This window comes from Salinihabitans flavidus (assembly GCF_900110425.1).
Taxonomy (GTDB): domain Bacteria; phylum Pseudomonadota; class Alphaproteobacteria; order Rhodobacterales; family Rhodobacteraceae; genus Salinihabitans; species Salinihabitans flavidus.
In genome coordinates, this window is the sequence record NZ_FODS01000004.1 from 1 (window position 1) to 57,196 (window position 57,196).

Sequence of the window (57,196 nt, forward strand, 5' to 3'; positions counted from 1 at the left end):
CCCAGTATCTCGCGCGCCTGCGCGGGACTGGCCACCGGGCGTTCGTATGTCTCGCAAAGCGCCGCCGCCCGTTGCACCAGCGCCGCGTTGGAGGGCGCGAGCGTGTCGCGATCAAGGCGCACGTTGTCCTCCAGCCCGGTGCGCGTATGACCACCCGCGGCAATCGCCCATTCGTTCACCACGATCTGGTTGGCACCGATTCCGGCCGCGCACCATTCCGCCTCTGGCGCACGCTCGCGCATCATCCGCACATAGAAGTCGAACACGTCGCGATCCGCGGGCATGGCGTTCTTCACCCCCATCACGAACTGCACGTAGAGCCTGCCGAAAAGCGCGCCTTCGCCATGCATGCGGATGGCCTGAAGAATGTGGCTCAGATCGAAGGCTTCGACCTCGGGCGTCACCTCGTGTTTGCGCATTTCAGCGGCGAGCCAATCCACCAGGTCGGGGGGATTTTCATACACGCGCGTTGGAAAATTGTTCGATCCGACCGAAAGCGACGCCATGTCAGGGCGCAGCGCAAGCATCCCGCCCCGCGTCTTGCCCGCCCCGGTGCGCCCGCCCGTGGACAGCTGAATGATCATGCCGGGGCAATGCGTCTTCAGCCCCTCCATCAGCCGCGCGAACTTCTCCGGGTCCGCTGTCGGCGTCTGATCGTCATTGCGAACATGCGCATGGCAGATACTCGCCCCCGTCTCAAAGGCCTCCTGCGTGCTTTCGATCTGCTCTTCGACAGTGATCGGCACAGCGGGGTTGTCCTCCTTGCGGGGCAGGGAGCCGGTGATGGCAACACAGATGATGCAGGGTTTGCTCATTGACTCTCTTTCCTGTCAGGTGCGGTGCGGCACGTCCGCCAGCGCCTCGTCCACGGCCCGGCCCAGCCGGTCGACGATCTCTGCCACATCGGCCTCTGTGATGTTATAGGGCGGTGCGAGCAGAACATGATCGCCGCGCCAGCCGTCCACCGTCCCGCGACCCGGATAGACGAGCAGCCCGTGCCTCTGGCATGCGTCGCCGATCCGGCCGGCAAGATTGAGCGCGGGATCAAAGGAGGCCTTCCGCGACGGATCTTCCAGAAGCTCTATCGCCTGAAGCAGACCCCGCCCCCGCACGTCGCCCACCTCAGCCGTGTTTCCGAAGCGGGCCTGAAGCGCCTGCCGCAGTTTCTCACCGGCCCGCCCCACGTTTTCCGCCATCCCGTCCGCGGCGATCACGTCCTGCACGGCAAGAGCCGCGGCGCAGGCAATGGGATGGGCCATATAGGTGTGCCCATGGACAAAACCGCGCCGCCCGTCGGCAAAGGCCTCGTGGACCTCGCGCGTGCAAACGGCCGCCCCGATCGGCTGATATCCACCCCCGAGCCCCTTGGCCAACGTCACGATGTCAGGGCGAACTCCCTCGTCCTCGCAGGCGAGGAATGATCCCGTCCGCCATGTGCCGCACATGACTTCGTCGAGGATCAGAAGCACACCGTGGCGGTCGCATATTTCGCGTATTCGGGCAAAGTAGCCGGGACTCGGCGGAACGGCGCCCGCCGTCGCACCGACGACGGTTTCGGCCAGAAAGGCGGACACCGTTTCCGCCCCGAGGCGAAGAATCTCCGCCTCCAGTGTGTCGGCGGCGCGGATGGCATAGTCTTCCTCGCTTTCGCCTGTCTTCTTCTCGTGGAAGGCGAAGCAGGGCGCGGCACGCGGCGTCTCGGTCATCATGGGCAGATACGGCTGCCGCCGCGCCTCGCTGCCGCCGCGGGCCAGTGCACCGAGCGTGTTGCCGTGATAGCTTTGCCGCCGCGCAATGACATGATGCCGGTCCCCTTCCCCGCGCGCCACATGATAGCCGCGGGCCATCTTGACCGCCGTTTCGACGGCCTCCGAACCGCTCCCGACCAGATAGACCTTCTCCATCCCGAGAGGAGTCGCGGCGCAGATGCGGTCGGCCAGGGCCTCGGCGGGCGCATTCGTGAAGGCCCCGCTGTGGACATAGTCGAGCCGGGCCGCCTGAGCGCGGATCGCCTCGACCACCCGCGGCTCGCCATGGCCGATGCAGGACACAGCCGCGCCACCACTTGCATCCAGAAAGCTGTGCCCCGCCTCATCGACGACCCACAAACCCTTCGCGCTTACAGCCAATGGCGGAGCGCCGCCCCCTCCACGATGAAAGATGTGACTCATCAGGTTCCCTTCTTCGATCTTTGTGAAGTGGTGTAGATCCCGCTGCGATAGAGATCCTGTTCGATGGCACCGATCCGGTCTTTGGCCTCTTCACCAAGGCTGGCAAGCATCGCCGCCAGCAGGCTTTCCACAAGCGCGGCGGCAGCGGTGATCGAGGGAAAGAACGACGGGCCGTTGGGGCCGAACAGCAGAACGTGATCGGCCAGCGGCGTCAAAGGCGACGCGCGGCTGTCGGACAGGCAGACAAGGCCGGCCCCGGACCGGCGGACTCCCTCGGCCACCTGAAGGATTTCGCGGCTATAGGGCTGGAAGTTGATCGCCAGCACCACGTCGTTTTCGCGCAGCGACAGCAGTTCAGCCGGCAGTGTCTCGGTGTCGAGAACGACAACGTCATCGCGCAGCATCCGGCAGAGATAGGCAAAGGTGTGCCCCGGCGCGCGGCAACTCATGAAGGCCGAGACAAAGATCCGCTCTGCCCGCGCCAGTGTCTCGGCCGCGTCGCGGATCGCGGCGGAACCGTTCACCGCCTCGGTGTGCGACAGGTTCGCCTGATGAGAAACGAATGTCTCCTGCACAAGATCGCGGCCGGTGCTGCCAACCACGTCCAATGCCCGTTCGAGATAGGCCGCCGGGGCGGAGCGCAGGCTTTCGGAATGGATCATCCGGATCTCCGACCATTTCCCGAAGCCCAGCAGATTGGCCAGCCGCACCAGCGTAGCCGGCGAAACGGACGCACGCTCGGCCACCTCGCGCATGGAATAGATCACCACGTCGTCCGGGTGGTCGAGCACATAGCGCCCGCCTCGCTGTACCTTTGCCGGGATATCCGGCAGCGCCGCCACCAGTTTCGCCTGAAATTCTTCGAGCTTCATGCCTATCGTTCCCCTCCGCCACTTATGAGTTCCGGCAACCAGAGCACGGTTTCGGGGAAGGCGACCAGAATGATCATCGTGAAGAGATCCGCCACGAGAAACCAGAGCACCCCCCGAAACACCTGATCTGCCGACATCAGATCGCCGATCACGTTCTTTATGACAAAGACATTGAGACCCACGGGCGGCGTGATCAACCCGATCTCAAGCAGTTTGGTCGTAACGACGCCGGCATAGATCAGGCTGATCCCCGAGATTTCGAAGACCGGAAGCAGAACCGGCAAGGTCAGCAGCATGACGCCGATAGGATCGAGAAACATCCCCAGCACCACGTAGAGCAGCGCCACCGCGATGATAATCTCCACCTGCCCCAGGCCGGAGCCGCCAATCATCTCCTCGACATAGGCGGGCAACCCGGCAAAAGCGAAGAAGCGCGTCAGCAGCGCCGCGGCCACGGCAATCAGAAAGATCGAGGATGTGGCCCGAACGGTTTCCATCACCGCGCCGTACAGCGCGCTCAGGCTCAAACTACGCCGAACGACACCGATGCCGATCGCCGCAAGTGCTCCGATGGCGCCGGCTTCCGTCGCCGAAAAGAAACCGCCGAATATACCGCCGAACACCACGACGACCAGCACAAGCAACGGCCAGACCTCCGCCAGCGCGGCAAAACGTTCGTCCCATCCGATATTGTCCTCGCGCGGTGCGAGAGCAGGGTTCTTTAACACACGGAGCAGGATCATTACGATATAGAAGAGCGCGGTTATCACACCTGGGATGACCGCCGCGATGAAGAGCTCGCTCACCGGCACCTCGGCGAAAACCGCGTAGAGCAGCAGAACCGTCGAGGGCGGGATGAGAGACCCCATGGTCCCTGCGGCGGCAATCGTTCCAACCGCGAGGGACTTGTCATACCCCCGGTCGATCATGGGCGGGACCGCGATCTTGCCCATTGCGGCCGCACAGGCGACCGAAGACCCCGACACCGAGGAAAAGAGCGCGGCGCCGCCCACGGATGAGATCGCGAGGCCACCTGGCAGAAAGCTGAGCCATGCCCGCGCCACCCGGAACAGGCCTTCGGTCAAACCCGCAGAAAAGGCCACATACCCCATCAGCAGGAACATGGGGATGGCACTGAGACTCCAACTCGCCGCAAACCCATGCGGTATGGACCGCAGCACCCCCCAGGTGGCGCGCTCACCCACCAGAAGATAGATACCGCCGATCGCCACCAGCCCCAATGCCGCAGCAACCGGCACCCGAAAGGCAAGCAAGACGCAAAGGAGACCAATACCGGCAACCGCAAGTGTGATGCCATCCATATCAGATCTCCCCGCCAGCGTCGTGCCCCGGACCGGCAGTAAGGTGACGCAACGCCCGCAACGCGCGCATGAACGTCAGAAGGCCGGTCAGCGTGGCCGCAACCGGCAGGAAAAACCGCGCGGGCCATGTGACGACGGGGATCATCCCGACGATATACTCACCTTCGCCATAGGCCCGCAGCGCCTGTTCCCCCGCCCCCCAGGCTATGAAACCAAGAAAGACGGTAAAGCACGCGTTCGACATCAGGTTCATGAACGCCCGCATCTTCGGCCCCGACCTGTCGTAGAAAAGATCGACTGTAATGTTCTCGTGGTGCCGCGCGACAGCCACCATGGGCAGAAAGATCAACGCTGGCATCCACCATTCGGCCACGATCTCGATCGTGGACGGCAGCGGGCGTGAAAAGGCGAAGCGCCCGACCACGTCCATGCAGATGTGAAGCATCATCGCTGTCAGACAGAACGCTGCCAGCACGGCCAGTATCTGGCCGAGCCGGTCGGAGACACGGTCGAATGTGGTCATGGTCAGGGCCCTCGGAAGACTACAGTGAGACGGCCCGTGCGCACGGCGCACGGGCCGTGTGGATCATATGCCGTATGCGGCGGCGTCGATCCTGTCGAAGATCTCGGTTTTCATCGCCGATACCAGGTCATCTCGGCTCATTCCGGAGTCCAGCCGGTCGGTCCATTTCTGAAGCGTCTCGGAATAGGCCTGCACCAGCGCCTCGGCCCCGTCGATACCATAGACACTCTCGGCCTTCTCGATGACCGCGCTCAGATCTTGGTCGTTGAATTCGGTCACCCATGTCTGAAGCGACTCTGGTTTCTCTGTGACCGTGACACCGTGATCGGCCGTTTCCGACAGGGCCTCATCGTTCATCGACAGATACGCCTCGGTCGTGGCGACCAACGCCTCGGGCAACTGGTCAAGCAGCACCCGCCGGTTCTCGACGCTCAATTCGGACCAGGCATCCTTGTTGAAAGCCAGGAAAGGCCCGGAGTTATAGACTCCGAGGTCGGCCAGGGTGATGTGATCGGCCACATCCCAGAGCGAAAAGCTCTTGAGCGCTGCGCCGGGCTGCATCGCCACGTCGATGATGCCCTTGTCGATGGCCTCATACATCTCTGAACTGGACGTATGGACAACGGTGCCGCCACTTTCAGCGACCCAACGATCCCATGCGCCGCCCGGAGTACGTACACGCTTGCCTTCGAGATCCGCCGGCGACTCGATCTTGTCCTTGGAAATCAGCGCATAGGGCGCCGTGGCATAGCTTCCGGTATAGACGACATTCTGCTCCGAGAACTCCGCGATGCACGGCGCGCATTCCAGCAATGTGAATTCGGTGACAGCGGCCGCCACCGCGAGCGACTCACCCGACAGCATCGCCAGTTCCGAGACCAGCTGACTCGCCGGCAACTGGGCCGGATTGTAGGTCAGAGCGAGCACAGAGGCATCCGCGATCCCGTCACCGAGTCCCGTCAGCGTCTCCTTGCCCGACATGAGTGCTCCGCCAGAGATCAGCTTGAACGTCACCGCGCCGCCCGTGGCCTCCGCGACCGCCGGAAAGTAAAAATTGTAGCCTGCGCGGATCGTCGGGTGCGACGGCCCGACCCAGGATGCGGCTGTCAGTTCAACCGCGTTCGCGGCTCCGGCCACGGCTGTCACGGCGCAGGACGCCGCTAAAATGGCACGCATGATATTCATGTTATCTCCTGTTGGTTCGGATTGAAGTTTTCGCTCAGTTGAAAGCGATCTGGCGGCACATGCCGGAATGGCAACGCGCTCGCATCGGCCATGGCCGGCCCCGGGGTATCGACCTGCACGACCGCGTCGAAAGCAGGCCCGAGGGCGGCCATGAAATGGTTTTTTGCCTTCGCAAGAAGGACCGGCACCTTGTCCAGGTCGATCCCCTGAAGGGTGAAATAATTGACGTCATTTGGAGACTGCGCGGTGGCCGTCACGATCACCCGCAGCGGCCCGGCGCACAACAGGGCGGTGGGGCCCAGTTCCGTCGGGCGTCCGGCCTCCATCGGACCGGCATTCCGGAAACGGCCATCCGTCAGCCGCATGACCTCGATCGACACCTTGACCGGCGCGCCAAAACGATCGTCAAGCCGCCCCCCGAGCGCCACGTCCAGTCGCGCGCCGATCCCGGCGGCGGCGCAGCGGGCGATCAGTTCGGGGTCATTGAAGAAGGCGAAAACGCTTCCCTCTGGCAGGTCCGCCTCCATTGCGGCCCGAAACAGCGCGGGCGTATCCCCTGCCCCGCCGGAAAGCGGATTGTCGGACGGCTCAAGCACCGCAATGCGCGCCCCGTCCGCCCATGGGCGGTCTGACAGAACCTCGGCTGCCGTGGGCAGGTCCGGGCGAAAATCGGCCTGCAATTCCTTCATCAGATCACAGACGGAGTCTGCTACGGCCCGGGCTGCATCATCACTGCCGCGGTCATGGGTGACCAGAACGCCCGCGTTCGCCGCCGGCGTGTCGGCGTAGGCAAAGCTGGCAAACGGACACACTGCGAGCACCCCTTGACCGGGATCGACCAGCGCCGCGGCGGCCTCCTCAATCCGGGTCATCGGCGCGCCCGGATCGGTCCGCATCCGAAAGCTGGGCAGAACCTTTCCGATCGCCCGCATCAGGACGTTTGGCCGCGTCCCACGGGTCACGCAATCGGCCAGCAGGTCAAGCGCCGCTCGGGCGGTCTCGGCCATGTCCACATGCGGATAACTGCGATAAACCGTCGCCCCGTTCAACGCCGTTAGCAACGCTCCGGTTGGACAGGCGTGCATGTCAAACGATGCGACAATGGGACAAGCCGGGAAACGGGCGCGCAGCCGCGTTGCGATCTCTTCTTCCGGTGCGAGCGTCTCGGTTCCCAGCGACGCGCCATGCAGGGAAAGATAGATGCCATCTGCCGCCTCGAACACGGGATCCTCGGCGATCTCCTGCAAGATCCGGTCAATGAGGCTTTGCTCGACCGGCCCGCCCGGGGGGGCGGAGGCGCAGCGCGAGAAGGCAAGCGACACATCCGGCCGCTCCTCCGCCCATGCCAGAGCGCCACCAATCTCCGTCGCGGTCCCGCGAAATGCATCGGGCACCTCCTCGCCACGCAGCCATTCACGAGACTGAAAGGCCGACAGGTCCGCAACGCCGGGAGCGAAGGAGTTGGCCTCATACCAGAACCTTGCGATCATGATGTGCATGCCCATCTCCAAAACATTTGTTCCAGTTAATGTTTCCAAAAAACTGTTCGTTTTGCAAGTGACGATTTTCGTAGACAGGCCAATCAGGGGCGCCACAGGGCGCGGGACCGCCCGCTTCAACTCTGCAAAACGAAGGTCCAGAGCACCCCGATACAGGTCCTGCATGCACCTCTGACGGCTCAGAACCGTCGAGCTTCATGGGCGAGTGAACCCCGAAATCCGATTGGGTGAGTCGCGGTCGTGAAACACCCGGTTCGCTCACCCCGAAAAGATGCGAATTCTCGAATTCTTCAATGAAATCAATGGTGCCCAAGGTGGGATTCGAACCCACACGGTGTCGCCACCGGGGGATTTTGAATCCCCTGCGTCTACCATTCCGCCACTTGGGCCCAGCCAGACAGATAGCCAAGCACGCGGACGAGGTCCAGAGTGAAATCGCCCTAGGGCGGGATGATCGGATCGCTCGCGTTGAGCGCAGCCATTTCCATACCAGCCGCGCGGCGGTAGTCGTCCGCCAGCGCGGCGCGCTCGGCTTCGGGCATCACGGTCTCGATATCCTCGAAGCCTTCGGGCGCGCGGGCGGCGACGATATTGAGGATGCGGTCCGGCCCGTCGCCACGGTTGCGCAGCACAAGCGCGTTGACGCTCTCGCGCCGTGCGTCCTCATAGGCGCAAAGCGCCTTGGGCACGGGGCCGATGTCACGCAGGGCACGCGCCAGAACACGGGCGTCCATGATCCCCTGCGACGCACCGTTGGAGCCGATGGGGTACATCGCATGTGCCGCGTCCCCGATCAGACTCACCGGCCCGAAACTCCAGCGTGGCAGCGGGTCGCGATCGACCATCGGAAACTCGTAAACCGCCTGCGCCGCGCCGATCACCCCCGGCACGTCGAGCCAGTCATACCGCCAGTCGGAAAAGCGCGGCAGGAAATCGTCAAACTTCCCGGCGCGGTTCCAGTCCTGTTCGCGCCAGCGATAGCCCTCGGGCATGGTCAGATCCGCGATCCAGTTGAGCAGGCTTCCGCCGTCCTCGGTATCGGCAATGGGGTAGACGACGAACTTGCGCGCCTTCTCACCGATCATCGCCATGCTGCGCCCGCCGCGAAACCGCGGCCCGTAGCTGACCCCGCGCCACATCATCGTGCCGCCCCATCGGGCGGGCCCCTCATCGGGGTAAAGCCGGGCGCGGATCGATGAATTGATCCCGTCCGCACCGACCAATACCGTGCCTTCCGCCACGCCGAGATCATGGCCGGTCACCCGGTTGCACAGCCGGACCTTCACGCCCTGCGCCGTCTCGTCCCAGTCGCGGATCGCCGCGCCGGTGCGAATCGCGCCGGGGGCCAGTTCCTGAAGCGCGCGAAACAACAGCATCTGCAACCCGCCGCGATGGATGGAGAACTGCGGCCAGCGATAGCCCGCCTCCTGCCCGCGCGGCTCTGCCCAGATCAGCCCGCCCTGGCGCGAGAAATAAGCCACCTCCGCCGTGCGCAGGCCGACGAGATCCAGCCCGTCCTCAAGGCCAAGCGCCATGAGCTCGCGCACCGCATGTGGTTGCAGGTTGAGCCCGACGCCAAGCGGGCGGATAGTCTCCACCGCCTCGAAAATACGGAACGGCACCCCGACCTGATGCAGCGAGAGCCCCAGAGTGAGCCCGGCAATTCCGCCGCCCGCGATCAATACGGTCATCTGCCAGTCCCCCCTTGCCAACCGCCAGCATAGCAACTTGGAGGGCTCTGTGGCAAACGCCGTTATGGGCCTCTTTCGCATGGGGTCCGCGCGCCGTCCGCCCCGGCAAAACCCCGCCCGGATGGCAGAATGGGCTTGCACTCAACGCCGCAGCGCGTAGGCATCTCAAGATCGCAACCCAAAGCCGGGGATGGCATGATCCGCGCCCTCTATGACTGGACAATCAGGCTGGCCGACCATCCGCGCGCGCTCTGGGCGCTGGCCTTTGTCGCTTTCATCGAAAGCTCCGTCTTTCCGATCCCGCCCGATGTATTGATGATCCCGATGATCCTCGCGCGGCCCTCGCGCGCCTTCGTGATCGCGGGCGTGGCACTGGTTGCCTCCGTTCTCGGCGGGCTCCTGGGCTATGCCATCGGCGCCTTCGCCTTTGAAGAGGTGGGCCGCCCCGTGCTTGAAACTCTGGGAAAGTCCGATGCGGCGGAAGCGTTCAACACACGCTTCAACGATTTCGGATTCTGGACTGTGCTGATAGCGGGTGTTACCCCGTTCCCGTTCAAGGTGATCACCATCATGTCGGGCTGGACGGGAATGCCGCTGGCCACCTTTACCGCCACCGCGATCCTGGCACGCGGACTTCGGTTCTTTGTGGTCGCGGTTCTTCTGTGGCGCTTCGGCGCACCCATACGGGATTTCATCGAACGGCGGCTCGGCCTTGTCACAACTCTGTTTCTGCTGTGTCTGTTCGGCGGATTTCTGATCGTGAGGTATCTATGAGACTGTCACGCACCACCCTGACCCTGCTGCTGACGCTGGCCTCCGCGGCGATGCTTCTGGCCGCCTGGGGATCGCAGTATATCGGCGGCCTTGCCCCCTGCAAACTGTGCTACTGGCAGCGGTATCCGCATATGGCGGCGGTGGCGCTCGGCCTGATCGGCATGGCGCTTGGCGCGCGGTTGTGGTCCTGGCTGGCCGCCGCGGCGCTGGCCACGACCGCCCTGCTCGGCCTCTATCACTCGGGGGTGGAACGGGGCCTGTGGCAAGGACCGTCCACCTGCTCCTCCTCCGGCGTGGGCGGGGTGAGCGCGGATGAGCTGATGAACCGGATCATGTCGGCCCCGCTGGTGCGCTGCGATGAGATCGCCTGGGCGTTCCACGGTTTCACCATGGCCAATCTCAACGCGATCGGCTCTGCCATCCTCGCGCTTCTGTGGGTCTGGGTCGCCCGGCGATCCGAGGTGGACAGGCGCATCTTCTGATCGGCCGGTCGCGCCCTATCCCGCCTTGCGCGTCGCCAGAAGAAGGTTCGTCTCGCTTGTCGCGATCCCGTCGAACCGCCTGATCCGTGCCAGCACCGCGTCCAGGTCCTCCAGCGTCTCGGTGCCCAGTTCCACCACCAGATCCCAGCGGCCATTGGTGGAATGCACCGCCCGCACCTCGGTCAGTCCCATGATCTGGCGCACGATCCGGTCGGTGCCGCGCCCCTCGATCCCGATCATCATCAGCCCGCGCACCGGATCGCGCCGCGCCTCCTCCTTCAGCACCACGGTAAAGCCGAGGATGTCGCCCCGCGCGCTCAACCGCTCGATCCGAGCCCGCACCGTCGTGCGCGACACCCCCAGCGCGATCGACAGATCCGACAGGGAGGCGCGCGCATCATGCCGCAGCGCAGAGATCAATCGGCGATCCACATCATCCATTCTGGAAATATCCTCGTCCGCTTTGCACGATTCCTCTCCATTATGCGCAAATTACCCCCTGCCAATCAACCCGAACCGGAACCAGTATCGCGTCGGACGACACAACTGGGCGACACGCCATGACACGACATATCCTTCTCATCGGCGCCCCGGTCGATAGCGGCAAACGCCGCCGGGGCTGCCTGATGGGCCCCGACGCCTATCGCACCGCCGGGCTCCGCGAGAGCCTGACGGACCTCGGCCTGACCGTCACCGACCGTGGCAATCTCGCGCCGGCCCTTCACGACACCCCCGCGCCCGATGGCCATTTGCACGCCTGGGGCGAAACCGTGGGCTGGACGCGCGCGCTGGCAGAGGCCGCAGAGGCCGCAATGGATTCTGGCCTGCCGATCTTTCTCGGCGGCGATCACGCGCTCTCGGCGGGCACGGTGGCCGGGGTCGCGCGTCACGCCGTCCGGCAGGGACGCCCGCAATTCGTGCTCTGGCTCGATGCCCATAGCGATTTTCACACGCCCGAAAGCACCGCCTCGGGCCATCTGCACGGCACGCCGGTGGCCTATATCGCCGGGCGCGCGGGATTTGACGGCTTTCCCCCGCTCACCCCCCCTGTGCCCGAGGAAAACATCTGCCTTCTGGGCCTGCGCTCGGTCGATCCGGCCGAACGCGCCGCCTTGCAAGACAGCCGCATCCGCCGCCACGACATGCGCGAGATCGACGAGACCGGCATCGCCCGCCCCCTCGCCGCCTTCCTCGACACCGTCGCCCGCGCCGGGGGCGCGCTGCATGTCTCGCTCGACGTGGATTTCCTCGACCCTTCGGTGGCACCCGCCGTCGGCACCACCGTGCCGGGCGGCGCCACCGTGCGCGAGGCGCATCTGGCGATGGAGATGATCTGCGACAGCGGTTGCCTGACCTCGCTCGATCTGGTGGAGCTCAACCCCTTCCTCGATGAACGTGGACGCACCGCCTCGCTCATGGTCGATATGGCCGCCTCCGCGCTGGGGCGCCGGATCTTCGACCGCCCCACCCCCCGTTTCTGACAGGAGATCGCGATGACACACCCGTCCGACAAGGCGCTCGTACCCTTCGTCAGCGTCGAGAACATGATGAAGCTCATCCATCACGTCGGGATCGAAGAGATGCTGCGCGATCTGGCCAGCTATATCGAGGCCGATTTCCGCCGCTGGGCGCTCTTCGACAAGACGCCGCGCGTCGCCTCCCATTCCGACGTCGGGGTAATCGAGCTGATGCCCACCTCCGACGGGGAAGCTTACGGCTTCAAATACGTCAACGGCCACCCCGGCAACACGCGCGATGGGCTCCAGACCGTGACCGCCTTCGGCCTTCTGGCCAATGTCCATAACGGCTACCCGGTGCTGCTGACGGAAATGACGCTGCTTACGGCGATGCGCACGGCGGCAACTTCGGCGATGGTGGCCCGGCATCTCGCCCCGAAAGGCGCGCGCACCATGGCGATGATCGGCAACGGCGCGCAGGCCGAATTTCAAAGCCTCGCGATGAAGGCGCTCTGCGGCATCGACACGGTGCGCCTTTACGACATCGACCCGGCCGCCACCGCGAAGGTGACGCGCAACCTCGCCGCCACGGGCCTGACGACCGTTCCCTGCACCTCGGCCGAACAGGCGATCGAAGGGGCGCAGATCCTCACCACCTGCACCGCCGACAAGCAATACGCCACGATCCTGAGCGACAACATGGTCGGCAGCGGTGTGCATATCAACGCCATCGGCGGCGACTGCCCCGGCAAGACGGAACTGGCCCCCGCCATCCTCGCCCGCTCCGACGTCTTCGTGGAATACCCGCCCCAGACAAGGATCGAGGGCGAGATTCAGCAGATGCCCGACGACTTCCTCGTCTCCGAGATATGGGAGGTGATCACCGGTGCAAAACCCGGCCGGCGCGACGCGCGGCAGATCACGCTTTTCGACAGTGTCGGCTTCGCGATCGAGGATTTCTCGGCCCTGCGCTTCATCCGCGACCGGATCGCGGGCACGCCCTTCTTCGACCCGCTCGACCTTCTGGCCGACCCCGACGATCCGCGCGACCTCTTCGGCATGCTGACCCGCGCGCAGATCACGCCCTGAAGCATTTGCTTCGGAGCCGCCCTTCGCCTGACCCCGCCCCGCCGGCCCCGCGGCGGACAGACAGGCAAAACCGCCGAGGGGCCCCGCGCGCAGCGTGGGGATACGATCTGTTTTGCTTGGCGGGCCGACGCGGGGATGGCAGGCAAGGGGAAAGGCGCGGGGCGGCTCCGGGGCATTTGCTTGGGTGAGCCTTGAGGCCCAACGGCTTTGCCCGGCCTCAAGGCGGGGCAAAGCGTATCATGCGTGCGCGCGCCCCGCGCGCACACCATCAGGTCACGCCCGTTCACGCTTCCAGTTCGGCATCCCAATAGAGAAAGTCGAGCCAGCTTTCATGCAAGTGGTTGGGCGGAAACTTTCGCCCCATGTTGCGCAATTCCTCCGTGCCGGGGCGGCGCGGGGGTTTGCGCAACGACATGCCCGTGCGGCGCAGCGATTTCGACCCTTTGCGCAGGTTGCACGACGAACAGGCCGCCACAACGTTCTCCCAGCTCGTCACGCCTCCCGCCGCACGCGGCACAACGTGGTCGAAGGTCAGATCCCCTTTCGCACCGCAGTACTGGCAGCAGAACTCGTCGCGCAGGAACAGGTTGAACCGCGTGAAGGCGACGCGCTTGCGCGGCTTGACGTAGTCACGCAGCACCACGACAGATGGAATGCGAATCTCGATGCTGGGGCTGTGGACCAGCTCGTCATATTCCGCGACGATGTCCACCCGGTCGAGGTAGGCCGCCTTCACCGCGTCCTGCCATGGCCAGAGCGACAGCGGATAATAGGACAATGGCCTGTAATCGGCATTGAGAACAAGGGCGGGATGATTACGCATCCCCGCGCGCTCACGCACGAATTCCGTTCTGAAATCGCCATCCATGACCGATCTGTCCTCCACCTCATCCGCCAGTGCTTCGGGCGCCGAGGCGGATGAGCTCCGCCCCCGCATGCTCTCACTATATATCGGGTCCGCCGCGTGACAAGCCTCATGATCTACGCCGGACCCCTATGGAGCTAGGATGATTCCGTGACAGGGCCATGACAGTTATCCACAAGCCCGGGAAATCGCGGCATCCGCGGGTTTCGCCGCACCCCGGATTCGGGTTACGATCTGCTTATGGCCCGTGACCCGGAGACGACAGCCCCGTTGCCCCATGCGCCCGCCCCCGACGGGGTGCTGGAGGCTGCGGTTTATGCCACCGATCTCGACACGGCCGAGTGGTTCTATGGTGCCATCCTGGATCTGGAGCGAATCGCCAAGGTGCCGGGGCGGCATGTGTTCTTTCGCGCCGGGCACACGGTGGTGCTCATCTTCAACCCCGATCAGACGGAACAACCGACACCGAATCCCCGCCTGCCCGTCCCCCCGCACGGCGCGCGCGGGCCGGGGCATCTCTGCTTGGCCGCCAGCAAGGCCGGGATCGTCGCCTGGCGTCATCGCCTCACCGCTGCGGGCGTGGAGATCGAATCGGAATTCGACTGGCCGAACGGCGCGCGCTCGATCTACTTCCGCGACCCGGCGGGCAATTCGCTCGAAATCGCGGAACCGCGCCTCTGGTTCAACTGATCCCCCGCTGTCCTTTTCTCGCCCCTGTTCGGACCCGGCAACGCGCGTTGCACCCGGACCGCCGGCAACGCGCGCATGGGTAACGCGGCCCGCGCCGCCCGTTTTACCGACACCGCCACCGACGCAATACCGACGTTATACCGACGTGTTACCGAAACGGGTTTTTCGGCGAAATCAGCACGCTAACCCTGATTCGCGCTATTGCGCCAATCCAAGCCGTTCCAGATGCGCGACGCTCTCGGCGACCTGGCTGAAATCGTTGATCTCGACGATCAGATGGGGCTCGGATTTGATCCCCTTGAGCGCCTCGAACATGGCGAACCACTGGATATTGCCCCGACCCAGTGGCCAGTGCCGGTCGGCATAGCCGTCGCTATCCTGCAGATGCACATGCCCCAGCGCCTCCCCGGCCGCCTGAATGTAACGGTCCGCCGGCGGGGCCCCGCAGATCACATGCGCCCAATGGGCATGTCCCACGTCCACCGACAGGCGCAACGCCGGACAGTCCGCCGCCCGTACCACTGCCGCCCGCACCTCCGGGTCGCAGTCCTGGATATTCTCCAGAACCATCGTCACGCCCATATCCTCGGCACGCGCCAAGGCCGGTTTCAGCGTGTCAAGACAGGCCGAAACCCGCGTTGTGCGGGACCGGGTGGAATTATCGAGATTGTGATGGTCCCAATGGTCAAAGGGCGAATGAATAACCATCTGTTGCGCGCCCAAACGACCGCAGACATCGAGCGCCTGATCGAGCCGTTTTTGCACCACAGCCCTGATTTCCTTGTCTTTTACGTCCAGCTCAAAGCCCGAGAACGGCCCGTGTATCCCGAGCCGCCCCTGCCAGCCATCCAGCCTGGACCGGGCCATGTCGATACAGGCGTCTGGCGATGCAAGGATATCTGCCATGCAGAATTCCGGCAGTTCCAGATCGCGGTCCTTCTCGAACAGCCAGTCGCGGTGACGATCCAGATCCAGCACGCTCAACTGCGCGCCGACGATAGGCAACTCGCTCATGGGACCCTCCTGATGATGCGTTTGCGGGCATCATCCGGGAAGGAAGCGGTGCGTGCAACCGCTCAGACCGTCTCCGCCAGCCGCTGCGCCAACGTATTTTGCCGCGCGATAACGGCGGGCAGGTCTATGGTCGTCACCGTTCCGCCGCGCACCACACCGCGCCCCTCGACGAACAGATCGCGCACCCGCGCCGGCCCGGCCAGAAGAAGCGCCGCCGGATCCCAGCTTCCCGCGGCCTCGATCCCCGAGATGTCCCAGACGGCGATATCGGCGCGTTTGCCGACCGCGATCCGTCCGCAATCGGGACGGCCGAGCACGTCCGCCCCGCCGCGCGTCGCAACGTCAAGCGCCTCGCGCGCGCTCATCGCATTCGCCCCCCGCGTCACCCGCTGCAACAGCATCGCCTGCCGCGCCTCGGACATGAGATTGCCGCAGTCGTTGCTGGCCGACCCGTCCACGCCGAACCCCACCCGGACACCGGCATCCCGCATTTCACGAAGCGGCGCGATTCCGGATCCGAGACGGCAGTTCGAACACGGGCAATGCGCAACCCCCGTTCGGGATTTTGCAAAAAGATCAATCTCCTGCCGGTCGAGCTTGACGCAATGCGCATGCCAGACATCGGCTCCCGTCCAGCCCAGATCCTCCGCATATTGCCCCGGACGGCAGCCGAATTTTTCAAGGCTGTAGGCGATATCCTCGTCATTCTCGGCCAGATGGGTGTGCAGCATGACACCCTTGTCGCGCGCCAGGAACGCCGCTTCACGCATCAAATCGCGGCTCACCGAAAACGGCGAACAGGGGGCAACACCGACCCGGCACATGGCCCCCTCACGCGTATCATGATGCGCGTCGATCACGCGGATGCAGTCTTCAAGGATGTATCTCTCCCGCTCGACAAGAGAGTCGGGCGGCAGGCCCCCGTCACTTTCGCCGATGCTCATCGCGCCGCGCGTGGGATGAAACCGCATCCCCAGATCCGACGCGGCGACGATCGTATCGTCGAGTCGCGCTCCGTTGGGATAAAGGTAGAGATGATCTGAACTCAGCGTGCAGCCCGATAGCGCCAGTTCGGCAAGCCCGACCTGTGCGGAAACGAAGATTTCCTCGGGACCGAACCGTGCCCAGATCGGGTAAAGCGTTCTGAGCCACCCGAACAGAAGCGCATCCTGCACACCGGGCACGGCGCGGGTCAGACTCTGGTAGAGGTGGTGGTGCGTATTCACCAATCCCGGTGTGATCACGCAACCCTTCGCCTGTATTACCTCGCCCGACGTGTCGAGCCCCGGTCCCACTGCCGCGACACGTCCATCGCGTAGCAACACATCTGACCCGATCAATTCGCGGCGATCATCATCCATGGTGACGACCATATCGGCATTTTTCAGAAGGGTTTCGGGCATTGGTCGGCTCCTCTCACACGTCAAGCGCCCGCTTCGGCCCGTTGCGGAAATCCCGCCAACAGAAAGACCGTGTGAAAGCACGCCGACAGAAGACGGGCAAAGGACTCGGCGCCCGGACGTCATAGCCGATGAGGCTCTCGCGCTCAAGACGAGCGGTCGCAGGTGTCAGAAAAGGTCCACCTGCCCGGGATCGGTTCGGCGGCGGCGTGGCGTCTCGAAGGTGGCCGATAGCGGGTCCTCGACCACGTTCAGTCGCGATTGCTCCAGAAACATCTGGCGCGCTTGGCCGGTCACAGGCACATAACGTAGCTTGCGTCCCTGCTCGCCACCGATGCTGCCCCCTATACACTCGATACCCTCACTCTTCAGAAACCAGGTCGCAAATTCGGCATTCTTCTCTCCGATATTTGCGCGGCTTGTGAACATTCTCGCGCCTCCGAAGATCTTCGCCTGCATCCGTTCCTTGCGCGCCCCCGCGCGCATCAGCGCGTTGATCAAGATCTCCATCGCGTTGACACCATATTGCAGCCCGGTGTCGCGATCTTCAGGACTGCCGGGAAGCAGGAAGTGGTTCATACCACCCACTCCCGCCACAGGATCACAAATGCAGGTCGCAATGCAGGACCCCAGGATCGTGGAGATAACATCCCCATGCCGACCTGAGACATGACTTTGCCCTTGCAAGACGGTGATCACAGCTTCGTCCTCGATGTACATCCGATTGCTTTCGGAGCAGGTGTCGGGAAACCGTCTGGACCAACGGCTCCCCATACGCAGCGCGATCGACGCGTTATCTCGGTCAGAAGTCTTGCCATCCGCCCGTTCCGGTCGCGGCAAGCGTTGCAGTCTGGTTTTCGTCGACAGATGCCGCTGCGGTTCGTGCCGTTTCTGAAGTCACATGTGTCGCGTGGCTGGACGTGGAATGCGAACTCTCTGCTTTGGGTGCGGTTTCCATCTCACGGGTCATTGTGGTCTTGAACCGCGCCAGCGCCGACGCAAGGCGTTCGGCCTCTGAGCGTAGGTTTTCGCTCGAGGCGGAGGTTTCTTCCACCACGGCCGCGTTCTGCTGCGTTACCTGATCAAGCTCATTCACGCTGGTATTGATCTCTTCCAGTCCGGAGGACTGTTCCTTCGCAGAGGATGCGATCTCACCAACCAGGGTGGACAGCTTGGCCACTCGAGCAATGATCTCGCCAAGGGCTGTTCCGGTTTCGCCAACAAGGGCGCCCCCCTCTTCAACCTGCTGCGAACTTTTCGAAATCAGCGTCTTGATCTCCTTGGCTGAATCCGAGGCCCGCTGCGCCAATGCGCGCACCTCGGAGGCGACCACCGCAAAGCCGCGCCCGGCCTCTCCCGCGCGCGCCGCCTCGACCCCGGCATTGAGCGCCAGAAGGTTGGTTTGAAAGGCGATGTCATCGATCACTCCGATAATCTGTGTGATCTGTCCCGAACTGTGCTCGATCTGGCGCATCGCTTCGACCGCGTTCTGCACGACTTCGCCGCTTGCCTCCGCCTGGCGGCGGTTTTCGGTGATGGCCTGATCGGCCTGCACCGCGTATTCGGCGGCAGATTTCACGCTGCTGGTCAGTTCATCAAGTGCGGCGGCAGATTCCTCAAGCGTGGCGGCTTGCATCTCGGAGCGTTTCGCGGTCTCGTTCGCGACTTGGCTGATCTCTTCGGACCCGTTTCTCACCGCGTCTGCGCTGGTCTTCACCGTCACGATGACTTCTTCGAATGCATCAACCAGATTGTTGAAATCGCGGCATACCTTCATGTGCTGATCGGAAAGCCCTTCGGTCAGGGCAAGGTCGATCCGGGGTGTCAGATCCCCTTGCGCGACCCGTCCAAGTCCATGACTCAGCCTGTCAAAGACCTCACCTTCTAGATTGGCCTTTTGCTCGCGATTTTGCATCGCCGTTTCTTCCTCTGCCAGTCGGTCGCGAAAACTTGTGAGAATGCCCGCCATCTGACCGATCTCGTCTTTGCGATCACGACCCGGAACTTCGGTATCATAGGCTTTGTCAGCGATAGCCCTCATTGCAGCTGAAAGCCGTATGAGGGGGCGAATAATCCCGCGTGACATCGCCAACATGATCAGTACGAGAATTGCCAGCGTTGCCGCGCCGGATTTGGCAAAGCTTAACAAGGCATCGTGGCGGACGCGGGCGTCCAGCATGGAAAGATCCCAGTCTGTCACGATAGCCCCAACAGTTACTTTTGGCGCGCCAGACGTCACGGGAACCGCCACTGCGTGCCCCGTGTCCAGTTCATGATTTTCCATGGTCCCGTTTTTCAAGGTCGTGTCGGCGATGCCGACCAGATCCGCGTCGGGGCTGGCTCCTGCCCCCCACGACGCGAGGGTCATGCCTTCTGCCGTACGAACCACCAACCGCCTCAATCCAAGTTCCTCTGATTTCGAGACCTCTTTGTAAATGGTCTCGATGTGAGCGGTTTCCTCGAAGCGGATCGAATCGACCATTTCGGCCGCGATCAGTCGCGTGACCTCTTCATGTGCATGGCGCGACATGTTGTATATCTCGTCACGCACGGTGATGTAGTTGAAAAGGGAGTTCACCGCCAGCGAGAGCAGCAGACCCATGGCGAGAAGTGCCGCGATCCTTTGGAGTACGCCGAGCCGGATGCCACCGGCGGGTAAATCGGAGTGGAACGGGATCGCCGCATTGGGATCAGTCTTGTTTTTCATCGTAGCCTCTTTGCCTGTGGTGTCTCTTTGCTTTTGGTATCTCTCGCGGGTCTGTCGCGTCACAGCAGTGCTGTCGCGTCTATCATCGGAAGACTGGTAGCTGCCCTGATAGGAGCCCGCGATCAGCATGTGCCGCGGGCTTTAAGGCAGGTTTAACGCCGTTTGGAGAACCGATTGAGGCACCCCGGAAAGTACCGAAAAATTGCACGAGATTCCAAAGCTGCGGCATCAGATCAGAAGCGCGCGGGCATCGCGGTAGAGATCGGAAGCACCGGACGATACCTGTGTGAGCTGGTTTTCGATTTGTGCGTGAAACCTGTCGAGGCGACAAATTATACTGTCGAGACCGGTCTCCTGGCCGCGGAGCGTGCCTGCTTCGACCCGACAAAGAAGTTTCACCACGTCGAGGCCATTCACATGGCGCCTAAGGTTCTGGCAGAGATCGGGCAGGTTCCGCACACGGTCGGCAATGTCCTGAAGTGTGCGGTCCGCCTCCGCGGACAGCGCCGCAGCGCGCCCCTCTATAATCGTCGGCTCCTTCGACTGGTCGATCCCAAGGGCGGCGAAGTCCAGAGAACTGTTCGCGAACTGATCGGCCTGTTCACGCATCACCGCTGCAAGAGATTGCAGATAGCGCCCCTCGTTCAGAGCCTTAGTCACCTCGCCAAAGACATTACCCCCCGATTCATCCAAAACATGGATTTGCTGCCAAATCTCCGAGGCCATCAGTTCGTAGTTCTGGGAAATCGCGCTTATCGCGTTCCCACCGCCTTCCAATCGAGTGGATAGGATACGCATGTTTGTCGGCTCCGAACGGATCAGGCGGAAGCCAGCGAGAAGCTGGTTTGTGACCGCGCTGGTTTCAGAAACCCGGCTCGACATGTCTTCGATCAACCGCGTGACGCGATCGGTTTCTCGGCCGAGCGCCTCTTGCCGCGCCGTATGTTCGGCCGAAAGCGCATAGCCCATGAATGCCTGGTAGTCTTTGAAACCGAGTTCCAACAGGCGCGCCTGAAAACGCTCCACACTTTCCTCCGCCTTGGCGCCGGTCTCGCGCTCCCATGTGCGTAGCGCATCGTATTCGGCCTGAATCCTGGCAAACAGCGGCGACTGCGGCCGGATGCGAACCGAAATATATCCCCCCTCAACCGGTATCGCAGAGGCCATAACCCAGTAGTGGCCGCCATCCTTTGTCTGGTTTTTGATATAGGCCGAGAGCGGTTTTCCGGCCTTCAGGTTGTTCCACAGTAGCCAGAAAACTGCCTTGGGCATGTCGGGATGGCGCACGATCTTGTGTGGCGCGCCAAGCAACTCCTCCCAGTCGAAGCCCGCGATCTCCTGGAAAAAATCGCTGCCCGACTGGATCACCCCTCTCTCGTCCGTGCGCGAGAAAAAGATGTCCTCATTCGCCATCTCGATGGCTTTCCAGTTCTGGGATCGACTCGTGTTCATTTGCTTTTCCATCTTGTGGAGTTGCGGCTTCCTTGCGGATTGCCGCAATGATGGTGCAGGCAGATGAATGATTGTTTAAGACCCGTGTGCTGCGCAGCGGGGGCTCATTGACAAGCCGCCCCCGTGACCATCGCATTTACTGGTCGAGATAGGTCAACTTGGCCAGAAGCTCCGCTGCGTTGCGCACCGAGAACCGGCGCAACAGGCGCGCGCGCACATCGTCAATGGTGCGCGGCGAGAGGCCCAGTTCGTGCGCAATTTCCTTGCTGGTCAAGCCCCGGCCGATTCCGCCCAGAACCTGCCGCTCGCGTGGGCTGAGCGCAACCGGAGGCGTATCCGCGATGCGGGTGAAGCTCATGACCACCTGTGCCAAAGGGTCAGATGGGGTGAGCGAATGTGCCCGGAACCGGCACCAGATCATCACGCCATTGGCAGTGCTCATCATGCGTTCATCAGAGTAATACTCATCGCGTTTGAGTGGCTCCAGCCCGATATCGCGGATACGGTCAAACTCTTCGCCAGAAGGGTAGAGCATCCGAAAAGACTGTCCAATCAGGTCTTCGCGGCGATAGCCCAGCATGCTGGAAAATGTAAGATTGCAGGCGCGGATGATCCGGCACTCTGTCAGCACGATACCAACCGGCGCCTCCTCGAAAGCCAGCGTTTCGATATCCATTTCATGCCCCCATACCGTAGGATTACGGTATTGAGACCGTAGCCGGCTTCGCGCAAGGTTTCACCCTGAATGTGGAAATCCTGCGGGGAAGTGATGGATCAGGCGGTTACTGGGTCTCAGGACGAGTTGATGGCGCGGATCGACGCCAAGCGCGACGATCTCATTTCGCTGACGCAGGCACTGATCCGCATTCCCACGCTCAACCCACCAGGAGACTGTTATCGGGAGATCTGCGAATTTCTCGATACGCGATTGAAGGAGCACGGGTTTGAGACCGAGCTTGTGCGCGCCACCGGAACGCCTGGCGACAGTGACCGCTACCCGCGCTGGAACATCGTTGCGCGGCGCGAGGGGGCCGGAGCCGGAGATTGCGTGCACTTCAATTCGCATACCGATGTGGTCGAGATCGGACGCGGTTGGACCCGAGATCCGTTCGGCGGTGAAATTGACGGTGATCTGATCTACGGACGCGGTGCCTGCGACATGAAGGGCGGTCTCGCGACCTCGATCATTGCAGCCGAAGCCTTCATCGAGGTCTATCCGGACTTTCAGGGTGCGATCGAGATTTCCGGAACGGCGGATGAGGAATCAGGCGGTTACGGCGGCGTGGCCTATCTGGCAGAACAGGGGTTCTTCTCTCCACAGCGCGTGCAGCATGTGATCATACCGGAACCGCTTCACAAGGATCGGATCTGCCTTGGCCATCGCGGTGGCTGGTGGGCCGAAATCGAGACGTTTGGCGAGATCGCGCACGGCTGTATGCCGTTCCTGGGTGATTGTGCCGTGCGCCACATGGGCGCCGTTCTGGAGCGCTTCGAAACCGATCTCTACCCGGCCATGGCGGCGCGGCGGACGGATATGCCGGTTATCCCTGAGGGAGCTCGGCAATCGACGATGAATATCAACTCGATCCACGGCGGACAGCCCGAGCAGGCCGATGACTACACCGGACTGCCGTCGCATTGTGTCCCCGATAGCTGCCGCATCGTTATCGACCGTCGCTATCTGGCCGAGGAAAACCATGCTCAGGTTTCGGGTGAGGTCGAGGCGCTCCTCAAGGATCTGGCGGAAAATCGCAGCAATTTCCGCTTTGCCATGCGCGAGTTGAACCACGTCGCCCCGTCGATGACGGACCGCACCGCACCCGTGGTCACGACGGTCGGAAAATCTGTGCAGGCGGTGCTTGGCAAGGCACCCGACCTTGTTGCCTCGCCGGGCACTTACGATCAAAAACATATTGATCGTATCGGCAAGCTGAAGAACTGTATAGCCTATGGTCCCGGCATTCTTGAACTGGCGCACAAGCCGGACGAATATATCGGCGTGCAGGACATGCTCGACAGTGCCAAGGTCATGGCGCATACGCTGGCACAGCTTCTGCTGCCTCGAGAGGCGCCAAGGACATAGCAATAACTTCAGGGAGAAGAAATCATGACAGTCATTCCGCGCAAACTGGCCTTTGCCAGTGCCCTTGCGCTCGCCGCCGGGATCGGATCGGCGCAGGCGGCACAAACGGACATCACCGTAGCGTTGCAACTGGAGCCGCCGCATCTTGATCCGACCTCGGCCGCGGCCGGTGCGATCGACAGCGTGTTGTATTCCAACGTGTTCGAAGGACTCACCCGTTTTATGGCAGACGGGTCCGTGGTTCCCGGACTGGCGAAAGAGTGGGATATTTCCGAAGACGGGCTGACCTATACCTTTCACCTGCATGAAGACGTGGCCTTCCATGACGGCACGGAGATGGATGCAGAGGACGTGAAGTTCTCGCTCGACCGCGCCCGCGCCGAGGACAGCGTGAACGCGCAGAAGGCGCTTTTCACCGGGATTGCGGATGTGGAGGTCGTGGATCCACTGACCGTGCGCGTGACGCTGAGCGAACCGGACGGGAGTTTCCTGTTCAACATGGCCTGGGGCGATGCGGTGATCGTTGCGCCCGAATCCATCGAGGGGATCAAGAACAACCCTGTCGGTACCGGCGCCTTCAAATTCGCCGACTGGGTTCAGGGCGACAAGATCGACCTTGTCAGAAACGAGGACTACTGGGGCGATGCCCCGGCACTCGAAGAGGCGACCTTCAAATTCATCTCGGACCCCACAGCCGCCTTTGCCGCGGTGATGGCCGAGGACGTGGACGCTTTCGTCGGCTTCCCGGCCCCCGAAAACCTGCCGCAATTCGATGCCGATCCGCGCTTCACCGTGCTGCGGGGCAGCTCGGAAGGGGAAACCATACTCTCCATCAATAACAAGTTGCAGCCGCTCGACGACCTGAAGGTGCGCAAGGCCATTGCCCATGCCATCAACAGAGAGGCGATCATTGACGGGGCCATGTTCGGGCTTGGCACGCCGATCGGCACGCATTTCGCGCCGCATCATCCCGACTATGTGGATCTGACCCATCTGTCGCAATACGATCCAGAACTGTCGAAGGAACTTCTCGCCGAAGCGGGCTATCCGGATGGCTTCAAGACAACGCTGAAACTTCCGCCGCCGTCCTATGCGCGACGTGGGGGCGAGATCGTCGCTGCGCAATTGCGAGCAATCGGGATCGAAACCGAGATTTCCAATCTTGAGTGGGCGCAGTGGCTTGAGCAGGTGTTTCGTGGCAAGGATTTCGGCCTGACCATTATAAGCCACACCGAACCCTTCGACATCGGTATCTACGCGCGGCCCGACTACTATTTCCAGTATGACAACCCCGAGTTCCGAGAGGTCATGGATACGCTGCAACGCACAACCGATCCGGAGGCGCGCTCAGAGTTGCTGGCGCAGGCACAGACGATCATCGCCGAGGACTATGTGAACGGCTATCTCTTCCAGCTTGCCTTCCCGACCGTGGCCAACGCCAAGATCGAAGGGCTGTGGGAAAATGCACCGACACAGGCCACAGACCTGACAGGCGTGCGCTGGACTGATTGATGCAACCCGGATCATTGTCTCTATACTGACAATTCCCCGGACACTTCGATTGTCCTTCCCGGTCCGGTGCCAGCGCATCGGATCGGACCACCTCATGAATGATCGTTTCCCATGATCCGCTACGTTCTCAAACGCACTCTGTCGCTGGTGATCAGTCTTGCGGTGGCCTCTGTCGTCATCTTCCTGGTGATCGAGGTGGCACCGGGCGATCCGGCCGCCTTCATGCTGGGCCTCAACGCCCAACCCGATACCGTGGCCGCACTCAGAACCGAGCTTGGGCTCGATATGTCCAATCCGGAACGCTATCTGGCGTGGGTAGGCGGCATGCTGACCGGCGATTTCGGCACCTCCTACACCTATCGCACCCCGGTGGGGGAGATGATCGCAGACAGGCTCTGGGTCTCTCTGCCGCTCGCGCTTTATGCGCTCGCGCTTTCGACCCTGATCGCCTTTCCTGCCGGGATCTATGCTGCCGCGCGTCGGGGCAAACCTGGCGACATGGCGGTGATGGGCGCAACGCAACTTGGTGTGGCGGTGCCGAACTTCTGGTTCGCCATGATGCTGGTGCTGATCCTGTCCATCAACCTGCGCTGGTTCAGTGCCGGCGGCTTTCCCGGATGGGAGGTCGGCATCTTTCCCGCGATGAAGGCGCTTACGCTTCCGGCGATCGCGCTTGCCCTGCCTCAGGCAGCGATCCTTGCGCGGGTCATGCGCTCTTCACTCATCGACATTCTGGGCGAGGACTTCATGCGCACGGCGCGCGCCAAGGGGCTGACACGGCGACAGGCGCTATGGCGTCATGGAGTACGCAATGCACTCATCCCGGTGCTGACGATCATGGGGCTGCAATTTTCCTTCCTGCTGGCTGGCGGCATCATCATAGAGCAGGTCTTCTTTCTTCCCGGTCTCGGGCGGCTGATCTTTCAGGCTATTTCCGCGCGTGACCTCATCGTGGTGGAAAGCGTCGTGATGCTTCTTGTCTTCTCGGTTGTGCTGGTCAACTTCCTCGTCGATCTGACCTATGCCGCAGTGGATCCCCGACTGAGGAACCGCACATGAAATCGCGCAGTCTGTATATCGGGGCAATCCTCTGCATCGTGGTGGTCTTCGGGGCGCTGATCTCCTTCGTGTGGACGCCGTTCGACATCACCCTGATGGACATTCCCAACAAGCTTCAGACACCCTCGGCTGTGCATTGGTTCGGCACCGATCATTTCGGGCGCGACATCTTTTCAATGATCATGATAGGCGCACGCACATCTCTTGCCGTGGCGCTTGTCGCGGTCGGTATAGGCATGGGGATCGGCGTTCCGCTCGGCCTCTGGGCGGCTGCGCGCACGGGAGGGTGGACCGATGAGATCATCATGCGTTCCAACGATCTGATCTTTGCCTTTCCAAGCCTGGTGATCGCCATTCTGATTACCGCCGTCTTCGGGGCGAGCGCGGTCAACGCAATCATCGCCATCGGCATTTTCAACATCCCGGTATTTGCCCGCCTGACGCGCGGCTCGGCGCTCAGCCTGTGGGAGAGGGAATTCATTCTCGCCGCCCGTGTCTCGGGCAAGAACGCCATCCGGGTTAGCGTGGAACATATCCTTCCGAATGTGATGAACCTGCTGATCGTTCAGGGCACCATACAGTTCAGTCTTGGTATTCTGGCCGAAGCCGGGCTCAGCTATGTCGGACTTGGCGCACAACCCCCGGTGCCAAGCTGGGGACGAATGTTGGCGGATGCGCAGACGATGGTGAGCCTTGCGCCCCATCTCGCACTGATCCCGGGTTTTGCCATTGTGATCAGCGTTCTCGGTCTCAACCTTCTGGGGGACGGACTGCGTGATCTTTTCGATCCGCGAATTCGGGTGGAACGGACATGAACCTGCTGCAGATCGTAAACCTGAACCTTCAGATCGGATCGCTTCCGATCCTGAGAGATGTCAGCTTCTCAATCGCGCCCGGAGAGATCGTTGCCGTGACCGGCGAAAGCGGATCGGGCAAGTCGATGACAGCACTGGCGGTCATGCAGCTTCTGCCGGACCGTGCGCAGGTTACGGGACGCATCCTGCTTGGAGAAACAGACCTCACCAAGGTGGGCGAGGCTCGGATGTGTGCCTTGCGCGGCAACGAGGTCGGCATGGTGTTCCAAGAGCCGATGACCGCGCTCAACCCGGTGAAGACCATCGGCGCGCAGGTGGCAGAAACTATTCTGGTCCATGGCAACGAGGACCGCGCCACCGCCATGACCCGCGCGCGCGACATGCTGGCTCGCGTCGGTCTGCCTGAAGAACGTTTTCCCCTGACCCGCTATCCGCATGAGCTTTCCGGTGGGCAGCGGCAGCGGGTGGTTATCGCAATGGCCATTGCCCGGCGTCCGCGCCTTCTTATCGCCGATGAACCTACGACCGCGCTCGACGTGACGACGCAGGCACAGATCCTCACGTTGCTGAAGGATCTTGTGGCAGAGTTCGGAATGGGGCTCTTGATGATCACCCACGATCTCGCCGTCGTTTCAGACTTGGCAGACAGGATCGTGGTAATGCGCCATGGAGAGGTTGTTGAAACCGGCGAGACACGCGCGCTTTTCGCCAACATGACCCATCCCTATACCCGCGCCCTTTTCGAGGCATCGGCACATATTGTCGATCTGCCCGAAACGAAACACGCCCCCGATCCGATCCTCGAAGTGCGCGAGGCGGTGCGCGACTACCCCTTACCCCGCACCACCCTTTTTGGCCCGCGTGAATACCACAGGGCGGTAAAGGGCGTCAGTTTCACAATCCGAAAGGGCGACCGGATCGGACTGGTGGGGGAATCGGGGTGCGGAAAATCCACACTGACCCGGGCGATCCTCGGGCTGGAGAGGCTTCAGGGCGGTGAAATCCGTGCCTTTGGCAAACCTGTCGGTCCGGGCATGAACCCCGCACTGCGCAGTGGTCTTCAGGTCGTGTTTCAGGATCCCTACGGCAGTTTCAATCCGCGCCACAAAGTGTCCCGCATCGTGACCGAACCCTACCATCTCATCGACAACGCGCCCACCGGCAAAGCGCGGGAAGCAGCGGTTTCGGAGGCGCTCACCGCCGTGGGTCTTCAGCCGTCGGATGCGCGCAAATACATCCACGAGTTTTCCGGTGGGCAGCGGCAGAGGATCGCCATCGCACGAGCTCTGATCATCCGGCCAGAGCTTATCATCTTCGATGAGGCGGTATCGGCGCTCGATGTATCCATTCGCGCACAGATCCTCGACCTGATTGCCGATCTCTCGCGCGCCTATTCCCTCAGCTATCTGTTCATCAGTCACGATCTTTCCGTTGTCCGCACCATCACCGATCGGGTTATGGTCATGCAGGATGGCGAGATCGTGGAGGAAGGCGAGACCGGGCGGGTTTTTGGCGATCCGCAACACCCCTATACCCGTACCCTTGTCGCGGCGGCCCCCATACTGCCCGATGTCCGCCATTTGAAAGAGGCCCTGAATGTCCAATCCTGATTTGTGGTTCGATCCCTCGAAATGTTTGGTTGGCGGCGTCTGGACGCCGCCTCAGTCGGGTGAAACCCTGCCCTTGAGCAACCCGTCCGATGGTACGTTCATTTGCGACATCGCCCGAGGTGGTGCCGCCGACATTGACGCCGCCGTCGCTGCGGCGGCAGAGGCGCGGGCGGGCGTGTGGGGCCGCGTTCCGGCGGTGGAGCGAGGGCGTGTCCTTGCCCGGATCGGTCAGCTTGTGCTGGAAAACGTGGACAGACTCGCGCGACTTGAATCGCTCGACGTGGGCAAACCGCTCAAACAGGCCAAGGCGGACGCGGTGGCGCTTGCCCGCTACATGGAGTTCTACGGCGGTGCGGCGGACAAGCTGCACGGCGAGACGATTCCCTATCTGGACGGCTACACCGTCTACACGCTGCGCGAACCTCTTGGTGTGACGGCCCATATCGTGCCGTGGAACTACCCGATGCAGATTATCGGCCGGTCAGTCGGGGCGGCCCTTGCGATGGGCAACGCCGCCGTTCTCAAACCCGCCGAGGAGGCGTGTCTGACCGCGCTCGCCTTTGCCGATCTGGCGCAGCAGGCCGGCCTGCCCGAAGGGGCCCTCAACGTGGTGCCCGGACTTGGCGCTGAGGCTGGCGCGGCGCTGTCAGCCCATCCCGGTGTGCATCACATCTCTTTCACCGGCTCGGTCGCCACTGGAAGCCTCATACAAGCGGCTGCCGCAAAAAATGTGCTGCCGGTGACACTGGAGCTTGGGGGCAAGTCGCCGCAGCTTGTGTTTGACGATGCCGACCTCGACGCGGCGCTTCCGTTTCTCGTCAATGCCGGGGTGCAAAACGCAGGGCAGACCTGCTCTGCCTCATCGCGTATTCTGGTGCAGCGCGGCGTCTATGCCGAAGTGCTTGACCGCATGGCTGAACGCTATCGCACCCTGACCGCCGCCCCCGCGCTTGACGATGGCGACCTTGGGCCGCTGATCTCATCCCGGCAGAAGGAGATCGTGACCGCCTTCATCGGTCAGGGTTTCGACCTTGAAACCGCCGCAACCGGCAAGGTCGCGGGTAATGCCCCTTCTGGTGGCCACTACGTCGCCCCCACCCTCTTTGCCGATGTTCCCTCGGACCATCGCCTTGCGCAGGACGAAATTTTCGGGCCCGTCCAGGTGCTTATCCCCTTTGACGATGAGCAGGAGGCCCTTGCCATCGCCAACGGCACCGACTACGGCCTTGTTGCCTCGGTCTGGTCGCGCGATGGGGCGCGGCAGATGCGATTGGCGCGCGAGTTGCGCTCGGGTCAGGTCTTTCTGAACAATTACGGCGCGGGCGGCGGGGTCGAGCTTCCGTTCGGCGGCACCGGCAAATCCGGGCATGGGCGCGAAAAGGGGTTCGAAGCCCTCTATGGTTTTTCGCAGCTCAAGACCGTGGCTGCGTTGCACGGCTAGGCGCGCCTTTTCCTCTTGCCAGAACCATCCCGCCGGGACGTGCGAAGGCATCCCGCACCCCGGCCCCAAACATAGGAGAACCCCATGCGTCTCAAGGGAAAAACAGCAATCGTGACTGGCGGCGCCTCGGGCTTTGGCGCCGGTATCGTTGACAAGTTCCTGGCCGAAGGGGCCGAGGTGATGATCGCCGATATCAACGCCGAGGCCGCCGAGGAAAAGGCCAGGTCGGGCGGTCTGGCCTGTCAGGTCAACGTGGCCGACGGCGCCTCTGCCGCGGCGATGGTCGAGACGGCACAGAAGGCCTGGGGTCATATCGACATTCTGGTGAACAATGCCGGTGTCACCCATCTGCCCGCGCCGCTCGAAAACGTGTCGGAAGAGGATTTCGACCGGGTGTTCGCGGTCAACTGCAAGGCGGTCTACCTGACGGCGCGCGCGCTTGTGCCGCTGATGAAAGAGCGCAACGCCGGGGCGATTCTGAATGTCGCCTCCACCGCCGGAGTCAGCCCGCGCCCCAATCTCAACTGGTACAACGCCTCGAAAGGCTGGATGAACACCGCCACCCGCACGATGGCGGTGGAGCTTGCGCCCTTCGGTATTCGCGTCAACGCGATCAACCCCGTCGCGGGCGAGACCCCGCTTCTCAAGAGCTTCATGGGCGAGGACACGCCGGAGGTGCGGGCCAAGTTCCTCTCCACCATCCCTCTGGGCCGCTTTTCCACGCCCGAAGACATGGGCAACGCGGCCCTTTATCTGTGCTCGGACGAGGCCAGCATGGTCACCGGCGTCTGCATGGAGGTCGATGGCGGGCGTTGTATCTGACGGGGTGGATGCGAGGGGCATTGAAACCGGGCGGTTTTGACCGCATTGTCATCCTGCCAGTGCCTGCGCGCATCCCCGACCCGGAGAGAAAATGAAGCTCGACAGCCGAGATATTGCTATCCTTCAGGTCCTGATTGACGAAGGCCGGATCGCAAAGACCGCGCTTGCTGAGAAGGTGAATCTCTCTCCGACCCCCTGCTGGAACCGCCTGCGCAAGATGGAGGAGGCGGGGGTGATTTCAGGCTATCGCGCGCAAGTGGACCTGCGCCGCATCGCGCCGCACACCAGCGTTTTCGTCGCCGCCGAACTTCGTGACCACACCGCGCCGAGCTTTGCGCGGTTCGAGTCCGCGGTGCAGGGGATCGAAGAAATCACCGGTTGCTGGGCGGTCGGTGGCGGGTATGACTATCTGATGCAGGTGATCGCGCCCGACATCGACGCCTTTCAGCGCTTCATGGACGGGCTTCTCGAACGCGATATCGGCTTGGCGCGATACTTTTCCTACATCGTGACGAAGCCGGTGAAAGGGCCTGCGTCCCCTCCGCTTGCTGCCTTGGTAGCAGCAAAAGACTAACTCTCCGTTAATCACGGGAATAAGAGAGGAACTCTCTTCCGGCGTGGTCATATTCAGGCCCAATCCAACTGTGTCTTTCGCGATACTGGCCACGAACCACACAGGAGGTGCGCCCAGATGACACATGACCCGATCCAATTTCCCGTCACTCTTGCCGATATGCGGCTGTTGCGCAGCTTTTCCTATGTTGATGGCAAGTGGACCGGCGCGGGGGACGCGCAGGTGATCGCCGTCACCAATCCGGCTGACGGAACCCCCATCGGTGAGGTCGCGCAACTTTCGGCGGATGAAAGCGCGGCGGCGGTGGATGCCGCGCAGATCGCCTATGACGACTGGTCCACGCGGCTGCCGCAGGAACGATCCACGATCCTGCGCAAGTGGTTCGATCTGATGATCGAGCACCGCGAGGATCTCGCGCGGATCATGGTGGCCGAACAGGGCAAGCCGATCTCGGAGGCGCGCGGAGAGATCGATTATGCCGCGTCCTTTCTCGAATTTTACGCCGAAGAGGCCAAGCGCCCGAATATCGAGGGCGTGACGAGCCACCTGCCCGATGCGGAGGTTGAGCTGTGGCTTGAACCCGTGGGGGTCGTGGCGCTCATCACGCCATGGAATTTCCCCTCTGCCATGCTCATCCGCAAGGCTGCGGCGGCGATCGCGGCGGGTTGCACGGTTCTGGCACATCCGTCATCCGAGACGCCCTATTCCGCGCTGGCACTGGCCGAACTGGCCGAGCGTGCGGGCGTGCCGGCCGGGGTTTTCAATGTCGTCACCGGGCGCGCCAGCACGGTTGTGCCGCCATGGACCGACGACAGCCGGGTGCGCGCCCTGTCCTTCACCGGCTCGACCGAGGTGGGGCGTCTGCTTTACCGCAACTGCGCCGATACGGTGAAGAAACTTGTGCTGGAGCTGGGCGGGCATGCGCCGATGATCGTGTTCAAGGGGGCCGATCTCGACAATGCGGTGGCCGAGACGATCAAGGCAAAATTCGCCACAACGGGTCAGGACTGCCTCGGCGCCAATCGCATTTTCGTGGAGCGGCCGATCTACGAGGAATTCTGCGCCCGTTTTATCGAGGCGACACAGGCGCTTAGCATCGGGATCGGTATGGACGACCCCGACATCGGCCCGCTGATGAACGAGAAAGCCGTGGCCAAGCAGGAAGAGCATGTGGCCGACGCTCTGGCCAAGGGGGCGACGCTCGCCTGTGGCGGGCGGCGGCATCCGCTGGGGCCGCTCTTCTTTGAGCCGACGGTGCTGACTGATGTTCCGGACGAGGCCGCCATCATGCACGAGGAGACCTTTGGCCCGGTGGCGCCCATCACCCCCTTCGATGGGGAGGAAGAGGTGATCCGCCGTGCCAATGACACCGATTACGGCCTGGTCGCCTATCTTCACAGTCACGACCCGCGACGGATCTATCGCATGTCCCGCGCGCTTCAGTTTGGTATGGTGGCCGTGAACCGCACCAAGGTGACGGGCGCACCTATCCCGTTTGGCGGAACCAAGCAATCGGGCCTTGGCCGCGAAGGGGCGAGGCGCGGGATGGAAGAGTTCATGGAAATCAAATACGTCTGCCGTGACTGGGCCTGATCGCGGCGCGACGTGCGTCACCATCCCCGGCAAGCATCAGAAAAGAAACAGAAAGGACAGCACATGCTGAAAAACGATCAACTGGAGCAGTGGGACCGCGAGAACTTCTTTCACCCGTCCACGCATCTGGCGCAATTCGCCCGAGGCGAGGCCCCGCACCGCGTAATCACCAGCGGAAAGGGCTGCCATATCACCGACCGCGAGGGCAACCGGCTGCTGGATGCCTTTGCCGGGCTCTACTGTGTCAATGTCGGCTATGGTCGTCAGGAGATCGCGGAGGCAATTGCCGATCAGGCGCGGGAACTGGCCTATTATCACGCCTATGTGGGCCATGGCACAGAGGCGGCGATCACGCTGTCGAAGATGATCCTCGATCGCGCGCCTGAGAACATGAGCAAGGTCTATTTCGGGCTGTCGGGGTCCGACGCCAATGAAACCAATGTGAAATTGATCTGGTATTACAACAACATACTGGGCCGCCCGGAGAAGAAAAAGATCATCTCACGCTGGCGCGGCTATCATGGGTCGGGGCTCGTGACCGGCTCTCTGACCGGGCTGGAACTGTTCCACAAGAAATTCGACCTGCCGCTGGCGCAGGTGATCCATACCGAGGCGCCCTATTACTTCCGCCGCGACGATATCGAGCAGTCCGAAGAGCAGTTCGTGGCGCATTGCGTGGCCGAGCTTGAGGCGCTGATCGAACGCGAGGGCGCCGACACGATCGCGGCCTTTATCGGGGAGCCGGCTTTGGGCACCGGGGGCCTTGTTCCGCCGCCCGCCGGATATTGGGAAGCGATTCAGAAGGTGTTGGAAAAGCACGACATTCTTCTGGTGGCCGATGAGGTCGTGACCGGCTTCGGACGGCTTGGCACGATGTTCGGGAGCGAGCACTACGGCCTCCGGCCGGACCTGATCACGATCGCCAAGGGGCTGACTTCTGCCTATGCGCCGCTGTCGGGGTCCATCGTTTCGGACAAGATGTGGAAGGTATTGGAGCAGGGCACCGACGAAAACGGGCCTATTGGGCATGGATGGACGTATTCGGCGCACCCCATCGGGGCGGCGGCCGGGGTGGCGAACCTCAAGCTGATCGACGATCTGGATCTGGTGACAAAGGCCGGTGAGAACGGCGCCTATTTCAACAAGGTCATGCGCGAGGCGCTTTCCGCACATGCCAATGTCGGGGAGGTTCGCGGCGAGGGGATGCTCTGCGCGGTGGAATTCATCAAGGAAAAACAAGGACGTATCTTCTTTGACGCGAGCGAGAAGATCGGCGCGCAGGTGGCTTCGGCGCTGCTGGAACGTGGGGTCATCGGACGCGCCATGCCGCAGGGCGATATCCTTGGTTTCGCACCGCCGTTCTGCCTGACTCGCGCCGAGGCGGACGAGGTTGCGGGCAAAACCGCCGAAGCGGCGGCACAGGTGCTTGGCTGAGGCAACGGCGCAACGCGCGGTCCCTGTATGGCAGGGGCCGCGCCTGTCGGGGCGATTTCGAGTTAACCCCTTGATTTTATGGAAAATCGCCTTTCGGTAAAACGTCGGTATTTTGTCGGTATTGCGTCGGTGCCATTTTCCGAAAACCGCCAGATCCGCGCCTTTGGGATAGCGTGCGTTGCCGCGCCGCGGGGGGCAACGCGCGGGCCGCTCCCCTGCGCGGCAACGCCCCTCAGATGCATGCCTCGAACAGAGCGGTGACATTGGCGGCGGTCAGAGGCACCGGATTGCCCCCGCAGCTTGGGTCTTTCAGCGCCATGGCGGCCAGTTCGGGAATCCTCTCCCGGCTCACCCCGAGATCGGAGAGACGACGGGGGATGCCGAGGCTGTCGTTGAAGCCCTGCACGAAGGCGCGGAACCCGTCGAATCCGCCCTCTATCCCGAGATAGGGCGCCGCGCGGTCGAAACGCTCGGCGATGGCCGGGGCGTTGAGGTTGAGCACGGCGGGCATGCAGACTGCATTGGTCGTGCCGTGATGGGTATTGCAGAGCGCGCCGACCGGATGGCTCAGGGCGTGGATCGCGCCAAGCCCCTTCTGAAAGGCGGTCGCCCCCATCAGCGCGGCGCTCATCATGTCGGCGCGGGCCTTCAGATCGCTGCCGTTCTCAACCGCGCGCGGCAGAGCGTCGATGACGATCCGCATCCCCTCCAGCGCGATGCCCTGCGACATGGGGTGATAATGCGGGCTCGAATACGCCTCCACGCAGTGGGCGAAGGCATCAAGCCCGGTTCCCGCGGTCATCTCGCGTGGCAGGCCGATGGTCAGTTCCGGATCGCAGATCACGGCACCGGGCAGCACGCGAGGATGAAAGATGATCTTCTTGGCGCGCGTCGCGGTGTCGGTGAGCACGGCGGCGCGCCCCACCTCGGAGCCGGTTCCGGCAGTGGTGGGCACCGCGACAATGGGGGCGATGGCCGCCGCGTCGGCGCGCGTCCACCAGTCGCCCACATCCTCGAAGTCCCAGACCGGGCGGGTCTGCCCGGCCATGAAGGCCACCATCTTGCCCAGATCGAGCCCGGAGCCGCCGCCAAAGGCGATCACCCCGTCATGGCCGCCCGCAAGATAGGCCGCCACCCCGTCATCGAGATTGGCGCCGGTGGGATTGCTGTCGGCCCCGGCAAAGAGCGCGCGGCCCAGTCCCGCCGCGTCGAGGATATCGAGCGCGTGGCCCGTGATCTCCAGCACGGCCAGCCCCCTGTCGGTGACGAGCAGCGGGTTGCGAATGCCAACCTCGGCGCAGGCTTCGGGCAATTCCGCGATCCGGCCCGCACCGAAGCGGATGGCGGTGGGGTAGCTCCAGTTCCCGGTCAGCGTCATTGTTCTGCCTTTCGCTAAGGTGTCGCGCCGCACCCGGCACGGTCGGTTCATGCCGTCACAGACCCCCGGATCTGTCAATGCGCCATGTCCCTTTGCGGCGCCGGTGCAGGTGCGCTACACCGTGCGCAACAACAGTTGCAGGAGAACGCCATGCGCGACGCGGCACCACAGACGGTCTATCTTGAGGATTACACGCCCTTCGGGTTCATCGTTGAGGCGGTGGACCTGACCTTCCGCCTGCATCCGACGGCGACCCGCGTGCTGTCGCGCATCCGTTTTCTGCCCAACCCGGAGGCATCGGACAGGACCTTCTTCCTGCATGGCGAGGATCTCAGGCTGATCCGCGCGGCGATTGACGGGCGCGAGATCACGCCGGAGCTGAGCGAGGCGGGGCTGCGCGCCGATGTGCCGGACGCGCCGTTCACCTTCGAGGCGGAGGTGGAAATCTCTCCCGCGACGAATACCGCGCTGGAAGGGCTTTACATGTCGAGCGGCATGTATTGCACGCAATGCGAGGCCGAGGGTTTTCGCAAGATCACCTATTACCCCGACCGACCCGACGTGATGGCGCCCTTCGAGGTGCGGATCGAGGGCGATCAGCCGGTGATGCTGTCGAACGGCAACCCCGGCGCGCGGGGCGCCGATTTCGCGGAATGGACCGACCCGTGGCCGAAGCCGGCCTATCTTTTCGCGTTGGTGGCGGGCGATCTGGTGGCCCACCGTGACAGTTTCACCACTGCCTCGGGGCGCAAGGTCGATCTGGCGATCTGGGTGCGGCCCGGAGACGAGGGCAAATGCGCCTTCGGCATGGAGGCGCTGAAGAAATCCATGCGCTGGGATGAGGAGGTCTACGGCCGGGAATACGATCTGGACGTGTTCAACATCGTGGCGGTGGACGATTTCAACATGGGCGCGATGGAGAACAAGGGGCTGAACATCTTCAACTCCTCCTGCGTGCTGGCCAGCCCCGAAACCTCCACCGATGGCAACTTCGAGCGGATCGAGGCGATCATCGCGCATGAGTATTTCCACAACTGGACCGGCAACCGCATCACCTGCCGCGACTGGTTCCAGCTTTGCCTCAAGGAAGGGTTGACCGTTCATCGTGACAGCGAGTTCACGTCGGACATGCGGTCCGCGCCGGTCAAGCGCATCAGCGACGTGATCGACCTGCGGGCACGGCAGTTCCCCGAGGATCAGGGGCCGCTGTCGCATCCGGTGCGGCCGGAAAGTTTTCAGGAGATCAACAACTTCTATACCGCCACCGTCTATGAGAAGGGCGCCGAGGTGATCGGGATGCTCAAGCGGCTGGTGGACGACGACGCCTATCACCGCGCGCTCGATCTCTATTTCGAGAGGCATGACGGCGACGCGGCCACGATCGAGGACTGGCTCAAGGTGTTCGAGGATACCACGGGCCGCGATCTGAGCCAGTTCAAGCGCTGGTACAGCCAATCGGGCACGCCGCGCCTGCATGTGCGAGAGGAATATGAGGGCGACACCTTCACCCTTCATTTCCGGCAGGAGACGCCGCCCACCCCCGGCCAGCCGGACAAGGGGCCGCAGGTCCTCCCGATCGCGGTCGGGCTTCTCAATCCCAATGGCGACGAGGTGACGCCGACGCAGATCCTCGAGATGACGCAAGCCGAGCAGAGTTTCACCTTCGAGGGGCTGCGGGTGCGGCCGATTCCGTCGATCCTGCGCGGTTTCTCGGCGCCGGTGATGCTCGACCATGCGGAGGGAAAGGACCGGCGGGCGTTCCTGCTCGCGCATGACAGCGACGCGTTCAATCGCTGGGAGGCGGGGCGGGAGCTGGCGCGCGAAAGTCTTGTGCAGACGGTCCTGACGGGGGCGGCGTCCGATGCCGCCTATCTCGACGGGCTCAAGGCGGTGATCCGGGACGAGAGCCTCGATCCGGCCTATCGCGCGCTGATGCTGGGCCAGCCGACGCAAAGCGAATTGGCCGGGCTGCTGTATGAGCGGGGCGAAACCCCGGACCCGGAGGCGATTCACGACGCAGCGGAGGGGCTGCGCGATGCCAAGGCAGCCGCGTTTGCCGGGCTGCTGCCGGGGCTTTACGAGGACAATCAGGTGCCTGGCCCCTACAGCCCGGACGCGCAGAGCGCGGGGCGGCGGGCGCTGGCCAATGCGGCGCTGTCGCTTCTGAGCCGCCGCGATCACGGCGCGCAGGCGCAGGCGCAATACGACCGCGCCGGCAACATGACCGAGCAGCTTTCGGCGCTGTCGGCGCTGATCGACGCGGGCAAAGGCGATCTGGCGCTGGGGCGGTTCTATGACCAATGGCAGGGCGACCGGCTTGTCATCGACAAGTGGTTCGCGCTTCAAGTGATGCTGGCGGCGCCGGAGGAAACCGCGGCGGTGGCCGAGCGGCTGACGCAGCACCCGGACTTCGACATGACGAATCCCAACCGATTCCGCGCGGTGTTCGGTGCGCTGGCGGGCAATCACGCGGGGTTCCATTACCGGGACGGCGCGGCCTACCGGCTTCTGGCGGAGTGGTTGATGAAGCTCGATCCGCTCAACCCGCAGACCACGGCGCGGATGTGCACCGCCTTCCAGACGTGGAAACGGTATGACGCGGACCGGCAGGACATGATCCGCGCGCAGCTTGAGCGAATCGCGGCGCTTGACGGGCTGAGCGGCGACACCTCGGAAATGATCGGCCGTATCCTCGCGGCGTGAGCGGGATGGGCACAGCCCTCACCCACCGCAGCCAGGGGCGCAGCGTGAAGACGGCGGTGGGGCTCGCGCTCGCCTGGGCGGGGCTTGGGGGGCTGGTGCTGATCGGGGCGATGTGGTGGATCGTGGCGCTTCTGGCGCTGTTCACGCTGCCGGCGTTCTGGGATCTGCTGGCCAACCCGACCTCCGGCCTGACGCTTGACGACGCGGGGCTGCGCTGGTCGAGCCGGGGGCAGGAGATCGACCTGCCGCCGGCGCGCATCCGGGTGATGCGATTCGACACGAGGCTCGATCTGTCGGTGCGGGTGACGGCCATTCTGATCGATGGCGGCAAGCTGCGCCTGCCCCATGACGTGCTGCCACCACACAAGGCGTTCGAAGCCGCGCTTCGGGCGCGCGGTATCGCCACAGAGCGGCGTCATTTCACACTCCTTTAAGTAACTTTTAACATAATCGCCCGGATTTCGGCAACTTCCCGCCGGGTGTTGAAACTTGGCCTCATGATACCAATTTACCGCCACGTTTCGGCCTGAATGGCCCTGCATCTTCGTCTGGCGAATGCAGGAGCCACCAATGAAATTGAAACACGACCTGTCGACCCCCTTTGCCGGTCTGATGCCCAAATCGTTCCGGGACGCGGTGCAGAAGTTCCTTCCGCATGGTGCCGAAGACGATGAAAAGGCGCACCGCACGGGCCGGGTGATGTCGTTCGAGGAACTCAAGGCGCGGCTGATCATTCCGGTCAACGACAATCCGCGCGAAGAAATCGAATGCGCGGAATTGCGCACGCGGGGGCAGTTTCTTGCGCGGCAGGATCTTTGGGAGGATCTGGGCGAAGAGGTGCGCACCAGCGACCGGATGCGCGCCATCACCCGCAGCGGCCAGCCCAAGGCCGAGCTTCTTCTTCAGGGCGCGCGCAGCGACGCCGTGTCTGCGGCGGAACATGCGCTTTTGCACGGTAGCCCGGCGCGCGATTCGCGTTTCATGGCCGGGATCGAGGCGCTGGAAGCGATGATGGATGAGCATCCAGAGGACTATGGCCTGGCGCTGATGGTGGCCAATACGCATATCGACATCGGCTGGGCTTGGCGCGGGACCGGCGCCGAGGACAGCGTTGCGGTGGTCAACCGCGAAGCCTTCGTGGCGCATTTCGCGCGGGCGGGCGACATTCTCGACAAGTTCTGCGATCAGGAGTTCGACTCGCCGGCGCTCACGGCGGCGCGCTGCGCGCTTTTGCCGGGGCTCGACAAGGCCGCCGAACGTGTGGCCGACGATTTCGAAGACCTGATCGACTTTGACCCACGCAACCCGCGTCCCATGCGCCAGCTTGGCACCTACATGCTGCCGCGCTGGTACGGGGATTTCCAGCGGCTGGAGCTGGAGGCGCGGCGCACGGCGGCGCGGCTTGGAGATCTGTGGGGGGCGGGCGGTTATGCCTGGGTGTGGTTCGACGCGCTGCTGCTTGATCCGCGCGGGTATTCCCATATCGACATGGACTACTTCCTTGACGGGATGACCGACATCCTCGACCGCAAGGAGAGCCAGCATTTCGCCAATCTCGTGGCGGCGCAGCTTTATCACGGCTGGCAGCGGGTGCGGCAGCCCTGCCCCGAATTCGGCATGCGGGTCGGCATCGCGCGCGCCCTGCGCAACCATTTCGAGGATGTGGTACAGAACAATCTGCGCGAAGTGCATCCGATGATCTGGGGGCACGCGTCGCTCGGGTTTGAAAGCGTGCCGGCGGGAATTTCTGGTGAGCGCATCCTGAGGCGGGGGCGCGAGTCGGCGCTGCGGGCGATTTCGCTGCCGTTCCTGACCGGCCTGAAGGACGGTCAGACGGTGAGCTTCACGCCCGAGGGCATTACCATCCTCGGCAGCTAGGCCCCGTGCCTCTTGCCCCTTTGCCCGCGCTGGCCTAGAACCCGCAGCGATGGCAGCCAAAGGAGTCAGGCGGATGCTCGACCTCACTTATGACCCCCCAAAGCCCAAGGTGATCGCCGGGGCAAAGCATGACTGGGAACTGGTCATCGGGATGGAGGTTCACGCGCAGGTCCGTTCCCGCGCGAAGCTGTTTTCGGGCGCCTCGACGCAATTCGGCGCCGAGCCCAATTCCAACGTGTCCTTCGTGGATGCGGCGATGCCGGGGATGCTTCCGGTCATCAACGAATTCTGCGTGGAGCAGGCGGTGCGCACCGGGCTGGGCCTGAAGGCGCAGATCAACCTTTGGTCCGCCTTCGACCGCAAGAACTATTTCTACCCCGACCTGCCGCAGGGGTATCAGATCAGCCAGCTTTACCATCCCATTGTCGGCGAAGGGGAAATCCTTGTCGATATGGCGCCGGGCGTGGCGCGCAAGGTCCGCATCGAGCGCATTCATATCGAGCAGGACGCTGGCAAATCCATTCACGACATGGACCCCAACATGTCGTTCGTCGATCTCAACCGGACGGGCGTGGCGCTGATGGAGATCGTCAGCCGCCCCGATATTCGCGGGCCCGAGGAGGCGGCGGCCTATGTCACCAAGCTGCGCCAGATTCTGCGCTATCTCGGCACCTGCGACGGCAACATGCAGAACGGCAGCCTGCGCGCGGATGTGAACGTGTCGGTGTGCCGGCCCGGTGCCTATGAGCGTTACATGGAGACGCAGGATTTCTCGCATCTGGGCACGCGCTGCGAGATCAAGAACATGAACTCCATGAGGTTCATCCAGCAAGCCATTGATTATGAGGCCAAGCGCCAGATCGCCATTGTCGAGGCGGGCGGCGAGGTGGTGCAGGAAACCCGGCTTTACGATCCCGACAAGGGCGAGACGCGGTCCATGCGGTCCAAGGAGGAGGCGCATGATTACCGCTATTTCCCCGATCCCGACCTGCTTCCGCTGGAGATCGAGCAGGCGTGGGTGGACGCGATCAAGGCCGCGCTTCCGGAGCTTCCCGACGAGAAAAAGGCGCGATTTGTCAAGGACTTCGGCCTTTCGGAGTATGACGCGTCGGTGCTGACGGCGGAGGCCGAGGCGGCCGGATACTTCGAGAAGGTCGCGGCGGGCAACGACGGCAAGCTGGCGGCCAACTGGGTGATCAACGAGTTGTTCGGGCGGCTCAAGAAGGACGAGTGCGACATCACCGACTGCCCGATCCCGGCGGACCGTCTTGGCCAGATCGTGAAGCTGATCACCAAGGGCGACATCAGCGGCAAGATCGCCAAGGATGTCTTTGATATTGCTTATACTTCGGGCCGGGAGCCGGAAGAGATCGTCGAGACCGAGGGCATGAAGCAGGTCACCGACACCGGCGCGATCGAGGCCGCCGTGGACGAGGTGATCGCGGCCAACCCGGCGCAGGTGGAGAAGGCCCGGCAAAACCCGAAACTGGCGGGCTGGTTCGTCGGTCAGGTGATGAAGGCGACCGGCGGGAAGGCCAACCCCAAGGCGGTGAACGAGATCGTCAGCGCCAAGCTGGGGCTGTGAAAACCGCTGTCTGCATCGCGTCGGTATAACGTCGGTATTTTATCGGTATGCCGGGCGGTGGGCGGCCAACTACGGGACGGGGACGGATGAGCGCGCCTTTCATGTCAAGTTTCATGGAGATCGAGCCGGAGTGGATCGACTACAACGGCCATCTCAACATGGCCTATTACTTGGTGCTGTTCGACCGCGGCGCGGACGAAGCCTTCGAGGCGATGGGATTCGGCCCGGCCTATGCGGAGGCGCGCAAGCTCACGACCTACACCGGGGAGTTCCGCATTCGCTATCTGCGCGAGTTGCATCTGGGCAGCCGTGTGCGCATTTCGTTCCAGATCCTCGATCACGACGAGAAACGATTTCACGCCTTTCAGACCCTCTATCACGAGGACGGCTGGATCGCGGCGAGCGCGGAGTCGCTCACGCTGCATGTGGACATGACGGGGCCGAAGGTGGTGCCGATGCCCGAGGATATCCGGGCGAAGGTGTCGGCGATGGCCGAAGATCACGCCGCCCTGCCCCGTCCCGTGGATGCCGGCCGGTCCATCGGAATCCGGCGCCGGGGCTGACGCGCCGTGAAGACGCGTTGCGGCCGGACGGGGCGATTTTCTTTTCGTCCACTCGCCCCTTCAGCCCCGCGCCGCGGCCTGATAGGCTGCTCTGCGGCGATATCGGGAAAGGGACGCAATGGGCTATGAATACAAGGTCGTGCCGGCACCGGCCCGGGGCGTGAAGGAACGCGGTGTGAAGGGGGCCGAAGCGCGGTTCGCGCTGGCCGTGGAACGGCAGATGAACCGGCTTGCCGAAGATGGATGGGAGTATCAGCGCACCGATACGCTTCCCAGCGACGAGCGGTCCGGGCTGACCTCGACCACGACGCAGTTTCGCAGCCTCATGGTGTTTCGCCGCATCCGGCAGGACACGTTGGACGCTTTCGAGCCGCAGCTTCTGGAGCGGCCCGCCCCGCCCACCGAGGCCGAGGCCGAGGCTCCGGCAGAGCCGGAACCGAAGGCCGCGCCCCCCACACCAACGGCGAATGGCGAGGATGACGCCAAGGGCGGCGCCGAAAGCGCGGCACGGCGCATGATGGCGCGGGCACGGCAGTCGCTGGGGCGCGAGGACTGAGCCACTCGACGCTCATTCCCCGATGTCGAGCGCCAGCGCGTGGATGCGCGCCAGAAGGTCCGGTCCGAGCGCGGCATGCACCGCGCGGTGCCGGGCGATGCGCCCCTGCCCCGCGAAGGCATCGGCGCGGATGGTGACATTGAAATGGCTTTCCCCGCCCTCTATGTAGCCAGCATGGCCACGATGGCTTTCACTGTCATCGACAACCTCCAGGACGCGAGGCTGGAAAGCCCGTGTCAGACGTTCGTGTATTTCCTCGGTCACGGACATTTTTCGAAGCTCCCCTGTTCAATCCGGCATGCTTTGGATTACACTCCCTGCTCCGAGTCGAAAAGGTAAGTTCATGCGGAAACCAGACCCCTTCGGATTCGACATTTCGGTGTCATCCGCAAAGAAGAAAAACCCGCGCGGTCGGCGCGGGATGACCGGCGCGCAGGAAACCTCTACCCGCGTGTGCGAAAAGGAGGGTTGCGACAAGCCGGGCAAATACCGGGCGCCACGCGCGCCGGACGTTCTCGACGATTACCTGTGGTTCTGCAAGGAGCATGTGCGCGAGTATAACCTGAAGTGGAATTTCTTCGATGGCACCACCGAGGCGGAACTGAACGCGCAGCAATCGAAAGACAAGGTCTGGGAACGCGCCACCAAACCGATGAGCGACCCCGAGCAGCGGGCCTGGGCGCGGCTGGGGATCGAGGACCCGCATCAGGTGCTGGGGGCCAATGCCACGAAGAATCCGGGGCGTCGCGGCAACGCCAACAGGCGCCGCCTGCCACCGACAGAGCGCCGCGCGATCGAGATCCTCGAAGCGGAGGACCACTGGTCGAAGGCGGAGGTGCGCAAGGCCTACAAGAAGCTGATCAAGGTGCTGCACCCAGACATGAACGGCGGCGACCGCAGCCAGGAAGAACAATTGCAACTGGTGGTCTGGGCCTGGGATCAGGTCAAGGACAGCCGGTATTTCAAGTAAGGCGACGTGGTCGCGCGATCGGGCGTCCTGTTCGAGTATTTGCGGAACAGAGAAAGGCCGGGCGCTGTGACCCGGCCTTTCCCGTTCGCGCGCGAGTGGTTGGCTTACATCGCGGGCAGAAGCACGCGGTCGATCACGTGGATCACGCCGTTGGACTGCTTCACGTCGGCGATGGTGACGCGGGCCGAACGGCCACGCTCATCTTCCAGAACGACCATGTCGCCGTCCAAGGACGCCTGAAGCATGCAGCCGCCCACGGTTTCGATCGCGGCGGCGCCGTCACCTTCCTCGATCATCGACACGACCGCGCCGGACATCGCCTCTGCGGCGACAACGTGGCAGGTCAGCACCTTGGTCAGCGCGCCCTTGTTCTCGGGTTCAAGCAGGGATTCCACCGTGCCGGCCTGAAGCATGCCGAAGGCGTCGTTGGTCGGCGCGAAGACGGTGAACGGCCCCTCGGATTGCAGCGTCTCGACCAGATCGGCGGCCTGCACGGCGGCGACCAGCGTGGTGTGATCGGCGGAGTTCACGGCGTTCTCGACAATGGTCTTGTCGGCGAACATTTCCGCGCCGCCCACCATCGGATTGCCGCTCTCGGAATGGCTTCCGGCGAAGGCAAGGGGGGCTGCGAGGCCAAGGGTGGCCGCGGTGGCGAATGTCTTGAGGTTGAACATATCTCTCTCCTGTCATTGTGCGACCCGACCTTTTGGCCGGATGTAGGAGGGATACGGGGCGAAAGCGGGCGTGGTTCACCTGCGACGATCACATATCGGTCACGATGATGTGCCGTTGACGGGTGCGCGCCGCGCGCTACGGCGATCAGGCGGGCCGGAACACGAGGCTCGCGCCATTGAGGCAGTGCCGCTTGCCGGTGGGGGGCGGGCCGTCTTCGAAGATGTGGCCCAGGTGACTGCCACAGCGGCGGCAATGACATTCGGTGCGCGTCGTGAAGAGGGTGTTGTCCTCTTTCGTGCCGATGGCATCGGGCAACGCCTTCCAGAAGCTCGGCCAGCCGGTGCCGCTGTCGTATTTATGCTCGGACGAATAAAGCGGCAAATCGCAGCCGCGGCAATGATACGTGCCGGGCTCATAGACGTTGTCGAGTGGCGACGTGCCGGCGCGCTCGGTCCCTTCCTGCCGCATCACCTTGTATTGCAGCGGGGTGAGCATGGCGCGCCATTCCGCCTCGGTCCGGGTGACCTCGAACCCTTCGGCCAGCGCGGCGCCGGGTGCAAGGGCCGCCAGGCCGCAGGTCGCGGCGGTTCTGCCAATCATCTGTCGTCTGTTCATCTCTGCCTCCTTTTCGCTTGGGATCAACATGGGGCGCGCAAGGCGAAGGGGCAAATGAAGCGCGCGCAAAATGCCGTGAGCGACCGGACGCGCCGCGGTGCGCCCGATTGCCCCTTCCCCTTGCGGGCGACGGCGATATGTTGCACCAGTGGCGGAACTGGGACCGACCGCCCGAAGAGAAGGATTTGAGTTATGGCACACGGCATTATGGACGCGAACGCAAAACCGACCGAAGACATTTCGGTGCGTGATGTCTTTGGCATCGACAGCGACATGACAGTGCGTGGATTTGCCGAGAAAACCGACCGGGTGCCTGACATCGATTCGACCTACAAGTTTGATCCCGATACCACGCTGGCAATTCTGGCCGGGTTCGTGCACAACCGCCGGGTGATGATCCAGGGCTATCACGGCACTGGCAAATCCACCCATATCGAGCAGGTGGCCGCGCGGCTCAACTGGCCTTGCGTGCGGGTCAACCTCGACAGCCATATCAGCCGGATCGACCTGATCGGCAAGGACGCGATCAAGCTGCGCGACGGCAAGCAGGTAACGGAGTTTCACGAGGGCATCCTGCCCTGGGCGCTGCGCAATCCCGTCGCCATCGTTTTCGACGAGTACGACGCGGGCCGGGCCGATGTGATGTTCGTGATCCAGCGGGTGCTGGAGCATGACGGCAAGCTGACGCTTCTGGACCAGAACGAGATCATCACGCCCAACCCCTGTTTCCGCCTTTTTGCCACCGCCAACACGGTCGGGCTTGGCGATACCACGGGCCTCTATCACGGGGTGCAGCAGATCAACCAGGCGCAGATGGACCGCTGGTCGATGGTGGCGACGCTCAACTATCTCAGCCATGACGCGGAGACCGCGATCGTTCTGTCAAAGGCACCGCATTACAACACCGAAAAGGGCCGCAAGACGGTCAGCCAGATGGTGACAGTGGCCGATCTGACGCGCACGGCCTTCATGAACGGCGATCTTTCCACGGTGATGAGCCCGCGCACGGTGATCAACTGGGCGCTCAACGCCTCGATTTTCCGCGATGTGGGCTATGCCTTCCGGCTGTCGTTCCTCAACAAGTGCGATGAGCTGGAGCGCGAGACCGTGGCCGAGTTCTATCAGCGACTGTTCGACGAGGAACTGCCCGAAAGCGCGGCCAGCCTGAGCCTCGGCTGAGGCCGGGCAATGCGGTGGTGACGCGCGGGGCACGGCGCATTATGTTTCTGCGGGGGGCGATGGTCCCCGATCACCGGGACGGTCCGGCACCGCGTTGGTGCCGGGGCAGCGGCCCGGACGCACGGGAGGCGGTGTGATGGCACAGAAGACGGACAATCCGGCCGATCCGTTCAAGAAGGCGCTGGCCGAGGCCACCAAGGTCATGGCCGACGATCCCGATCTGACGGTCAGCTATACGGTGGACCCCTCGGGCCTGTCGGGCGAGGCGATGCGCCTGCCGCAGATCAGCCGCCGCATGACGCGCGAGGAGGTGCTTCTGGCGCGCGGGACGGCGGATGCGCTGGCGCTGCACCGCAAGTATCACGACGATGCGACGCATGCGCGCTACTCCCCCGGCGAGGGGATCGCGCGCGAGCTTTACGAATCGATGGAGACCGCGCGCTGCGAGGCGATGGGCGCGCGTGACATGCCCGGCACGGCCACCAATATCGACGCCAGAATCGGGCACGATGCGCGCGGGCGCGGATATGATCAGGTCACCAACCCCGCCGACGTGCCACTGCCGGTGGCGGCGGGATACCTGATCCGGCATCTGGCGACGGGGCGTCCGCTGCCGCCGGCGGCGCAGAACGTGCTCGATCTTTGGCAGGGGCATATCGAGCAGAACGCCGGCGAGACGCTGACGCGGCTCGACGAGCTGCTCTCGGATCAGGCGCAGTTCGCCAAGCTGGCGCGGCGGGTGATCGAGGATCTGGGCTATGGCGATCAGCTTGGCGACGATCCCGACGATCTTGACGACGAAAGCCAGGACGAGTCCGAAGAAGACGCCGACGAAGAGCCCGATCCCGACAGCACCGGGCAGGAGGACAGCGAGGACGACGACCAGGAGGCCGATCCCGAGCAGTCGCAGGAGGAGGAACAGGACAGTTCCGAGGCGCAGGTCAGCATGGACGACATGGCCGACGAGGAAATGTCGGACGAGACCGAGATGCCCGACGGAGAGGCGCCGCTGGATCCACCGGCGCCGCAGCCCGTATCGGACGCCGATCCGAACTATGCCGTGTTCGACAGTTCATTCGACGAGGAGATCCGCGCCGAGGATCTGGCCGAGCCGGTGGAGCTTGAACGGCTGCGCGCCTATCTCGATCAACAGCTTGAGCCGCTCAAGGGCGCGGTGTCGCGGCTGGCCAACAAGTTGCAGCGCCGGTTGCAGGCGCAGCAGAACCGCAGTTGGGAGTTCGATCTGGAGGAGGGCATTCTGGATGCCGGGCGTCTGGCGCGGGTTGTGGCAAACCCGACCACGCCGCTGTCGTTCAAGATGGAAAAGGACATGGAGTTCCGCGACACGGTCGTGACGCTCTTGCTGGACAACTCCGGCTCCATGCGGGGGCGGCCGATTTCCATCGCGGCGATCTGTGCCGACGTTCTGGCCCGCACGCTGGAGCGGTGCGACGTGAAGGTGGAAATCCTCGGCTTCACGACCCGCGCATGGAAGGGCGGGCAATCGCGTGAGAAATGGCTTGGCGAGGGTCGGCCGCAGCTTCCCGGGCGGCTCAACGATCTGCGCCACATCATCTACAAGCGGGCGGATGCGCCGTGGCGCCGCGCGCGGCCCAACCTTGGCCTGATGATGAAAGAGGGGCTTTTGAAGGAAAATATCGACGGTGAAGCGCTGGAATGGGCACACCGCCGCATGCTGGCGCGGCCCGAGGCGCGCAAGATCCTGATGGTGATTTCCGATGGCGCCCCGGTGGACGATTCCACGCTTTCGGTGAACCCGGCGAACTACCTCGAAAAGCATCTGCGGGACGTGATCCACATGGTCGAGCGGCGCAAGCTGGTGGAGTTGCTGGCCATCGGGATCGGCCATGACGTGACGCGCTATTACAACCGGGCGGTGACAATCACCGATGTGGAGCAGTTGGCCGGTGCGATGACAGAGCAGCTTGCCTCTCTGTTCGACCGCGACCCGCGGGCCAGAGCACGCTTCATGGGCATCCGCAAGGTGAGCTGACACGGCGCGCCCCGACCGGGCGCGTCCGCCCTGCCCCTTGCACTTGGCCCGCAAGCCGTTAGCGTGCGCCGGCACGGATCGACGGAGGCGCACATGTTACAGGAATTCGACGCGACATCTCGGCCCGAACAGGGGCCGCCGCGCCTTGCGGCGTTGCGCGAGGCGATGGCGCGGGCGGGGCTTGACGGCTATCTGGTGCCGCGCGCGGACGCGTATCAGGGGGAATACGTCGCGCCGCGCGATGATCGGTTGGCGTGGCTCACCGGCTTCACCGGATCGGCGGGGTTCTGCGTGGTGCTGCGCGATCTGGCCGGGGTGTTCGTGGACGGACGCTACCGGGTGCAGGTGAAGGATCAGGTCGATACCGGGCATTTCACACCCGTGGACTGGCCCGAAACGCGGCCCGGCCCGTGGCTGCGCGAGCATCTGGCGCGCGGGCGCATCGGGTTCGATCCATGGCTGCATACAGTGGGCGAGATCGACAAGCTGACTGCGGCGCTGGAGGGGGCGGGGATCACGCTGGTGCCGGCTGGAAACCTCGTGGATGCGATCTGGACCGATCAGCCCGGCCCGCCGATGGCGCCGGTCCGTGCCCATCCCGACGATCTGGCCGGGGCCAGCCATGCGGACAAGCGCGCGAATCTGGCCGAGACGTTGCGCGCCGCCGGGCAGCGGGCGGCGGTGATCACCCTGCCCGACAGCCTGTGCTGGCTGCTCAATATCCGGGGCGGGGACATTCCGCGCAACCCGGTGGCGCATGGCTTCGCGGTGCTGCATGACGACGGGCGGGTCGATCTGTTCATGGCGGGCGATAAGCTGGGCGGGCTGGACGATCACCTTGGCCCCGAGGTGCGCCCGCAGCCGCCGGAGCGGTTTCTCGCGGCGCTGGCGGGGCTGTCCGGGCCGGTGCGGCTTGACCGCGACAGCGCGCCGGTGGCGGTTGCCGAGGCGCTGCGCACCGCAGAGGTGGAGATCACCTGGGGCGGTGATCCCTGCGCGCTGCCAAAGGCGCGCAAGACCGGGGCCGAAATCACCGCCACGCGCGAGGCGCATCTGCGCGACGGGGCGGCGGTTTGCGCGTTCCTGCACTGGTTCGACGAATGGGCCGGGACCGGCATCACAGAGATCGACGTGGTGACGGAACTGGAAAATTGCCGCCGCGCCACCGGTGCCTTGCTCGACATCAGTTTCGACACGATCGCGGGCAGCGGGCCGCATGGCGCGGTGATCCACTACCGGGTGACACATGACACCGACCGGACGCTGACGGAGGGCGATCTTCTGGTGCTCGACAGCGGCGGGCAGTACCGCGACGGCACCACCGACATCACGCGTACCCTGCCCGTCGGCACACCGGGCGAGGCGGAGCGCGCGGCCTTTACCCGTGTGCTGAAGGGCATGATCGCGGTGTCGCGTCTGCGCTGGCCGCAGGGGCTGGCCGGGCAGCATCTGGAGTCCATCGGGCGGGTGCCGCTCTGGCAGGCGGGGCAGGATTTCGATCACGGTCTGGGACATGGCGTCGGGGCCTATCTGTGCGTGCATGAGGGGCCGCAGCGGCTCAGCCGGCTCAGCGATGTGCCGCTGGAGCCGGGAATGATCCTGAGCAACGAGCCGGGGTATTACCGCGAGGGCGCCTTTGGCATTCGCATCGAAAATCTTGTGGTGGTCGAAGAGGCCCCGCCCCTGCCCGGCGGTGACGCGCATCGCGCGATGCTCCGGTTCAGCACGCTGACATATGCGCCCATCGACCGGCGGCTGATTGTCGCGGAGATGCTGACAGGGGAAGAACGCGCGTGGATTGACGCCTATCATGCCACTTGCCGCGAGAAGATCGGCCCGAGACTGGACAAGGCGGCGCAACTGTGGCTGGATCGCGCGACTGCGCCGCTGTGACACACGGATGTCATGTGCCCGCTGTCTGCTCGGCACGCGGCGACAAGGACGATCTTGAGAAGAGAGGGACGACAATGGCCAAGCCAACAATCACGATCCGAAAGGCAGACGGGATCTGGAGCGTGCGTGCGGGCGGTGCCGTTCTTGGCGAAAGCAGCAACGCGCTTGAACTGAGCGAGGGCGATCTGCCGCCGGTGATCTATTTCCCGCGTATCGACATTGCCACGGCGTTCCTCGACCGAACCGATCACAGCACCCATTGCCCGCACAAGGGCGATGCCACCTATTATTCCATCGTCACGAAAAGCCGGACCCTTCCCAACGCGGCATGGAGCTATGAAGACCCCAGTGACGACGTGGCGCGGATCAGGGATTATCTGGCGTTCTATCCCAGCGACGATGTGACCGTGGAACAGATCTGAATCGGCCGGCACGGTTCCCTATGAATGCTCCTCTGCCGCCGTGGCGGCGAGCGCCTTGTTGTAGGCCCTGAGCGCGTCGACGTGAAAGAGCGCGCCGCGCAGTTCCGGCGCCTGCCCCTCGCCGGTTTGAGTGACCACCGGCAGGAAGGTCAGGCCAGAGCGTTCGAACACCGGCAGGGCGGCCTCCAGCGTGGCGTTGGCGTCGATATAGAGGCCCTCCTCTATCAACTTCTGGCAGTGGTCTTCGGGCGCGGCGCGCTCATCATCCATCGGGCGCATCACGCGTTTGACCTGAAACATCGCCAGAAGATACGCTTGCGGGCCCGCCGCCACATGCACGCCGCGTCGTTCCAACTGCGTGAGAAAGAACGACTGATGCACGAGCCGCGAGCTGAGCGCGGTGGAAATCGAGACGCTAACCATCACGGCAAGCCCGGTCTGCCAGTCACCGGTCAGTTCGAACACGATCAGCGTGGTGGAGATGGGCGCGCCCAGAACCGCCGCCGCCACCGCCCCCATGCCCGCCAGCGCATAGAGCGTGTGCGAGCCCGAGACATTGGGAAACAGAGGCGTCGCGATCAGCCCGAAGGCCAGCCCGGTGAGCGCACCGATCATCAGGGCGGGCGAGAAGACCCCGCCGCCCATGCGCCCGGCCATCGTAATCGACACCGCGATCACCTTCAGGATGCAGAACACGATCGCCTCATGCAGCACAAGCTCTCCGGTCAGGGCGGCGGAGGTGGTTTCATAGCCCACGCCGATGATATGCGGAAACCAGATCGCCAGCCCGCCCAGCATCGCACCGGAGACAGCGGGCCGCAGCCAGCGCGGCATGCCGGTGTGGTCCTGTATCTGGGAGGCCATGTCCTCGGACCAGAAGATCGTCCACATCAGCGCCACCGCGACAAAACCGCAGATACCGCCCAGAAGCAGGAAGGCGGGAAGCTCCTGGTAGAACTGGAACACCGAACTGTCGGGCAGACGAAACTCGGTGACGCCACCGAATTCCAGACGGTTGATGACGGTTCCCGCGACGCTTGCGATCACGATGGGCGCAAAGGCGTGGACCGCGAAATGCCGCAGCACCACCTCCAGCGCGAAGAGCGCCCCGGCGATGGGGGCGTTGAAGCTGGCCGAGACCGCCGCCGCCACCGCGCAGCCCAGAAGGTCGCGCCCGGTCAACCCGCTGGCGCGGATACGCTCGCTCACCCATGTGGAAATGACGGCGGCCATATGCACCACCGGCCCCTCGCGCCCGGTGGAGCCGCCGGAACTCAGCGTGATCAGCGAGGACACGGCGGAGGCGATCCCGGCGCGCATCTCGACCCGGCCGTCATGAAGCGCCGCGCCCTCGATCACGTCGGACACGGCGCGCACGCGCCCACCGGGTGTGTAGCGATCGAGGATCAGTCCCACGACCAGCCCCCCGGCTATGGGGATGCCGAGAATCCAGTACCACGGCAGCGTTTCGGCGAAGCTGTGCAGCCGGTTGATATTGTCGGTGCCGTAGAGCGCCGCTTGCAGCGCCTCGATCCCCTTGCGGAAGAACAACGCGGCAAAGCCGGCGGCAATCCCGATGCCAAGCGCGATGAACCAGAACTGGATCTGGCTCGGCCCCCGGTCCAGCAGGATATGCCATCCGCCCCGGCAGGTGCGCCCCGCCTGTTTCAGGCTTTCGGCAAGAAAGGACAGGATCGGGTTCGACATTGGCCTGCATATCTCGTGTCGCGTAGTCCAGCATTAGGCCAGCCGCGCCCCGAACCCAAGCCCCAACCGCCAAAACCGTATCACGGCAAGACCGGAAGGCCCGTTTTCAACTGTCCAGCAACACCCGCGCCGCGCCGCGCGCCTCATCGGTGACGGTATCGCCCGCCAGCATCCGCGCGATCTCGTCCACGCGCGCGCCGGGATCGAGCGGCACCACCTGAGATAGCGTCTGGCCATCCTGCACCTGTTTCACCACCTGCCAGTGATGCGCGCCGAGTGCCGCGACCTGCGGAGAATGGGTGACGACGAGCACCTGCCCCCCCTCGGCCAGCGCCTTGAGGCGGCGGCCCACGGCATCCGCCGTTGCGCCGCCGACACCGCGGTCAATCTCGTCGAAAATCATGGTGACGCCGGTATTGCCGTGGCTCAGACAGACCTTGAGCGCGAGCAGAAAGCGGCTCAGCTCCCCGCCCGAGGCGATGCGCGCCAGCGGACCGGAGGGCGCGCCGGGGTTGGTGGCGACGGTGAAATCCACCGCGTCGCGCCCGTCGGGGCCGGGATCGGCGGGAACGATCCGGGTCTCGAAGACAGCCCGCTCCATCTTCAGGGGGGCAAGCTCTCCGGTCACCGCCGCGTCGAGCCGGACGGCCGCCTCTGCGCGGGCTGCGCTCAGCCTGTCGGCGGCCGCGTCATAGGTGGCCTCGGCCTCTTTCAGGGCGCTGCGCAGGGCGTCGATATTGCCGGCCCCGGCCTCCAGCGCATCGAGTTTTCCGCGCAGGTCGGCGGCAAAGCCGCCCAGATCGTCGGGCACGACCCCGTGCTTGCGCGCCAGCGCCCGGATGGCAAAGAGGCGTTCCTCAATCTGCTCAAGCTCCAGCGGGTTGAAATCCAGCGCCTCGAGTGCGCGCATCACGCCGTCGGCAGCCTCGCCCAGTTCCGCCATGGCGCGCGACAGGGCGGCGATCGGGCTTTCCAGATGTCCACCGGCGGCCTCCTCGGCTCCTTCGAGCCAGCGAAGCGCGTCGCCCATTGCGCCCTCGGCCCCGTCGTGCCCCAGCGCGGCATGGGCGCGGGAGACATCCTCGCGCACCTTTTCGGCCCCCTGCATCAGGCGGCGGCGGGTATCAAGCTCTGCCTCCTCGCCCGGTTGCGGGTCCAGCGCGTCAAGCTCTTTCACCGCGTGGCGCAGGTATTCCTCTTCGGCCTGCACCTCGGCCAGAGCGTCCTGCGCTGCCTGAAGCGCCTTGCGGGCGCGGCCCTGAGCGGCCCAGGCCGTGCGGACCTCGGCCCGCAGATCCCCCAGCCCCGCGAAGTCATCAAGAAGATCGCGGTGCCCGCGCGCGTTGAGAAGGCCGCGGTCGTCGTGCTGCCCGTGCAGCTCTATGAGCGTGTCGGACAGGGCGCGCAGCACCTCGCCGGTGCAGCGGCGGTCGTTGACCCACGCCGTCTTGCGCCCGTCGCTGCGGTTGACGCGGCGCAGGATCAGTTCCGGCCCGGTTGGCAGACCGGCCTCTTGCAGGACCGCTTGCGCCGGGTGATCGGGGGTCAGCGCGAATTCCGCCACCACCTCGCCCTGATCGGCCCCGCTGCGCACCAGTTCGGCACGCCCGCGCCAGCCCAGAACGAAGCCCAGAGAATCGAGAAGAATCGATTTGCCCGCCCCGGTTTCGCCGGTGAGCACATTCAGACCGGGCCGGAAATCAAGCTCCAGCCGGTCGATGATCAGCATGTCGCGGATCTCTAATGTGCGCAGCATCCGAAAAACCCCATGCGGGGATCAGCCCGCCATGCCCCTGTGAGTGATCAGAGCCATTCCCCCTTGACCGTCTGACGGTAGATGGCCGTGAGCCAGTTGTCGCCCAATGGCTGTGGCTTCAGCCCCCGGCCCGTCAGGAGCCTGTAGCTGTCCTCGTAGAACTCGGTCGACCGGAAGTTATGCCCAAGGATCGCGGCGGCGGTCTGCGCCTCGTCGGTCAGCCCAAGCGCGAGATAGGATTCGACCAGCCGGTGCAGTGCCTCGGCCACATGGGTGGTGGTCTGAAAATCTTCGACCACGACACGGAACCGATTGCTGGCGGCGGCAAAATGGTCGCGCTTGAGATAGTAGCGGCCAACCTCCATCTCCTTGCCGGCCAGATGGTCATAGGCCAGATCGAACTTCAGAATCGCGGAGCGGGCGTATTCGCTGTCGGGATAGGTTTCGATCACCTTGCGCAGGGATTGAAGTGCCTGGAAGGTCAGACCCTGATCGCGGCCGACCTCGTCAATCTGGTCATAATAGCTCAGCGCCAGAAGATACTGTGCGTAGGCGGCATCGTCATCGGCGGGATAAAACTGAATGTAGCGATCCGCGGCGGCACGGGAATTCTCGTAGTCCTCGGCCCGGTGGAAGGCATAGGCCTGCATGATCAGCGACCGCTTGGCCCATTCGGAATAGGGATAGAGACGCTCCACCTCGCCGAAGAAGCGTGCGGCATCCTCATTGCGGTTGCGCTCAAGTTCATACTCACCGCGTTCGAAGATCTGTTCGGCAGTGAACTGCTCCATCGCGATGTCGCCGCGTCCCGCCTTCTCGGCCGTCGAGGTGCCGCAAGCCGCAATCAGCAGGCACACACCGAATGCACCGATCCATTTCGCCCGGAACCTGCCGCCTGTCATGCGCTCAACCTCTTCGTTTCCCCCCGGGCGGACGACCTGACCAGTTCGGCGGCCCACGCCACCCGCGCTTGCCACCTCGCTTAGCACAGAAAATTCCGGTGCAAAACGTCTTTGGCGTGTTTTCGCGTGAGCTTCAGGCGACAGCGGGGATTTCGCTGGCATGAACCCCTCTGCCCGGCAGATGCGCCAGCATCTCAGGGGCGCATTCGATCAGCCGAACCGCACCGGGTGTGGTAAAGAGAGCACGCAGAAGCGCATTCGTCGTCGCGTGGCCGGCACGGATTCCGGTGTATGCCCCCATAATCGGCGCCCCGGCCAGCGCAAGATCGCCCACCGCATCGAGCATCTTGTGGCGCACCGCTTCGTCGGTGTGACGCAGACCGCCCGGATTCAACACGCTGGCGCCGTCCACGACGACGGCATTTTCCAATGTTCCCCCGAGGGCAAGACCCTGAGCGTGCATGGACTCCACATCGGCCTTGCGGCAGAACGTCCGGCTGTCACACAATTCGCGAACGAAGGTGCCATTCGACAGCGTAAGTGCCTTGCGTTGAACGCCAATGGCCGCGTCATCGAAGTCGATTTCGAAGTCGATATGAAACCGCTTCGACGGGACGAGACTGGCGCGCGCATCACCGCGCACGACCTCGATCGGGCGGAGCACTTCGAAAACGTGAAGTGGCGCGTGGATGGATTGAAGCCCGCCAGCCAGAATGGCCCGCACGAACTCGGCGGAACTTCCGTCGAGGATCGGCACCTCGGGTCCGTCGATCTCGATCAACGCATTATGAACGCCGCACCCCGCAAGGGCCGCCATGACATGTTCGATCGTGGAGACCGACACACCCGCATGGTTCACGATGCGCGTGCAGAGCGGTGATTGTTCGGCCATGTCCCAGCGCGCCGGAATCATGGCGTCGCCAATCAGGATGTCGCGGCGGCGGAACCAGATGCCGAAATTCGCGGACGCAGGGCGAATTTCCATCGAGATCGACCGGCCACTGTGAAGCCCGGTTCCGCGAAAGCGGAGTATGGAGTTGACAGTGTTCTGCACGCGTCGCCCTTCCTCATGCATGCCCTCCTTTTGCCGGGGGCAAGATTGTTGAGCGTTTGTAAATGTAGAGGCAGGTATTCTCAATTCACTCTTTGTAACGATATGAAACATCATTTCCGAAGATGCGCGGAAGATTGCCAGATCAGAAATAGGTCTTTGATTTAAAAGTAAAAAGACCGCCCGGAAGGGGCGGTCTTTTGCGTCGTCTATTTTTGCCGAATCAGTTCGCCTGACGGCGCAGGAAAGCGGGAATTTCGATGCGTTCCTCATCGGCGTCATCTTCTTGCCGCTGCTGGGTCGCCTGCATGCTGGGCTGCTGGCGGGCGGGGCGCGCGGCGCGCTCGGGCTGTTCCTGACCTTGACCCGTCATGCGGTTGATCAGGGAGTTGATCCCGAAGCGCGACTTTTCCTCTGCTCCCGCCTGCTCGGGCTGGGTGGAGGCGGGGCGTTGTTGCGGCTGCTGCGAGGAGGACTGGCCCGGCGCCTTGCCGACGGCCGTGCGCAAGCGTTGCATGGCTTCAGGTGAGGGGGTGCCGGGGGCTGGCGGGCGGGGGGCGACAAAGCTCTCGGCCGCGTCTTCCTCGTAGTCGCCATAGGCGTCCTGCTGCGGCTCGAACCGGGCCACCTGCGGCTGATAGGCCGGTGGCGGCAGACCGTCGTCATTCTCGACATACTGCGCGGCTTGTGATGGCGAGTCCTCGAAGATGTCTTCCATCTGATCCTCGGCGGCGGCGCGCTGTGTGTCGAGATCACTGAAAAGCGACGGCTCACCGGCCTCGCGCGCGGCGATTTCGTTGGCGGGCGCAGGGTCTTCCTCGGCATCGGCGAGCGCCACGGCCGGGGTTTCAACATTGACCTGCTGCTTGAGTGGCTCGGACAGTTTGCGGCGCGGCACCGGGATGTCGCTGCTCACGTCGGAGACATCGATGCCGGTGGCCACGACGCTGACGCGCATCGCGCCTTCCATTTCAATGTCGAGGGTCGAGCCGACAATGATGTTGGCATCGGCGTCCACTTCCTCGCGGATGCGGTTGGCGGCCTCGTCCAGTTCAAACAGGGTCAGGTCGTGCCCGCCAGTGATGTTGATCAGCACACCGCGCGCGCCCCGCAGGCTGATTTCGTCGAGCAGCGGGTTGGCGATCGCCTTCTCGGCGGCCTGGATGGCGCGATCTTCGCCTTCGGCCTCTCCGGTGCCCATCATCGCCTTGCC

At 63.6% G+C, this 57,196-nt stretch carries 51 protein-coding genes and 1 tRNA gene (1 of these 52 cut by a window edge); 26 read left to right on the top strand and 26 right to left on the bottom strand.

Features of this window, described 5'->3' with window-relative positions; translation table 11 throughout:
* The 9 genes from BMW66_RS04665 to BMW66_RS04705 form a co-directional block, all read right to left on the bottom strand.
* Positions 1-815, bottom strand: an 815-nt coding sequence (locus BMW66_RS04665; protein ID WP_093115948.1) for a 3-oxoadipate:acetyl-CoA acetyltransferase, incomplete at its 3' end; no start/stop codon positions are given.
* A gap of 15 nt (positions 816-830) precedes the next feature.
* Positions 831-2,171 carry an aspartate aminotransferase family protein gene (locus tag BMW66_RS04670; RefSeq protein WP_093115950.1) on the bottom strand — a complete coding sequence of 447 codons (1,341 nt, stop codon included), beginning with the start codon at positions 2,169-2,171 and terminating at the stop codon, positions 831-833.
* Complete coding sequence (locus tag BMW66_RS04675; protein ID WP_093115952.1) at positions 2,171-3,043, bottom strand: MurR/RpiR family transcriptional regulator; 873 nt, start codon at positions 3,041-3,043, stop codon at positions 2,171-2,173. The genes BMW66_RS04670 and BMW66_RS04675 overlap by 1 nt, the downstream gene beginning before the upstream one ends.
* Before the next feature lie 2 nt (positions 3,044-3,045).
* The gene (locus BMW66_RS04680; RefSeq protein ID WP_093115954.1) at positions 3,046-4,365 is read right to left on the bottom strand and encodes a TRAP transporter large permease; all 1,320 of its coding nucleotides are present in this window, start codon (positions 4,363-4,365) and stop codon (positions 3,046-3,048) included.
* Between the two features lies 1 nt (position 4,366).
* Positions 4,367-4,888: a TRAP transporter small permease gene (locus BMW66_RS04685; RefSeq protein WP_093115956.1), complete on the bottom strand. Its 522-nt coding sequence runs from the start codon at positions 4,886-4,888 to the stop codon at positions 4,367-4,369.
* 63 nt (positions 4,889-4,951) lie between these two features.
* Positions 4,952-6,073 carry a C4-dicarboxylate TRAP transporter substrate-binding protein gene (locus tag BMW66_RS04690; protein WP_093115958.1) on the bottom strand — a complete coding sequence of 374 codons (1,122 nt, stop codon included), beginning with the start codon at positions 6,071-6,073 and terminating at the stop codon, positions 4,952-4,954.
* On the bottom strand, positions 6,070-7,572 hold the full coding sequence (locus tag BMW66_RS04695; protein ID WP_175483160.1) for a M81 family metallopeptidase: 1,503 nt from the start codon (positions 7,570-7,572) through the stop codon (positions 6,070-6,072). The genes BMW66_RS04690 and BMW66_RS04695 overlap by 4 nt, the downstream gene beginning before the upstream one ends.
* Positions 7,573-7,875: 303 nt before the next feature.
* Positions 7,876-7,961: transfer RNA gene (locus BMW66_RS04700), tRNA-Leu, on the bottom strand.
* Between the two features lie 51 nt (positions 7,962-8,012).
* Complete coding sequence (locus BMW66_RS04705) at positions 8,013-9,263, bottom strand: flavin-dependent oxidoreductase (protein ID WP_093115962.1); 1,251 nt, start codon at positions 9,261-9,263, stop codon at positions 8,013-8,015.
* Between the two features lie 195 nt (positions 9,264-9,458).
* Here BMW66_RS04705 and BMW66_RS04710 point away from each other — a divergent pair, with 195 nt between their 5' ends.
* Entirely contained in the window at positions 9,459-10,037 is a 579-nt protein-coding gene (locus tag BMW66_RS04710) for a YqaA family protein (RefSeq protein ID WP_093115964.1), read from the top strand.
* Positions 10,034-10,519, top strand: coding sequence for a disulfide bond formation protein B (locus tag BMW66_RS04715; RefSeq protein WP_093115966.1), 486 nt, complete (start codon positions 10,034-10,036; stop codon positions 10,517-10,519). Before BMW66_RS04710 ends, BMW66_RS04715 begins: the two co-directional genes overlap by 4 nt.
* Positions 10,520-10,534: 15 nt before the next feature.
* Here BMW66_RS04715 and BMW66_RS04720 read toward each other — a convergent pair whose 3' ends face one another.
* Positions 10,535-10,960, bottom strand: coding sequence for an Lrp/AsnC family transcriptional regulator (locus tag BMW66_RS04720; RefSeq protein WP_093115968.1), 426 nt, complete (start codon positions 10,958-10,960; stop codon positions 10,535-10,537).
* A 119-nt stretch (positions 10,961-11,079) separates the two neighbouring features.
* On the opposite strand from BMW66_RS04720, the gene rocF reads away from it, so the two are divergent.
* Both rocF and BMW66_RS04730 read left to right on the top strand, forming a co-directional pair.
* On the top strand, positions 11,080-12,000 hold the full coding sequence (gene rocF / locus BMW66_RS04725; protein ID WP_093115970.1) for an arginase: 921 nt from the start codon (positions 11,080-11,082) through the stop codon (positions 11,998-12,000).
* A gap of 12 nt (positions 12,001-12,012) precedes the next feature.
* Positions 12,013-13,065 (top strand): ornithine cyclodeaminase, encoded by a 1,053-nt coding sequence (locus BMW66_RS04730; RefSeq protein ID WP_093115972.1) that lies wholly within the window; start codon positions 12,013-12,015, stop codon positions 13,063-13,065.
* Positions 13,066-13,348: 283 nt separating this feature from the next.
* Here the strand turns inward: BMW66_RS04730 and BMW66_RS04735 are convergent, their stop codons facing one another.
* Entirely contained in the window at positions 13,349-13,933 is a 585-nt protein-coding gene (locus tag BMW66_RS04735; protein WP_093115974.1) for an HNH endonuclease, read from the bottom strand.
* Positions 13,934-14,170: 237 nt separating this feature from the next.
* On the opposite strand from BMW66_RS04735, the gene BMW66_RS04740 reads away from it, so the two are divergent.
* A complete protein-coding gene (locus tag BMW66_RS04740; RefSeq protein WP_093115976.1) occupies positions 14,171-14,620 on the top strand; it encodes a VOC family protein in 450 nt (149 codons plus the stop codon).
* Positions 14,621-14,818: 198 nt separating this feature from the next.
* Here the strand turns inward: BMW66_RS04740 and BMW66_RS04745 are convergent, their stop codons facing one another.
* The 6 genes from BMW66_RS04745 to BMW66_RS04770 form a co-directional block, all read right to left on the bottom strand.
* Positions 14,819-15,634, bottom strand: a complete 816-nt coding sequence (locus BMW66_RS04745; protein ID WP_093115978.1) for a sugar phosphate isomerase/epimerase family protein — start codon at positions 15,632-15,634, stop codon at positions 14,819-14,821.
* 62 nt (positions 15,635-15,696) lie between these two features.
* Positions 15,697-17,037, bottom strand: coding sequence for an 8-oxoguanine deaminase (locus BMW66_RS04750; protein ID WP_093115980.1), 1,341 nt, complete (start codon positions 17,035-17,037; stop codon positions 15,697-15,699).
* A 165-nt stretch (positions 17,038-17,202) separates the two neighbouring features.
* Positions 17,203-17,754 carry a chemotaxis protein CheD gene (locus BMW66_RS04755; protein WP_093115982.1) on the bottom strand — a complete coding sequence of 184 codons (552 nt, stop codon included), beginning with the start codon at positions 17,752-17,754 and terminating at the stop codon, positions 17,203-17,205.
* Positions 17,755-17,836: 82 nt separating this feature from the next.
* Positions 17,837-19,741 (bottom strand): methyl-accepting chemotaxis protein, encoded by a 1,905-nt coding sequence (locus tag BMW66_RS04760; RefSeq protein ID WP_175483161.1) that lies wholly within the window; start codon positions 19,739-19,741, stop codon positions 17,837-17,839.
* A 228-nt stretch (positions 19,742-19,969) separates the two neighbouring features.
* A complete protein-coding gene (locus BMW66_RS04765; protein ID WP_093115986.1) occupies positions 19,970-21,205 on the bottom strand; it encodes a PAS domain-containing protein in 1,236 nt (411 codons plus the stop codon).
* A gap of 124 nt (positions 21,206-21,329) precedes the next feature.
* A complete protein-coding gene (locus BMW66_RS04770) occupies positions 21,330-21,869 on the bottom strand; it encodes a PAS and helix-turn-helix domain-containing protein (RefSeq protein WP_093115988.1) in 540 nt (179 codons plus the stop codon).
* A gap of 93 nt (positions 21,870-21,962) precedes the next feature.
* Here BMW66_RS04770 and BMW66_RS04775 point away from each other — a divergent pair, with 93 nt between their 5' ends.
* The 10 genes from BMW66_RS04775 to BMW66_RS04820 all read left to right on the top strand — a co-directional run bounded on the left by BMW66_RS04775 (position 21,963) and on the right by BMW66_RS04820 (position 34,136).
* The gene (locus BMW66_RS04775; RefSeq protein WP_093116377.1) at positions 21,963-23,276 is read left to right on the top strand and encodes an acetylornithine deacetylase/succinyl-diaminopimelate desuccinylase family protein; all 1,314 of its coding nucleotides are present in this window, start codon (positions 21,963-21,965) and stop codon (positions 23,274-23,276) included.
* 24 nt (positions 23,277-23,300) lie between these two features.
* Positions 23,301-24,788, top strand: coding sequence for an ABC transporter substrate-binding protein (locus BMW66_RS04780; protein ID WP_093115990.1), 1,488 nt, complete (start codon positions 23,301-23,303; stop codon positions 24,786-24,788).
* A gap of 111 nt (positions 24,789-24,899) precedes the next feature.
* Positions 24,900-25,847, top strand: coding sequence for an ABC transporter permease (locus tag BMW66_RS04785; RefSeq protein ID WP_093115992.1), 948 nt, complete (start codon positions 24,900-24,902; stop codon positions 25,845-25,847).
* Positions 25,844-26,662, top strand: a complete 819-nt coding sequence (locus BMW66_RS04790) for an ABC transporter permease (protein ID WP_093115994.1) — start codon at positions 25,844-25,846, stop codon at positions 26,660-26,662. Before BMW66_RS04785 ends, BMW66_RS04790 begins: the two co-directional genes overlap by 4 nt.
* Positions 26,659-28,272 carry an ABC transporter ATP-binding protein gene (locus tag BMW66_RS04795; protein ID WP_093115996.1) on the top strand — a complete coding sequence of 538 codons (1,614 nt, stop codon included), beginning with the start codon at positions 26,659-26,661 and terminating at the stop codon, positions 28,270-28,272. The genes BMW66_RS04790 and BMW66_RS04795 overlap by 4 nt, the downstream gene beginning before the upstream one ends.
* Positions 28,259-29,713: an aldehyde dehydrogenase family protein gene (locus BMW66_RS04800; protein ID WP_093115998.1), complete on the top strand. Its 1,455-nt coding sequence runs from the start codon at positions 28,259-28,261 to the stop codon at positions 29,711-29,713. The genes BMW66_RS04795 and BMW66_RS04800 overlap by 14 nt, the downstream gene beginning before the upstream one ends.
* Positions 29,714-29,797: 84 nt before the next feature.
* Positions 29,798-30,535, top strand: coding sequence for an SDR family oxidoreductase (locus tag BMW66_RS04805; RefSeq protein ID WP_093116000.1), 738 nt, complete (start codon positions 29,798-29,800; stop codon positions 30,533-30,535).
* Positions 30,536-30,626: 91 nt separating this feature from the next.
* On the top strand, positions 30,627-31,109 hold the full coding sequence (locus tag BMW66_RS04810; RefSeq protein ID WP_093116002.1) for an Lrp/AsnC family transcriptional regulator: 483 nt from the start codon (positions 30,627-30,629) through the stop codon (positions 31,107-31,109).
* A 117-nt stretch (positions 31,110-31,226) separates the two neighbouring features.
* Positions 31,227-32,702, top strand: coding sequence for an NAD-dependent succinate-semialdehyde dehydrogenase (locus tag BMW66_RS04815; protein ID WP_093116004.1), 1,476 nt, complete (start codon positions 31,227-31,229; stop codon positions 32,700-32,702).
* 63 nt (positions 32,703-32,765) lie between these two features.
* Positions 32,766-34,136, top strand: a complete 1,371-nt coding sequence (locus BMW66_RS04820; protein WP_093116006.1) for an aspartate aminotransferase family protein — start codon at positions 32,766-32,768, stop codon at positions 34,134-34,136.
* 232 nt (positions 34,137-34,368) lie between these two features.
* Here BMW66_RS04820 and BMW66_RS04825 read toward each other — a convergent pair whose 3' ends face one another.
* Positions 34,369-35,514, bottom strand: coding sequence for an iron-containing alcohol dehydrogenase (locus BMW66_RS04825; protein ID WP_093116008.1), 1,146 nt, complete (start codon positions 35,512-35,514; stop codon positions 34,369-34,371).
* Positions 35,515-35,664: 150 nt separating this feature from the next.
* On the opposite strand from BMW66_RS04825, the gene pepN reads away from it, so the two are divergent.
* From pepN to BMW66_RS04855, 6 genes are all read left to right on the top strand, one after another.
* Positions 35,665-38,217: an aminopeptidase N gene (gene pepN / locus BMW66_RS04830; RefSeq protein WP_093116010.1), complete on the top strand. Its 2,553-nt coding sequence runs from the start codon at positions 35,665-35,667 to the stop codon at positions 38,215-38,217.
* Positions 38,218-38,222: 5 nt separating this feature from the next.
* Positions 38,223-38,651 (top strand): hypothetical protein, encoded by a 429-nt coding sequence (locus tag BMW66_RS04835; protein WP_093116013.1) that lies wholly within the window; start codon positions 38,223-38,225, stop codon positions 38,649-38,651.
* Positions 38,652-38,787: 136 nt separating this feature from the next.
* On the top strand, positions 38,788-40,095 hold the full coding sequence (locus tag BMW66_RS04840) for a hypothetical protein (RefSeq protein WP_093116015.1): 1,308 nt from the start codon (positions 38,788-38,790) through the stop codon (positions 40,093-40,095).
* Between the two features lie 73 nt (positions 40,096-40,168).
* Complete coding sequence (gene gatB / locus BMW66_RS04845; RefSeq protein ID WP_093116017.1) at positions 40,169-41,680, top strand: Asp-tRNA(Asn)/Glu-tRNA(Gln) amidotransferase subunit GatB; 1,512 nt, start codon at positions 40,169-40,171, stop codon at positions 41,678-41,680.
* Between the two features lie 101 nt (positions 41,681-41,781).
* Complete coding sequence (locus BMW66_RS04850) at positions 41,782-42,243, top strand: thioesterase family protein (RefSeq protein ID WP_245729361.1); 462 nt, start codon at positions 41,782-41,784, stop codon at positions 42,241-42,243.
* A 118-nt stretch (positions 42,244-42,361) separates the two neighbouring features.
* Positions 42,362-42,799 carry a DUF4177 domain-containing protein gene (locus BMW66_RS04855; protein ID WP_093116021.1) on the top strand — a complete coding sequence of 146 codons (438 nt, stop codon included), beginning with the start codon at positions 42,362-42,364 and terminating at the stop codon, positions 42,797-42,799.
* Between the two features lie 12 nt (positions 42,800-42,811).
* Here BMW66_RS04855 and BMW66_RS04860 read toward each other — a convergent pair whose 3' ends face one another.
* Positions 42,812-43,069, bottom strand: coding sequence for a BolA family protein (locus tag BMW66_RS04860; RefSeq protein ID WP_093116023.1), 258 nt, complete (start codon positions 43,067-43,069; stop codon positions 42,812-42,814).
* Between the two features lie 73 nt (positions 43,070-43,142).
* Between BMW66_RS04860 and BMW66_RS04865 the strand changes: the two genes are divergently transcribed.
* Positions 43,143-43,769 (top strand): J domain-containing protein, encoded by a 627-nt coding sequence (locus tag BMW66_RS04865; RefSeq protein ID WP_093116025.1) that lies wholly within the window; start codon positions 43,143-43,145, stop codon positions 43,767-43,769.
* Between the two features lie 104 nt (positions 43,770-43,873).
* Here BMW66_RS04865 and BMW66_RS04870 read toward each other — a convergent pair whose 3' ends face one another.
* Both BMW66_RS04870 and msrB read right to left on the bottom strand, forming a co-directional pair.
* Positions 43,874-44,443, bottom strand: a complete 570-nt coding sequence (locus tag BMW66_RS04870; RefSeq protein WP_093116027.1) for a fasciclin domain-containing protein — start codon at positions 44,441-44,443, stop codon at positions 43,874-43,876.
* 145 nt (positions 44,444-44,588) lie between these two features.
* Positions 44,589-45,059 carry a peptide-methionine (R)-S-oxide reductase MsrB gene (gene msrB / locus BMW66_RS04875; protein WP_093116029.1) on the bottom strand — a complete coding sequence of 157 codons (471 nt, stop codon included), beginning with the start codon at positions 45,057-45,059 and terminating at the stop codon, positions 44,589-44,591.
* Positions 45,060-45,251: 192 nt separating this feature from the next.
* Between msrB and cobS the strand changes: the two genes are divergently transcribed.
* From cobS to BMW66_RS04895, 4 genes are all read left to right on the top strand, one after another.
* Positions 45,252-46,238, top strand: coding sequence for a cobaltochelatase subunit CobS (cobS, locus tag BMW66_RS04880; RefSeq protein WP_093116031.1), 987 nt, complete (start codon positions 45,252-45,254; stop codon positions 46,236-46,238).
* A gap of 136 nt (positions 46,239-46,374) precedes the next feature.
* Positions 46,375-48,252 (top strand): cobaltochelatase subunit CobT, encoded by a 1,878-nt coding sequence (gene cobT / locus BMW66_RS04885; protein ID WP_093116033.1) that lies wholly within the window; start codon positions 46,375-46,377, stop codon positions 48,250-48,252.
* 93 nt (positions 48,253-48,345) lie between these two features.
* A complete protein-coding gene (locus tag BMW66_RS04890; protein ID WP_093116035.1) occupies positions 48,346-50,145 on the top strand; it encodes an aminopeptidase P family protein in 1,800 nt (599 codons plus the stop codon).
* A 74-nt stretch (positions 50,146-50,219) separates the two neighbouring features.
* On the top strand, positions 50,220-50,567 hold the full coding sequence (locus BMW66_RS04895; RefSeq protein ID WP_093116037.1) for a DUF427 domain-containing protein: 348 nt from the start codon (positions 50,220-50,222) through the stop codon (positions 50,565-50,567).
* 18 nt (positions 50,568-50,585) lie between these two features.
* Here the strand turns inward: BMW66_RS04895 and BMW66_RS04900 are convergent, their stop codons facing one another.
* The 5 genes from BMW66_RS04900 to ftsZ form a co-directional block, all read right to left on the bottom strand.
* Positions 50,586-52,274 carry a chloride channel protein gene (locus BMW66_RS04900; protein WP_093116039.1) on the bottom strand — a complete coding sequence of 563 codons (1,689 nt, stop codon included), beginning with the start codon at positions 52,272-52,274 and terminating at the stop codon, positions 50,586-50,588.
* 106 nt (positions 52,275-52,380) lie between these two features.
* Positions 52,381-54,030, bottom strand: a complete 1,650-nt coding sequence (gene recN / locus BMW66_RS04905; protein ID WP_093116041.1) for a DNA repair protein RecN — start codon at positions 54,028-54,030, stop codon at positions 52,381-52,383.
* A gap of 47 nt (positions 54,031-54,077) precedes the next feature.
* Complete coding sequence (locus BMW66_RS04910) at positions 54,078-54,932, bottom strand: outer membrane protein assembly factor BamD (RefSeq protein ID WP_093116043.1); 855 nt, start codon at positions 54,930-54,932, stop codon at positions 54,078-54,080.
* 133 nt (positions 54,933-55,065) lie between these two features.
* Positions 55,066-55,986, bottom strand: a complete 921-nt coding sequence (gene lpxC, locus BMW66_RS04915; RefSeq protein WP_093116380.1) for a UDP-3-O-acyl-N-acetylglucosamine deacetylase — start codon at positions 55,984-55,986, stop codon at positions 55,066-55,068.
* A gap of 220 nt (positions 55,987-56,206) precedes the next feature.
* Positions 56,207-57,196, bottom strand: the 3' portion of a protein-coding gene (gene ftsZ / locus BMW66_RS04920; protein ID WP_245729363.1) for a cell division protein FtsZ. It continues 672 nt past the right edge of the window; 990 of the gene's 1,662 nt are visible here — the last part of the coding sequence; its start codon lies beyond the right edge, outside the window — the gene reads right to left on this strand; its stop codon occupies positions 56,207-56,209.

What these genes read in the sequence shown, in the direction of transcription:
- BMW66_RS04670 (WP_093115950.1), bottom strand. Translation starts at nt 2,171, where the DNA reads ATGAGTCACATCTTTCATCGTGGAGGGGGCGGCGCTCCGCCATTGGCT.
- BMW66_RS04675 (WP_093115952.1), bottom strand. Translation starts at nt 3,043, where the DNA reads ATGAAGCTCGAAGAATTTCAGGCGAAACTGGTGGCGGCGCTGCCGGAT.
- BMW66_RS04680 (WP_093115954.1), bottom strand. Translation starts at nt 4,365, where the DNA reads ATGGATGGCATCACACTTGCGGTTGCCGGTATTGGTCTCCTTTGCGTC.
- BMW66_RS04685 (WP_093115956.1), bottom strand. Translation starts at nt 4,888, where the DNA reads ATGACCACATTCGACCGTGTCTCCGACCGGCTCGGCCAGATACTGGCC.
- BMW66_RS04690 (WP_093115958.1), bottom strand. Translation starts at nt 6,073, where the DNA reads ATGAATATCATGCGTGCCATTTTAGCGGCGTCCTGCGCCGTGACAGCC.
- BMW66_RS04695 (WP_175483160.1), bottom strand. Translation starts at nt 7,572, where the DNA reads ATGCACATCATGATCGCAAGGTTCTGGTATGAGGCCAACTCCTTCGCT.
- BMW66_RS04705 (WP_093115962.1), bottom strand. Translation starts at nt 9,263, where the DNA reads ATGACCGTATTGATCGCGGGCGGCGGAATTGCCGGGCTCACTCTGGGG.
- BMW66_RS04710 (WP_093115964.1), top strand. Translation starts at nt 9,459, where the DNA reads ATGATCCGCGCCCTCTATGACTGGACAATCAGGCTGGCCGACCATCCG.
- BMW66_RS04715 (WP_093115966.1), top strand. Translation starts at nt 10,034, where the DNA reads ATGAGACTGTCACGCACCACCCTGACCCTGCTGCTGACGCTGGCCTCC.
- BMW66_RS04720 (WP_093115968.1), bottom strand. Translation starts at nt 10,960, where the DNA reads ATGGATGATGTGGATCGCCGATTGATCTCTGCGCTGCGGCATGATGCG.
- rocF (WP_093115970.1), top strand. Translation starts at nt 11,080, where the DNA reads ATGACACGACATATCCTTCTCATCGGCGCCCCGGTCGATAGCGGCAAA.
- BMW66_RS04730 (WP_093115972.1), top strand. Translation starts at nt 12,013, where the DNA reads ATGACACACCCGTCCGACAAGGCGCTCGTACCCTTCGTCAGCGTCGAG.
- BMW66_RS04735 (WP_093115974.1), bottom strand. Translation starts at nt 13,933, where the DNA reads ATGGATGGCGATTTCAGAACGGAATTCGTGCGTGAGCGCGCGGGGATG.
- BMW66_RS04740 (WP_093115976.1), top strand. Translation starts at nt 14,171, where the DNA reads ATGGCCCGTGACCCGGAGACGACAGCCCCGTTGCCCCATGCGCCCGCC.
- BMW66_RS04745 (WP_093115978.1), bottom strand. Translation starts at nt 15,634, where the DNA reads ATGAGCGAGTTGCCTATCGTCGGCGCGCAGTTGAGCGTGCTGGATCTG.
- BMW66_RS04750 (WP_093115980.1), bottom strand. Translation starts at nt 17,037, where the DNA reads ATGCCCGAAACCCTTCTGAAAAATGCCGATATGGTCGTCACCATGGAT.
- BMW66_RS04755 (WP_093115982.1), bottom strand. Translation starts at nt 17,754, where the DNA reads ATGTACATCGAGGACGAAGCTGTGATCACCGTCTTGCAAGGGCAAAGT.
- BMW66_RS04760 (WP_175483161.1), bottom strand. Translation starts at nt 19,741, where the DNA reads ATGAAAAACAAGACTGATCCCAATGCGGCGATCCCGTTCCACTCCGAT.
- BMW66_RS04765 (WP_093115986.1), bottom strand. Translation starts at nt 21,205, where the DNA reads ATGGAAAAGCAAATGAACACGAGTCGATCCCAGAACTGGAAAGCCATC.
- BMW66_RS04770 (WP_093115988.1), bottom strand. Translation starts at nt 21,869, where the DNA reads ATGGATATCGAAACGCTGGCTTTCGAGGAGGCGCCGGTTGGTATCGTG.
- BMW66_RS04775 (WP_093116377.1), top strand. Translation starts at nt 21,963, where the DNA reads ATGGATCAGGCGGTTACTGGGTCTCAGGACGAGTTGATGGCGCGGATC.
- BMW66_RS04780 (WP_093115990.1), top strand. Translation starts at nt 23,301, where the DNA reads ATGACAGTCATTCCGCGCAAACTGGCCTTTGCCAGTGCCCTTGCGCTC.
- BMW66_RS04785 (WP_093115992.1), top strand. Translation starts at nt 24,900, where the DNA reads ATGATCCGCTACGTTCTCAAACGCACTCTGTCGCTGGTGATCAGTCTT.
- BMW66_RS04790 (WP_093115994.1), top strand. Translation starts at nt 25,844, where the DNA reads ATGAAATCGCGCAGTCTGTATATCGGGGCAATCCTCTGCATCGTGGTG.
- BMW66_RS04795 (WP_093115996.1), top strand. Translation starts at nt 26,659, where the DNA reads ATGAACCTGCTGCAGATCGTAAACCTGAACCTTCAGATCGGATCGCTT.
- BMW66_RS04800 (WP_093115998.1), top strand. Translation starts at nt 28,259, where the DNA reads ATGTCCAATCCTGATTTGTGGTTCGATCCCTCGAAATGTTTGGTTGGC.
- BMW66_RS04805 (WP_093116000.1), top strand. Translation starts at nt 29,798, where the DNA reads ATGCGTCTCAAGGGAAAAACAGCAATCGTGACTGGCGGCGCCTCGGGC.
- BMW66_RS04810 (WP_093116002.1), top strand. Translation starts at nt 30,627, where the DNA reads ATGAAGCTCGACAGCCGAGATATTGCTATCCTTCAGGTCCTGATTGAC.
- BMW66_RS04815 (WP_093116004.1), top strand. Translation starts at nt 31,227, where the DNA reads ATGACACATGACCCGATCCAATTTCCCGTCACTCTTGCCGATATGCGG.
- BMW66_RS04820 (WP_093116006.1), top strand. Translation starts at nt 32,766, where the DNA reads ATGCTGAAAAACGATCAACTGGAGCAGTGGGACCGCGAGAACTTCTTT.
- BMW66_RS04825 (WP_093116008.1), bottom strand. Translation starts at nt 35,514, where the DNA reads ATGACGCTGACCGGGAACTGGAGCTACCCCACCGCCATCCGCTTCGGT.
- pepN (WP_093116010.1), top strand. Translation starts at nt 35,665, where the DNA reads ATGCGCGACGCGGCACCACAGACGGTCTATCTTGAGGATTACACGCCC.
- BMW66_RS04835 (WP_093116013.1), top strand. Translation starts at nt 38,223, where the DNA reads ATGGGCACAGCCCTCACCCACCGCAGCCAGGGGCGCAGCGTGAAGACG.
- BMW66_RS04840 (WP_093116015.1), top strand. Translation starts at nt 38,788, where the DNA reads ATGAAATTGAAACACGACCTGTCGACCCCCTTTGCCGGTCTGATGCCC.
- gatB (WP_093116017.1), top strand. Translation starts at nt 40,169, where the DNA reads ATGCTCGACCTCACTTATGACCCCCCAAAGCCCAAGGTGATCGCCGGG.
- BMW66_RS04850 (WP_245729361.1), top strand. Translation starts at nt 41,782, where the DNA reads ATGTCAAGTTTCATGGAGATCGAGCCGGAGTGGATCGACTACAACGGC.
- BMW66_RS04855 (WP_093116021.1), top strand. Translation starts at nt 42,362, where the DNA reads ATGGGCTATGAATACAAGGTCGTGCCGGCACCGGCCCGGGGCGTGAAG.
- BMW66_RS04860 (WP_093116023.1), bottom strand. Translation starts at nt 43,069, where the DNA reads ATGTCCGTGACCGAGGAAATACACGAACGTCTGACACGGGCTTTCCAG.
- BMW66_RS04865 (WP_093116025.1), top strand. Translation starts at nt 43,143, where the DNA reads ATGCGGAAACCAGACCCCTTCGGATTCGACATTTCGGTGTCATCCGCA.
- BMW66_RS04870 (WP_093116027.1), bottom strand. Translation starts at nt 44,443, where the DNA reads ATGTTCAACCTCAAGACATTCGCCACCGCGGCCACCCTTGGCCTCGCA.
- msrB (WP_093116029.1), bottom strand. Translation starts at nt 45,059, where the DNA reads ATGAACAGACGACAGATGATTGGCAGAACCGCCGCGACCTGCGGCCTG.
- cobS (WP_093116031.1), top strand. Translation starts at nt 45,252, where the DNA reads ATGGCACACGGCATTATGGACGCGAACGCAAAACCGACCGAAGACATT.
- cobT (WP_093116033.1), top strand. Translation starts at nt 46,375, where the DNA reads ATGGCACAGAAGACGGACAATCCGGCCGATCCGTTCAAGAAGGCGCTG.
- BMW66_RS04890 (WP_093116035.1), top strand. Translation starts at nt 48,346, where the DNA reads ATGTTACAGGAATTCGACGCGACATCTCGGCCCGAACAGGGGCCGCCG.
- BMW66_RS04895 (WP_093116037.1), top strand. Translation starts at nt 50,220, where the DNA reads ATGGCCAAGCCAACAATCACGATCCGAAAGGCAGACGGGATCTGGAGC.
- BMW66_RS04900 (WP_093116039.1), bottom strand. Translation starts at nt 52,274, where the DNA reads ATGTCGAACCCGATCCTGTCCTTTCTTGCCGAAAGCCTGAAACAGGCG.
- recN (WP_093116041.1), bottom strand. Translation starts at nt 54,030, where the DNA reads ATGCTGCGCACATTAGAGATCCGCGACATGCTGATCATCGACCGGCTG.
- BMW66_RS04910 (WP_093116043.1), bottom strand. Translation starts at nt 54,932, where the DNA reads ATGACAGGCGGCAGGTTCCGGGCGAAATGGATCGGTGCATTCGGTGTG.